The sequence below is a fragment of the Pseudomonas sp. ML2-2023-6 genome (assembly GCF_037055265.1).
GTDB lineage: Bacteria > Pseudomonadota > Gammaproteobacteria > Pseudomonadales > Pseudomonadaceae > Aquipseudomonas > Aquipseudomonas kulmbachensis.
The window spans coordinates 2,702,133-2,759,458 of the sequence record NZ_CP146347.1 but is presented as its reverse complement, the minus strand read 5'-3'; the positions used below and the strand labels follow the sequence as shown (position 1 = coordinate 2,759,458).

Below are 57,326 nucleotides of genomic sequence, written 5' to 3'. Positions count from 1 at the left end.
TACCTGCTGGAGCGCCGCGGCCTGATTCGGGCCAAGCCGCGTTCGGGCTACTTCGTCAACGCCAATACGCCGAGCCCGTTTTGCGAGCCGGTGTTCAGCAGCCACGTCACCGAGTCCACCCAGGTGGATGTCAGCGCTCTGGTGTTCTCGGTACTGGACTCGATCAAAGACCCGCACACCGTGCCGTTCGGCTCGGCTTTTCCCAGCCCGATGCTGTTTCCGCTGCAACGGCTTGCCCGTTCGATGGCCACCGCCAGCCGCGAGATGGACCCGCGCATGGTGGTCACCGACATGTCACCCGGCAACCCGCAACTGCGTCGGCAAATCGCCCTGCGTTATATGGTCGGCGGGCTGATGCTGCCCATGGAAGAACTGCTGATCACCAATGGCGCGCTGGAGGCCCTGAACCTGTGCCTGCAAGCCGTCACCGAACCCGGTGATCTGGTGGCCATTGAAGCCCCGGCGTTTTACGCCTGCCTGCAAGTGCTGGAGCGGCTCAAGCTCAAGGCCGTGGAAATTCCGGTACACCCCCGTGACGGCATCGACCTCGGGGTGCTGGAGCAAACCCTCGAGCGCCATCCGATCAAGGCCGTGTGGTGCATGACCAGCTTTCAGAACCCGATCGGCGCGACCATGCCCGAGGCCAAGAAACAGGCGCTGGTCGAATTGTTGCGCGGCCATCAGGTGCCGCTGATTGAGGACGATGTGTACGCCGAGTTGTATTACGGCCAGCACGCACCGAAACCGGCCAAGGCCTTTGATACCGAAGGCCTGGTGATGCATTGCGGCTCGTTCGCCAAGAGCCTGGCTCCGGGCTATCGCATTGGCTGGGTGGCTGCAGGGCGTTACGCGCAGAAAATTGAACGTCTGAAACTGATGACCTCACTGTGCGCCTCGATGCCTGCCCAGGCTGCCATTGCCGATTACTTGCAGCATGGCGGCTACGATCGCCACCTGCGTAAATTGCGTTATGCCCTGGAAGAACAACAGAGCGCGATGCTGGCGGCGATTGCCCGCTACTTCCCGGCCCAAACCCGCGTCAGCCAGCCCTCGGGCGGGTATTTCCTGTGGTTGGAACTGCCCGAGCAGATGGACTCGCTCAAGCTGTTCCAGATGGCTCTGGCCCAAGGCATCAGCATCGCGCCGGGGCCAATATTTTCGGCCACCCAGCGCTTCAGGAACTGCATCCGCCTGAACTACGGCAGCCCGTGGGACCCCGCCTGCGAAAAGGCCATGGAAACATTGGGCAAGATCGTAAAATCATTTACCTGATGCACTCATCCTAGTAGCAGCTGCCGAAGGAACGAGGCTGCGTTCGGCGGCGTAGCCGTCGTAAAACCCGAGCATTCAATATCTCTGACACACCGAGGCGTCTAATTTGCGACGACTGCGTCGCCGAACGCAGCCTCGTTCCTTCGGCAGCTGCTACGCAGGCGCAGGCCTTACCCCGGCATACAGTTGAAGTCCGCCGTATGCGCTACTTCCTTGCCATGGCCATCGACCAGGCTCGCGCTGACTTCAGGCCCCAGGCTCGACTCGATCAACTCGTAATGTTCACCAGCCTTGAATCCGGTGTAATTGACCTTGCCCTGACAATCCACCTGGTTTTCATCCCCCGTGGCGCCTTCAAACAAGGTCACGTCCAGGCGGTGGGCGCCGGGGGTGACTTCAAAGTAGCGACCATCATTGATGTTCTTGCCGTCTACGCGCTCGGCCATCAGGTCACTGTTGCCCTCTTCTTTAAGGCCGATCCAGGCTTCGCTCGGGTCTTGCTTGGGCATAGGCCCGGCACAGGCCGACAGCAACAACACCAGGCTCAGGGTCGGAATCAGCAGCAGCGGTTTAAGAGTCATCACACGTACGCCTCGTAGAAAAAAGCAAAAAGTACGACAGGGATAAAACCTGCCCCGTCGAATAGACCTCAAGCTTGGCGCTCATCGAGTCTGCGGCCAAATGAATGAAAATGAAGGGATTTTCAGGCAGTTCCTAAAGGAACCTTCACGTTACTGAAAGCTGATCGTTAGGTTTGGACGGGGAGACTGCCGAGGTTTGCAATTCCACTCCTCGGAGGTTCAGGCATGCTCGGGCTGGTAAAGACCGCACTGCACAAGCCCTACACGTTTATCGTGCTGGCGATTTTCATCTGCATCATCGGGCCCCTCGCGGCCGTGCGCACTCCCACTGATGTGTTCCCTGACATTGGCATTCCGGTGGTCGCCGTGGTGTGGCAATACACCGGGCTGGCGCCTGCCGACATGGCAGGACGGGTGATTTATACCTATGAGCGATCACTGAGCACCACAGTCAACGACATCGAACATATCGAGTCGCAGTCATTGCCCGGTATGGGCATCGTGAAAATTTTCTTTCAGCCAGGCGTCGATATCCGTACCGCCAACGCACAAGTGACCGCCGTGTCACAAACCGTGCTCAAGCAGATGCCGCCGGGTATCACCCCGCCGCTGATTCTTAACTACAGCGCCTCAACGGTGCCGATCCTGCAACTGGCGTTCTCCAGCCCTACGCTCTCGGAAGCAAAAATCCGCGACCTGGTGCAAAACAATATCCGCCTGCCACTCAGTTCCCTGCCCGGCCTGGCCATGCCCACCCCAATGGGTGGCAAGCAGCGCCAGATCACCCTTGATCTTGATCCACAAGCACTGGCAGCCAAAGGCCTGTCGGCACAGGACGTAGGCAATGCATTGGCGGCGCAGAACCAGATCATCCCGGTGGGCACCGCCAAGCTCGGCACCTATGAATACACGGTGCTGCTCAACAACAGCCCCAAGGCCATCGATGAGCTGAACGACCTGCCGATCAAGACCGTGAATGGCGCGCTGATCACCATCGGTCAGGTGGCCCACGTGCGTGACGGCTCACCGCCGCAAACCAATATTGTGCGCGTGGACGGCCATCGCGCCGTGCTGATGCCCGCGTTAAAGAACGGCAATATCTCGACCCTGTCCATCATCGACGGGATCCGCGGGATGCTGCCGCGCATCAATGAAACCTTGCCGCCATCCCTTAAGACCTCGCTGCTGGGCGACGCCTCGGTGTTCGTCAAACAATCGGTGGGCAGCGTGGCGCAGGAAGGGATCATTGCCGCCTTGCTGACCAGCGCCATGATCCTGCTGTTTCTCGGCAGTTGGCGCTCCACGCTGATCATCGCCGTATCGATCCCGCTGGCCGTGCTCTCGGCCATTGCCCTGCTGGCCCTCAGCGGGCAAACCCTGAATGTCATGACCCTGGGGGGACTGGCGTTGGCGGTGGGAATTCTGGTGGATGATGCGACGGTGACCATCGAGAACATCAACTGGCACCTTGAGCAAGGCAAGTCAGTGCGCGATGCGATTCTCGATGGCGCCAAACAGATTGTCGGCCCGGCATTCGTGTCGCTGCTGTGTATCTGCATCGTGTTTGTGCCGATGTTCTTGTTGCAGGGAATTGCCGGTTACCTGTTTCGCCCCATGGCACTGTCGGTGATTTTCGCCATGGGTAGCTCGTTTATTCTGTCGCGCACCCTGGTGCCAACCCTGGCTATGTTTCTGCTCAAGCCACATGTGCCGGAGCAAGGTGCCGGGCATCATCCGGAAGACGGCTACATCAACCATCACGAGGGCGATCAGCACAGCAAACAGCACTCGGCGCCGGTGCGTGCTCTGCTGAATTTCCAGCTGGGGTTCGAACGCCGTTTTTCAGCTGTGCGGGATGCCTATTACGGTGTTCTGGAACTGGCGCTGGCCAATCGCAAACGCTTTTTGCTGGGTTTTATGGCTTGTGTGCTGGCCTCGTTTGCACTGCTGCCAAGCTTGGGCCAGGACTTTTTCCCGGCTACCGATGCCGGAGCGCTGGCCCTGCATGTGCGCTTGCCACTGGGCACCCGTATCGAAGAAAGCGCCGCCGACTTCGACCGCATCGAATCACGGATCCGCGAAATCATCCCCGCCGAACAACTGGACACGGTGATCGACAACATCGGCATTCCATTGAGCGGTATCGATATGGCCTACAGCAGCAGCGGCACTATCGGCCCACAAGACGGCGATATTCAAATCACGCTCAAGGCAGATCACAGCCCCACTGCCGACTTCGTTAAACGCTTGCGCGAAGCCCTGCCCGAAAGTTTCCCCGGCAGCCAGTTTGCCTTTATGCCCGCAGATATCAGCACCCAGATCCTCAACTTCGGTGCTCCAGCACCACTGGACGTGAAAATCTCCGGGCGTGACGACGCGGCCAACCGCGCCTATGCCCTGGAACTGCAACGACGTTTGCAGCACGTGCCCGGGATTGCCGATCTGCGCATTCAGCAGTCGGTGGGCTACCCGTCGCTGCAAGTCAACGTGGACCGCCTGCGCGCCAATGGCCTGGGGATTACCGAACGCGATGTCACCAACAGCATGGTGGCGTCTCTGGCCGGCAGCTCTCAGGTGGCTCCGACCTTCTGGCTCAACCCGCAAAACGGCGTGTCTTACGGGGTGGTTGCGGCAACCCCGCAATACCGTCTGGACAGCCTGCCGGCCCTTGAAGCCTTGCCGATAACGGGCAGCAACGGCCAGTCACAAATCCTTGGCGGGCTGGCGACCATCAGCCGGGTTGAAAGCCCCGCCGTGGTCACGCACTACAACATCCAGCCGACGCTGGATCTGTACGCCAACATTCAAGGCCGTGATTTGGGCTCAGTGGCGGCGGATGTGCAAAAGGTCATTGATGGCGCGGCCGACCTGCGCCCAAAAGGCGCAACTATCAGCCTGCATGGCCAGATCGACGCCCTGCATGAAGCCTTCAGCGGCTTGAGCTTCGGCTTGCTGGGCGCGGTAGTGCTGATCTACCTGCTGATCGTGGTCAACTTCCAGTCCTGGGTCGATCCGTTTGTGATCATCACCGCCCTGCCCGCAGCCTTGGCCGGGATCGTGTGGATGCTGTTTCTCAGCGGTACTTCGCTGTCGGTGCCTGCATTGACCGGGGCCATCCTGTGCATGGGCGTGGCCACGGCCAACTCGATTCTGGTGGTGAGCTTTTGCCGAGAGCGGCTGGCCGAACATGGCGATGCCCTCAAGGCCTCGCTCGAGGCAGGCTACACGCGCTTCAGACCGGTGTGCATGACCGCTCTGGCGATGATGATCGGCATGCTGCCACTGGCCCTGTCAGAAGAACAGAACGCCCCGCTCGGACGCGCCGTCATTGGCGGTCTGATGCTGGCCACCGTTGCCACCCTGCTGTTCGTGCCCGTGGTGTTCAGCCTGGTGCACGGCCGTGAAAAAAATCGCGCTGCTGCTGGAGAAACTTCCCATGTCGTCTGATCAAAAACCCTCGCGCAAGCGCTTGATGTACTTGGGCATCGGCGGCCTGACGCTGGCCGCCTTGTTGGTAGCCAATGGCCTGGCAGCACGCAGCCGCCACGAACATGCGGTGAGCCAATGGACCGAAGCGGCCGCCCTGCCGATTGTCAGCGTGTTCCAACCGCTGCAAAACGCCCACGGCGACACCCTGCGCCTGCCCGCGCACCTGGAAGCCTGGAGCAAAGCGCCAATTCATGCCCGTGTCAGTGGCTACCTGAAAAGCTGGCAAACCGATATTGGCAGCAAAGTTGAAGCCGGGCAGATACTGGCCGTCATCGACAGCCCTGATCTCGATCAACAACTGGCGCAGACCCGCGCCCATATGGTGCAGGAACAAGCCAATGCCAGGCTCGCGGCCACGACCGCCACGCGTTGGCAAAACCTGCTGGCCAGCCATTCCGTATCGCGTCAGGAAGCCGACGAGAAGCAATCCAATGCCGCCGCAGCCAAGGCCAATGCCCAGGCTGGCGAAGCTGATTACGCACGCCTCTCTACCTTGGAAGCCTACAAAACCATTCGCGCGCCATTCGCCGGAACCATCACCGCGCGCCACACCGATATTGGCCAGTTGATCAAGGCCGACACCGACACCGATACCGAGCTGTTTGACATCGCCGACACCCACCAACTACGCCTTTACGTGCCGGTGCCGCAGAACTACGCCAGCGTGATCCGCCCTGGCATGCAGGTGCAACTCAGCGTGCCGGAGCATCCGGGGCAAACGTTCAGCGCCAGCCTGATTGGCAATTCGACCTCGATTGACCAGCGCTCGGGCACCCTGATGGCGCAGTTTGTAGCGCAAAACCCCGGCGACGCCCTGATGCCCGGGGACTACGCCGAAGCCACCTTGGCAATCCCGGCGGACACCCACGGCGTCAGTATTCCGGCCAGTGCGTTGATCTTCCGCGCCCAGGGCACCCAGGTCGCCGTACTCGACAGTGCGCACCATGTGCATTTGCAGAACATCCATATCGGCCTGGATCTGGGCGAGCGGTTGGTGATCGACCAGGGCCTCAAGGCTGCCGACACGGTAATCGACAACCCGCCCGACGCCTTGCGTGAAGGCGACCCGGTGAAACTGGCCGACGCAGGAGCCTCCCATGCAGCCAAGGCTTAAACATGGAGCCCTGTTATTGGCCCTGGCGTTGCAGGGCTGTTCCCTGGCGCCCACCTATAAAACCCCTGTCCTGGATTTGCCCACGCATTACCGTGAGCAAAGCAGCGACGGACCGTGGCACAGCGCGCAACCTGCCGATCAGCTGTCGCCCCAGTGGTGGCGGGTGTATCAGGATGAACGCCTGAACACCCTGCAACAGCAATTGCTCAAGGCCAATCCAGACCTGGCGGCGGCACTGAGCCACTTCGATGCGGCGCAGGCTTATGCCAGCCAGTTGCACGCGGGGTTGTTCCCGCAAATAACGGCTAGCGGACAACCTTTGCGCCAGCGTCAATCGGACAACCGGCCTTTACGCGGCACGACTCAACCATCGGTGTACAACAGCAATACGGCCGGATTCGCGTTGAATTTCGACCTCGACCTGTGGGGCAAAATCCGTAATCAGGTCGCAGCTGGCGATGCCCAGGCCCAAGCCTCGGCGGATGATCTGGCTGTGGCGCGCTTGAGCCTGCAACACCAGCTTGCCAGCCTGTATGTGCAACTCGACGGGCTGGATGCGCAACAGCAAATTCTGTCCAAATCGCTGGATGACTACAGCCAGGCCCTGCAACTGACCCGTTCGCGCTATCAGGGGCAAATTGCCTCTGAACTCGACTTGACCCGTGCGCAAAGCCAACTGGCCGAAGCCGAGGCGCAACTGGACGACGTGCGCGCCCAGCGCAACCTGACTGAACATGCCATTGGCGAACTAGTGGGCGTGCCTGCCAGCAATTTCCAGCTGGCTGCCAGTGAACACCGATTAAGCCTGCCCGATCAGCCGCAAACCTTGCCCAGTACCTTGTTGCAACGCCGACCCGACATTGCAGCCGCCGAGCGCCGAGTATTTGCCGCCAACGCCGCAATTGGCGTGGCAAAAGCGGCCTGGTATCCGGACTTCAGCCTGACCGGCCTGCTCGGCGGACAAACCCAGGGCAGCGGCAATTTACTGGCCGCAGGTAATCGGTTTTGGGCACTGGGGCCGCTGATCAGCCTGCCGATTTTTGATGGTGGCAGGCTCGATGGCCAGGAGCGCCAGGCCAAGGCCGAATTTGAAGAAGCCTCGGCTCACTATCGCAGCCAGGTGCTGCATGCGGTGCGTGAAGTCGAAGATAACCTCGCCCAGTTGCGCGATCTACAACAGGAAAGCCTCGACGAACAAGCGGCCGCCAATGCCGCCGAACACACCCAAGCGATCGCCACCAACAGCTATGAAGCCGGGGCTGTGAGTTATCTGGATGTGGTGACCGCACAGACCGCAGCGCTGCAAGCCCAGCGCCAGGTACAAGCCCTGCGCACCCGGCAGTTGCAGGCCAGTGTGGGATTGCTGACGGCGTTGGGGGGTGGTTGGAAGGGTTGAGGTATATCCCGTATCAGTGGGAGCGAGCCTGCTCGCGATGCAAGCGACGCGGTCTGTCAGGCAAATCGCAGCGATGCCATCGCGGGCAGGCCCGCTCCCACAAGTCGATTATCGATCAGCCTGCCTGTACCACGGCTTTCGACGCCGCCAGCATGGCTTTAAGCAATACTGCACACCCCGCCGCCAGGTCCTTGGGGTCGGCATTCTCGATTTCGTTGTGGCTGATGCCGCCTTCACATGGCACAAAAATCATCCCGGCTGGCCCCAGTTCGGCAAGAAAAATAGCGTCGTGCCCGGCGCCGCTGACAATATCCATGTTGGACAGGCCCAACTCGTTGGCTGCCTCACGCACGGCGTTGACGCAGTCAGGGTTGAAATACAACGGTGGAAAGTCCGCCGTGGGGGTGAGTTCGAAGCTCAGGCCATGTTGCTTGCAGGTGGCCTCAATCACCCCGCGAACCTCTGCAATCATCGAGTCCAGACGCTCAGGCAGCAGATGCCGGAAGTCCAGGGTCATGCGCACTTCGCCGGGGATCACATTGCGCGAACCGGGGTAGGCCTGCAGGCAACCCACGGTGCCACAGGCATGGGGTTGATGGCCGAGAGCAGCTTGATTGACCGCAGCAACCACCGCCGCGGCACCGACCAGGGCGTCCTTGCGCAGGTGCATGGGCGTCGGCCCGGCGTGAGCTTCGACACCCCGCAGGTTGAGGTCGAACCATTTCTGCCCCAAAGCGCCCAGCACCACACCAATGGTTTTGCGTTCGTCCTCAAGGATCGGGCCCTGTTCGATATGGGCTTCGAAATAGGCCCCCACCGGATGGCCGCTGACTTTGCGGCTGCCCGCATAGCCAATGGCAGTCAGAGCTTCACCGACACTCACGCCCTGGGCATCGATTTTGGCCAGAGTTTCTTCAAGGGTGAATTTTTCGGCGAACACCCCGGAACCCATCATGCACGGCGCAAAGCGCGAGCCTTCTTCGTTGGTCCAGACCACCACTTCCAGCGGTGCTTCGGTCTCGATATTGAGGTCGTTAAGGGTGCGCAGCACTTCAACCCCGGCGAGTACGCCAAAGCAGCCGTCAAACTTGCCGCCGGTGGGCTGAGTGTCGATATGGCTGCCGGTCATCACTGGCGGCAAGTCGGGATTGCGTCCGGGACGGCGGGCAAAAATATTGCCCACGGCATCCACACTGACAGTACAGCCCGCCTCTTCGCACCAGCGTACGAATACGTCACGGGCCTGACGGTCGAGGTCAGTCAAAGCCAGGCGGCACACGCCGCCTTTTACCGTGGCGCCAAGTTGGGCCATCTCCATCAGCGAGGCCCATAGGCGCTCACCGTTGATGGCTTGGGTACGTTGCTGCTGAAGGTCTTGTACGGCGTTCATGGAGTTTTCCTCAGGCAGTTGTAGTAGAGATCGGCTTTAAACCGTGCCTTTGACGGTCTGTGCTTGCTGACTGTTAAAGCGACACAAACCGTAATAAATCCCGGCACCAAGCAACGACCCGGTAAACCAGCCGAAGTCATAGAACCAGCTGAAGGCGCTGCTGCCCAACGACAGCAAGGTCAGCACCACGGGAATCCCAAAAGCGATAAATCCGTTCCAGTTCCATGCCGGGTAAACGCCGTCGTGGTACAGCCCCGCGAGGTCGAGCTGTTGCTTACGGATGATGAAATAGTCGACCACCATGATTCCGGCAATCGGCCCCAACAGGCTGGAGTAACCCAGCAGCCAGTTCGAGTACACGGTTTCCAGGCTCACATCCGAGACCAGCAAACCGAGTTTTTTGAGCAGTTCGTGGGCCATCAACACCAACCCCACCAGCCCCGTCAACATCACTGCGGTGGTTCGGTTGATCAACTTCGGGGCAATGTTCTGGAAGTCATTGGTGGGCGACACGATATTGGCTGCGGTATTGGTCGACAGGGTGGCGATGATGATCAGCGCCATGGCCAGTGCCACCCAGCCCGGACTTTGAATATGGCCGATCAGGCTCACCGGATCAGACACCGTAACGCCTACCAGTTTTTCCGACGCAGCCGTCATCACCACGCCCAATGCGGCGAACAGGAACATGGTCAGCGGCAAGCCGAAAATCTGCCCCAGAATCTGGTCTTTCTGACTTTTTGCGTAGCGGCTGAAGTCCGGAATATTCAGTGACAAAGTGGCCCAAAAACCAACCATGGCGGTCAGGCCGGCAAAGAAGTAGCCATACACGCTGGCGCCTTCAGGGCGCTTGGGCGGCTGGGCCAGCAGCTCGGTCATCGACACGTTGGGCAATGCCCACACCAGCAAACCGAGGCCGACCAGCACCAGCAGTGGCGCAGACAAGGTTTCGAGCCATTTGATCGATTCGGCACCGCGCAACACCACCCACAGGTTTAGTGCCCAGAACATCATGAAACCGATGACTTCACCGGTGCCACCAAGGCTTTTCCAGCCCTCGAACACCGAGCCCAGAAACAAGTGAATGGCCAGGCCGCCGAATAACGTTTGAATACCAAACCAGCCGCAGGCCACTAGGGCACGGATCAGGCACGGAACGTTAGAACCGATGATGCCGAAGGAAGAGCGCAGCAATACCGGAAAGGGAATGCCGTATTTGGTGCCAGCAAAAGCGTTCAGTGTCAGCGGGATCAACACCACGATATTGGCCATCAGAATCGCCAGCAGCGCCTCGCCGACCGAAAGCCCGAAGTAAGCCGTCAACACTCCGCCCAAGGTGTAGGTAGGCACGCAAATGGACATGCCAATCCACAAGGCAGTGATATGCCATTTATTCCAGGTGCGCTCATGCACTTTGGTGGGGGCGATATCGTGGTTGTACCGGGAACTATCGAGGACTTCAGGCCCTGGGTCCAACTCGTATAAACCGTTACGTTCGGTGACTTGGGATCTGCTCGGTTGCATATTCGATCACTCTCTTGTTGTGGCGTTCCTGGTTGTGCTGTCAGGCCCTGCGCCTTCGCGCAAGGTGACTCTCTTGGTCTGGACACTCACTTGTCTGCGTCGGCCCGTCAGGTGTTGGCAGCCACAATCAAGAACTGTGCCGTGTTACTTGCCTCATCCCCGCACACTGGCTTTTATTATGTATAACTCGCTGGTTTTTAACTGTTTTAACTTATTACTCAAATGACTCTCATTCCCGTTAAGTTCATTTGCAGTTGGGTAAGCGCTTTTTTGATATAGCTAAACGAAACAACACGGTGCACGCTTATTTAATTTATCGATTCATCACCCTTTCGCCGTCTACTCAAGCACCTGATTTAACATAAGAAACTTCGCTCATATTTGATTCCTGTCAAGTGCGTCAAAATGGTGATGGCGTGCATCATTTTGGTGACTTTAATATAAATTACTTATTAATCAGTAAGTTAGTATCAAACACATAGATCAAAAATAAAGTTTGATCATTCCCAGACAACCTATTAGATTTTATTCCTGTCACCAGTGGCAGGAATGCAAACTGCTCACTAAACTTGAATAACAACATTTAGAACCGGTATTAGCCGGTCAGCCTGCGAGGATCTCGGTATGTCACTGTTAATCCGTGGCGCTACGCTTGTAACCCATGATGAAAGTTACTGTGCAGACGTTTATTGTGCCGACGGTCTCATCCGTGCAATCGGGACCCATCTTGATGTTCCAGCAGGCTGCGAAGTGCTTGATGGCAGCGGCCAATATCTAATACCTGGCGGTATCGACCCGCACACTCATATGCAACTTCCCTTTATGGGCACCGTGGCCAGCGAAGACTTTTTCAGTGGCACTGCAGCCGGTCTGGCTGGCGGTACTACTTCCATTATCGACTTTGTAATCCCTAATCCTCAGCAGTCCTTGCTGGAGGCTTTTCATCAGTGGCGCGGCTGGGCCGAGAAGTCTGCGTCGGATTATGGCTTTCATGTCGCGATCACCTGGTGGAGCGAGCAGGTAAGTGAAGAAATGGCCGAACTGGTCAGCCAGCACGGCATCAACAGCTTCAAGCATTTTATGGCTTACAAAAACGCGATCATGGCCGCAGACGACACCCTGGTCGCCAGTTTTGAGCGTTGCCTGGAACTGGGCGCGGTGCCCACCGTGCATGCCGAGAACGGCGAGCTGGTGTACCACCTGCAACGTAAGCTCATGGCTCAAGGCATGACCGGCCCGGAAGCCCACCCGCTGTCACGTCCGTCCCAAGTTGAAGGAGAAGCCGCCAGCCGGGCGATCAGAATCGCCCAGACCATCGGCACGCCGTTGTATCTGGTGCATGTCTCGACCCGTGAAGCGCTGGATGAAATCACCTACGCCCGTAGTCAGGGCCAACCCGTGTATGGCGAAGTACTGGCCGGACATCTGCTACTCGATGACAGCGTGTATCAGCACCCAGACTGGCAGACCGCCGCTGGCTACGTGATGAGCCCGCCCTTCCGTCCTCGCGGACACCAGGAGGCGCTGTGGCATGGCCTGCAATCAGGCAACCTGCACACCACCGCCACCGACCATTGCTGCTTCTGTGCCGAACAAAAGGCCGCCGGGCGCGACGACTTCAGCAAGATCCCCAACGGCACCGCGGGCATCGAAGACCGCATGGCGCTGCTGTGGGATGAAGGGGTCAATACCGGGCGTCTGTCGATGCAGGAATTCGTCGCGCTGACCTCCACCAACACCGCGAAAATTTTCAACCTGTACCCGCGCAAAGGCACGATCCGGGTTGGCGCCGATGCTGATCTGGTGCTGTGGGACCCGCTGGGTACGCGCACCATTTCCGCCACAACCCACCATCAAAAAGTCGATTTCAATATTTTTGAAGGCAAGACCGTGCGCGGCGTTCCCAGCCATACCATCAGCCAGGGCCGCCTGGTGTGGGCCGATGGCGACCTGCGCGCGGAACGCGGTGCAGGCCGCTATATCGAACGCCCGGCCTACCCCGCCGTGTTCGACCTGCTGAAAAAACGCGCCGCGCATCAGCAGCCGGTGGCTGTTAAGCGCTGAGTCGCACAGTACTGCCCGACAGAGGCAGGACGATCCCCACAACCGTGAGGCAATCACCGTGATCAAGTCCCTGAACCATTTACCGCACCCGCACGACAACGCGCAGGTGCTGGCGAGCCACTTTACCGACCTGGCGCCGCCACTCAGCGCGCGCCAAGCCGCATTGGAAAGCTCGCGCTGCCTGTATTGCTATGACGCGCCCTGCGTCAATGCGTGCCCCAGTGACATAGATATCCCGTCGTTTATTCGCAATATCCAGCAGGAAAACGTCCAGGGGGCAGCGCAAAAAATCCTTTCGGCCAATATCCTCGGCGGCAGTTGTGCCCGGGTCTGTCCCACCGAAGTGCTGTGCCAGCAAGCCTGCGTGCGCAATAACACCGAGGAATGCGCCCCGGTGCTGATCGGTTTGTTACAGCGTTATGCGGTCGACCATGCGCAGTTCAGCGAACATCCGTTCAAACGTGCAGCCCCCACCGGCAAGCGCATCGCCGTGGTCGGTGCCGGACCTGCCGGCTTGGCCTGCGCTCATCGCCTGGCGCTGCTCGGACATGAAGTGGTGATTTTCGAGGCCCGGGAAAAATCCGGCGGGCTCAATGAGTACGGGATTGCCAAGTACAAGCTGGTGGATGATTTCGCCCAGCGCGAAGTGGATTTTGTATTGCAGGTCGGTGGCATTGAAGTGCGCCACGGGCAGCGTCTGGGTGACAACCTGAAACTGAGCGACCTGCACCTGGAGTTTGACTCGGTGTTTCTGGGCCTTGGGCTGGCAGCCAGTCGCCAACTGGGGCTGCCTCACGAAGATGCGCCAGGGGTGCTGGCCGCCACCGACTACATCCGCGAACTGCGCCAAAGCGACGACCTGACGCAATTGCCCCTGGCCGAACGCTGCATTGTGCTGGGCGCTGGCAACACGGCAATCGACATGGCGGTACAGATGGCCCGCTTAGGTGCACGCGAGGTGAACCTGGTGTATCGCCGCGGTCTTGAGGACATGGGCGCCACCGGGCACGAACAGGACATTGCCAAGGCCAATCAGGTGCGACTCATGACCTGGGCACAACCGCAGGAAGTGTTACTGGATAAAAAGGGCCATGTGCGTGGCATGCGCTTCGCCCGTACCCGGCTTGAGGATGGGCGCCTGGTCACCACCGGTGAAACCTTCGAACTGGCGGCTGACGCGGTGTTCAAGGCCATCGGCCAGACTTTTGATAACACGGCACTGGGCGATCCGTTGGCACAAGCGCTCAAGCGCGTGGGTGACCGGATCGAGGTGGACGAGCAACTGCGCACCAGTATTCCGGGAATCTATGCCGGAGGCGATTGCACGTCACTGGGGCAGGACTTGACCGTACAGGCCGTGCAGCACGGCAAGCTGGCCGCGCAAGCCATGCATGCCCAACTCATGCTTGATCAGGAGGCCGCGTAAATGGCCGATCTCTCGATTGTATTCGCCGGTATCAAAGCGCCCAATCCTTTCTGGCTCGCGTCTGCACCTCCGACCGACAAAGCCTACAACGTAGTGCGCGCCTATGAGGCAGGCTGGGGTGGCGTGGTCTGGAAAACCCTGGGTGAGGACCCGGCCGCGGTCAACGTATCTTCACGCTACTCGGCTCACTACGGGCCGAATCGCGAAGTCATAGGCATCAACAATATTGAGTTGATTACCGACCGTTCCCTTGAAATCAACTTGCGCGAGATTACCCAGGTCAAGAAGGACTGGCCGGACCGTGCACTGATCGTGTCGCTGATGGTGCCCTGCGAAGAGCAGGCATGGAAATCCATCCTGCCGCTGGTGGAGGCCACGGGCGCCGATGGCATCGAGCTTAATTTCGGTTGCCCCCACGGCATGCCCGAACGCGGCATGGGCGCTGCGGTGGGCCAGGTGCCCGAGTACGTCGAGCTGGTGACGCGCTGGTGCAAGACCTATTGTTCGCTGCCGGTGATCGTCAAGCTGACGCCCAATATCACCGATGTACGCCTCAGCGCCCGGGCCGCTTATCGAGGCGGTGCCGATGCGGTGTCGTTGATCAACACCATCAACTCGATCACCAGTGTCGACCTTGAACACATGGTGGCGTTGCCCACGGTGGGCAACAAAAGTACCCACGGCGGTTATTGCGGTTCGGCGGTCAAGCCGATTGCGCTGAATATGGTGGCTGAAATCGCCCGCGACCCACTGACCAAAGGCTTGCCTATCAGTGGGATAGGCGGCATTGGCAGTTGGCGTGATGCGGCAGAGTTTATTGCCATGGGCTGTGGCTCGATCCAGGTGTGTACGGCGGCAATGCTCCACGGATTTCGGATTGTCGACGAGATGAAAGACGGTTTGTCACGTTGGATGGACAGCCAGGGTTATACCTGCCTCGATGACTTCTGCGGACGCGCTGTAAGCAATACCACTGACTGGAAATACCTGGATATCAATTATCAGGTCATCGCCAAAATCGATCAGGACGCCTGCATTGGCTGCGGACGTTGCCATATTGCCTGCGAAGACACCGCGCACCAGGCCATCGCCAGCTTGAAACAGCCTGACGGGACACACCGTTACGAAGTAATCGACGACGAATGCGTGGGCTGCAACCTGTGCCAGATCACCTGCCCGGTCGAGGCTTGTATCGAGATGGTGCCTTACAACAATGGCCTGCCGTTCCTGGACTGGAACCATGACCCGCGTAATCCGTATCGGGTGGCTTCGTAGAATGCAGGGGGGTGTAGCAGCTGCCGAAGGAACGAGGCTGCTACACCCCCTCCATCCCACTAAATTTTACGGCTCCAACCCGATCCCGCGCAGGATCACGCTGGTGACGGTCTGCAGCGCCCGCTCAAACTGGATATCGGACAAGGGCTGATGATCGTTGATAATCGTCACTTGATGGTCGAAGTCGGCGTAATGCTGGGTTGAGGCCCAGATCATATACAACAGGCTGGACGGTTCCACCGGCAGGATGCGCTTGTCTTGCACCCATTGGCTGATTTTCGCCTCCTTCATCTTAGCCCAGTCATAGAGGCTGGCATCCAGCGCCAGGCCCAGGGTCGGGGCGCCGTGGATCATCTCATTGGCCCAGACTTTCGAACCATGGGGCCGTGTGCGCGAATGGTTCATTTTGGCGCGAATGTAACTGCTGAGCACCAAACGCGGATCATCATAGGTTTCGAAACACAGCGCGTCCTGCTTCCATACCTCGAGCAAACCCAGCAATACAGCGCTATACAACTCGGTTTTGGTGCTGAAGTAGTAGTGCAGGTTGGAGCGTGGCAGTTCGACTTGCGCGGCGATATCCGCCATCGCCGTACCGGCAAAGCCTTTTTCGGCAAAAACCTTTTCGGCCCCTAGGAGGATTTTTTCGACATTACTGCGCCGAATTTCGATCTTGTGATTGCCCATGGCCAATGCCCTTGCGGTCGTGCTTCTTCGACAGATGCCGAGTGAGCAAATATTTCCTGCGCAACGCATCGAATAGCGCCTGTTGCAGCTACGCTTAGGCTGCTACGAGACGCGCTGCACTGGCTTAGTTCGCTGCGGGCAACTCAATCACGTTGGTTTCGATGCCGTCGAGTTTGCGCTTGAGCTTCATCTTTTCCTGCGCTTGCACAGCTTGAGCCTCGGTGGTGAACGGCCCAATCAAGAAGTGTTGAACGCCGCCACTCTCAAAAATATAAGGAGTGAAACCGTTGTCAAGAAGCCTTCCGGTGGTGTCAGTAATGGTCGCTCTCTGGCCCTCAGTGATCTCTAACGCCCAATGACCAACGGGGGCCTGAACCATCGTTGCTTCAGAAGCAGCTTTAGCCCGCTGGATTTTATCGTTAGACTCCTGACCGCAAGCCGTCAAGGCCAATATTGCTGTCATCACGATGACTTTACGCACTGCGTTTCCCCTGTCTGTTTGAATGGGTCGATTTTATCACTGGGGCAACGGCCTTTGCTCTCCTTGAACAAATCAAATACGCCCCAATTTAAGGCTCATACGCGAGAATTTTCCCTATGCTGGGAATCAAACCTCTGGCCATGTCGTCTGTAATGAGCGGCGCATTTATACGCACTTCGCAGTATTCTGTAGTCATGACCGAAGCCGCACCGTCTCAGAGACGTGCCTTACAAAGCCATCAAGGAGAAAAAAATGCTGATACTCACCCGTAAAGTTGGTGAAAGCATAAACATCGGTGACGATATTACGATCACTATTTTAGGTGTCAGCGGCCAACAGGTCAGAATCGGCATCAATGCGCCGAAGGATGTTGCCGTTCACCGTGAAGAGATTTACCAACGTATCCAGGCCGGATTGAATGCACCGGAAAAAAACGATCAGCCGTAAGCCTGTGAGGTATCAGCCCTAGGCTTGAGTGTCAGGGCTGCTCAGCCAGCCCTCCTCAAAACATTCAAAACCTGCTCCCGCCCCAGCATCTCCCCTATGCTGCCCTGTCTCTTTGTTAAGAGATATGTCTTGTCGACTTGACCGTTTCAAGGTTAGCGACCACGCTCACTCCTCGCAGAAGGCTCAAAGCACCTGAACCGCTGCGCGCCAAGGCGTTTGTGTTGTGACGTCTTGAGAGACTCCTCCTCAATTCAGCCCTTCAGCGGGCTGGACCTGTACCCTCAAGGAATGAAAGACATGTCCGATTTAATCGTAGTGGGATTTTCAGACACCGAAAAAGCTGATCGCGCCCTCACCAAAATGGTTTCGCTGAGCAAAGAGCACCTGGTTGAGCTGGAAGATGCGGTCATTGTTGTACGCAATGCCGAAGGCAAGATCCATATCAAGCAAAGCGTAAACCTGACCGCTATTGGGGCTACTTCTGGCCTGGTAACTGGCGGCTTGTGGGGCGCACTGGTCGGGCTGTTGTTTCTTAACCCTCTGGCAGGCTTTGCCATCGGTGGCGCACTGGGCGCCGGTACTGGCGCGCTTTCGGGTTCGTTGAGCGATTACGGGATTGATGACGATTTCATCAAATCGTTGAGCGAAACGATCCCCAACGACTCCTCCGCCCTGTTCGTATTGCTGCGCAAGTTCCAGCCTGAGAAAGTTCTGAAAGAACTCGAAGATTCAGACTTCAAGGGCAAGGTATTGCGTACCTCCCTGTCGCCGGAACAAGAGCAAAAGCTGCAGGACGCACTGTCCAAAACCACCGCTGGCGTGCCTTTGGCCAAAACGGTTTAAGCCGGCACCAGCCCCTTCGACCGCGTTAACGCGGTCGAATCCTCATCCCTCAGTTCAAACGCACTGCAGTGCCAGTGGCAAAAACCACCAACATCCCGCCACGACCTGACGGCATACTGATTTCAAAATCCAGCCCCACAATTGCATCTGCCCCCATGGCTCTGGCCCTGTCACGAATTTCATCCGTGACCTCTGCTCGCGCTTCCTTCAGCGCTCGTTCCAGTGTCTGAGACCGGCCACCAAAAAAATCGCGCACGCCGGTAAAAAAGTCTCGCACCACGTTAATTCCGTGTACCGACTCGGCGCTGACAACCCCTAGGTAGTCAGTGATTTTTCGGCCATCAATGCTGTGTGTGGTGGTGATAATCATCAACCTGTCCTTTTTCTGTTTCAGAGACTTGTAGAGGTGCTGCGTATTTTGCACTGCTCACTGCTGCTACTGTAGCGGGATAGAGCCTCAGGCACTTCTAAATCCATGCCCGAAGGCTACTATGCTTAAAGCAGATGAATCTAAAGACGCAAGAGTTGGGACGCCTCGCTCGGCAAATCTGCACTGCTGACATGAACTCAATGGCTGTGCCAAGCAATTTTCGACCCCGCTCAAGGAAGCCCGTAATGGTCCAAAGACAAGTCATCAACGCCTCCGTAAGCCCCAAGGGCAGTCTGGAAACACTCTCCCAACGTGAAGTGCAACAGCTGAGCGAAGTTGGCTCAGGCACCAGCTACACGCTGTTTCGCCAGTGCGTACTGGCTATTTTGAACACCGGCGCTCATGTCGATAACGCTAAAACCATCCTTGAGGCCTATCAGGATTTCGAAGTCCGGATTCATCAGCAAGACCGCGGCGTGCGTCTTGAACTGCTCAACGCTCCAGCCGATGCATTTGTCGATGGCGAAATGATCGCCAGTACCCGTGAGATGTTGTTCAGCGCCCTGCGCGACATCGTCTACACCCAGAGCGGCCTGGACAGCCCCCGTATCGACCTGAGCAGCTCTCAGGGCATCACCGACTACGTGTTTCACCTGCTGCGCAATGCCCGCACGCTCCGCCCCGGCGTCGAGCCAAAAATCGTGGTGTGCTGGGGTGGTCACTCGATCAACACCGAAGAGTACAAGTACACCAAAAAAGTCGGCCACGAACTGGGCCTGCGTAGCCTTGATATCTGTACGGGCTGCGGTCCTGGCGTGATGAAAGGCCCGATGAAAGGCGCCACCATTTCCCACGCCAAACAGCGCCTGACCGGCGGCCGTTATTTGGGCCTCACCGAGCCAGGCATCATCGCTGCCGAGGCACCGAACCCTATCGTCAACGAGCTGGTGATCCTGCCGGACATCGAAAAGCGCCTTGAAGCCTTTGTCCGGGTTGGCCACGGCGTGATCATCTTTCCTGGCGGTGCCGGTACGGCCGAAGAATTCCTGTACCTGCTGGGCATTCTGATGCACCCGGAAAACAAGGATGTGCCATTCCCGGTTGTGTTGACCGGTCCCAAAGAGGCCGAGCCCTACCTGCAGCAATTGCATGAGTTTGTAGGCGCTACCCTCGGTGAGGAAGCGCAACAGCACTATCAGATCATCATCGACAACCCGGCCGAAGTGGCCCGCCACATGACCGCAGGGCTCAAGGCGGTGAAGCAGTTCCGTCGCGAGCGCAATGACGCATTCCACTTCAACTGGCTATTGAAAATCGACGAAGGCTTTCAACGCCCCTTCGACCCGACCCACGCCAACATGGCGAGCCTGCAACTGCGGCGCGACATGCCCGCGCACGAATTGGCAATCAATTTGCGCCAGGCTTTTTCCGGGATTGTGTCGGGGAACGTGAAAGAGAAAGGCATCCACCTGATCGAGCAGCATGGGCCTTACGAGATTCATGGCGACGCGGCTGTGATGAAGCCTCTGGACAAACTGCTGCAAGCATTCGTTGAACAAAACCGCATGAAGCTTCCAGGCGGCGCAGCCTATGTGCCGTGCTATCGAGTCGTAAGCTAAACCCCATCCAAAAGGGCTTGCCAAGCGAAACGCGGAATGTCATCGCGCGCCTCGCCTGGCCTGGCCTGCCCATCGCGGCCTTACTTCAGCGGAGCAAACTGCTTTACGGCATCAATCCAGGCAGGATCAAGCCGGGTCTGTTCTGTTTCAATACCCAGCGCTTCAAGACGCGCCTTGTGCAAATCGATTTCTCGCAGCATCTGGCTTAATGCACTGGTGTTGGCGTCCAGCTGGTACATCTGGGTCACACCCAAATGATAAAAACGCAGCAGCTTCATTGCCGCAACATCCCCCGCCATTACCCCCGCTGTCACGTGATGCATGACATTGGTGACCTTCATCAGGCTGCGCTTGAGTTGCCAGCCGTAGACCGCAGGCGCCATCCAGGGCTGAGACCAAAACCGGTAACGTACCAGCAGCAGGGTCGCGATCAAGGCGACAATGACCCCCGCCAGATTCAAGCTGAAGTTATCGCCACCAGCGACCCCCAGCATCATGACCGCCAGCCCGGACACCAGCAGGGCCAGTACCACAAACGTCAACGCGATATAAAACGTACTGCGACGGGTTTGCTGACGGTAAATTTCGGGGCTCATCGGCTTTATCTCAAACATCACTGATCCATGACTCCAAAATGGCTAGGGGCAAATCGGTGGGCATTATGGACTGATAACACTGTCTGGCTGACTGAAATAAAATCTGTCAGGCCGCCGGTAACAAGTCCAGGGCCTGCCGGTAAAGAGCCAATCGATGCGGCTGACCATTAAGGCCGCCGTTAATTGCTTTTGTAACGTGCTCAAAGTCGTCCCCGTCTGCCAGAGCATTTACATTGCGCGAGTTCCAGTACCAGCCTGCCGATTCAACTGCCCAGGGCCACTCCTGCAATTGTTGTGGGGCGGCCAGTAATCGGTCATCGCCGAACAGTCCAAGACTGCATTGTTGATAGTTGCTTTTGCCGGTTACCTGGATCAGCCCTCTGCCACGATACCGCCAGCCATCTCCCGAAGCCTCGGAGCCATTGCCCAGGCGGTCACTGTAAACCCGGTTGGCGATTGCTTCAGGCCTGCGATGCAGCTTCTGTGCGTCGCTATTGGGCAGGCGCCGTGCCCGGCCTCCATCCATCACTGTGAGGTATTGGCCAGCCGAATTTTTCTGCGCAAAACGTGAGCCCCACGTCGCGGCCAGGCCGTCAGCGCTGTAATTGAGGCTTTCGACAAGAACACTAAAACCTGCACTTTCATGCCCGACCTGAGCTAAAAAAGCGGCCATGCGCTTGGGAGTATTGATCAGCCGCTGGCGGGTCATTGCCTGCACAAAAGGCATATACACATCGACAAACGCAGCGCTTTTTGGAAAAAGCTGCAACATGATTTCACGGGTCAACATGGTTATTTACTCTTAATAAACGAAATTAAAAGTGAACCATTTAAAACCTTTACCGCCTGCCAAATAACTACTAAAAGACCAGGACTACATCTTTAACAGAACACTCTTACAGCCCTATAACATGGCGGATATAAAGTTCGCATACTTCACAACTTGACAGTGCATAGCCGCCCTCAACCGATGACGGGAACCACTCGCCGCGGCTTGACCGATTTATACGAAAAACTCGAATAAATCTCCTTGACCGCAGGCAAGGCTTGCAGGACCTCTCGGGCAAATTCGCCGAAGGACTCCAGATCTTTGGCCACTACTTCCAACAAAAAATCATAACGCCCCGAAACGTTGTGACAGGCAATGATTTCAGGGATTTCCAATAAGCGCTGCTCAAATTTCCTGGCCACTTCCTGAGAGTGCGACTCCATCATCACACTGACAAAAGCCGTGACTCCGTAGCCCAACTCCTTGGGCGAAAGAACAGCCTGATAGCCCGTAATAATCCCGCTCTCTTCCAGTATTTTTACCCGCCGCCAACACGGTGAGGTCGTCAGTGAAACGCTCTCGGCCAACTCAGCGACGGTGAGTCGGGCATTACCTTGCAGTGCAGCGAGAAGGGCTTTATCAGTTCGATCCAGAGCAGTTGGCATAATGTGCCTCTAAAAAACGCTGTGACTTGGTTTTGTTCTAATACACTTAGTATTTACAGGCAAATTTGGAATTTTTCACGTCTATTTAAAGCATAGCATTGTAGGAAATATCGGAGAGTTCAGCATGAACGATAAACATAACAACTTCGGCTTTTCTACCCGCGCAATACATTACGGTTACAACGCACTGGAGAACCACGGTGCACTGATACCGCCCATTTACCTGACTTCTACCTTTGCCTTTGCATCGGTCGAATACGGCGCAGCCTGTTTTGCCGGGGAACAGAGCGGGCATTTCTATACCCGCATTTCCAACCCGACCCTGGCGCTGTTGGAAACTCGTATGGCGGCGCTGGAAAACGGCGAAGCAGGTGTAGCCTTCAGTTCCGGCATGGGTGCGATTGCCGCGACCTTCTGGACCCTGCTCAGACCCGGCGACGAAATCATCGTCAGCCGCACATTGTATGGCTGCACCTTCGCCCTGTTGCATCACGGCATCGGTGAGTTCGGGGTTGTGGTCAAGCACGTGGACATGTCCAACCTGACCGAACTGCAAGCCGCTATCAGCCCGGCAACGCGGATGATCTACTTCGAAACACCGGCCAATCCAAACATGCAATTGGTGGACATCGCAGCCGTCTCAGACATTGCCCACAAGCACAGCGACATAATCGTGGTGATCGATAACACCTACTGCACCCCGTATTTGCAACGCCCTCTGGAAATGGGCGCCGATGTGGTGGTGCATTCGGCCACCAAGTACCTGAGCGGGCATAGCGATATCACCGCCGGCATGGTGGTCACCCGCCAAATCCTGGCAGACCGGATTCGCCTGCAAGGCCTGAAGGATCTGACCGGTGCAGTGCTGTCGCCGCAGGATGCCCACCTGTTGATGCGCGGCATCAAGACCCTGGCATTGCGCATGGATCGCCATTGCAGCAGCGCCCAGGTCATCGCGCAAATGTTGCAGGATCATCCCGCAGTAGAATGGGTTGCCTACCCCGGCCTTCCCTCCTTCCCACAATACGAACTGGCCTCCAGGCAGATGAAGCTGCCGGGAGGCATGATTGCCTTTGAACTCAAAGGCGGTCTGGCTGCAGGCCAGCGCTTTATGAATGCCCTGCAACTGTTCAGTCGTGCGGTGAGCCTGGGAGGCGCCGAGTCACTGGCACAACACCCGGCGAGCATGACCCACTCCACCTACACCCTGGAGGAACGCGCACGGCACGGCATCAGCGAGGGTCTGGTGCGATTGGCTGTGGGGCTTGAGGACATTGCCGATTTGCTGGCGGATATAGAGCAGGCGCTGCATTGAAAGCTGGTAGCCGCTGCCGCAGGCTGCGATAAGGGCCGCAGGACCTTCTCTTGTAATCTTGAGAGCGGGACCGCTATACCGCCCATCGCAACCTGCGGCAGCGGCTACAGGATGTCGGGTTGGTGTGGGGCCCGCACAGGCAACAACTGTGCAATACCGAACACGATCTCCATCGCCGTAACCAGCAGAATCAGGTAACTGGCACCCTGGCTCACCGCATACACCTGCCACACCGCAAACAACACTCTGGCCAATGCATCGTACCGGCCGACCCGCTGGCTGGCATGGCGTACCCGCCATAACGACCACACCACTACGACACTACCCAGCAAGTTAGCCAGCATCATTTGCGTAGCATCCAAGGCTGGAAACACTCGCTCAAGCCCTAGTTGCGCAGACCAGCCTGCGAGCACACTCAGCAGCAGCGCCGCCGTCCAGGGCGTCATTAGCGCAGAAGTAACAATCAAGTCATACCAAGCACTGGCACGGACAATTTTCAGGTTCGTTCTTGAGTCGATCATTGCATTACCTCACTATCGAAAACGCCAGGCTAAACCCTGGACCTAAGTCCAGAGTCAACACTCGTGAGGGAACACCATGAAGATTGGCCAGATCGCCGGATTGACCGGAACCAGCCCGGATGCCTTGCGCTTTTACGAGGAGAAAGGATTGATTGGTTCAACCCGCAGCGCCAACGGCTATCGCTGCTACACACCTGAAACGGTGCAATTGGTCGGGTACATCAAAATTGCGCAACAGTTGGGTTTTTCATTGGCCGAGATCGGCGAAAACCTGCCCATGTTGTGGACTGCCACAGAAGAACCCGTGGCGTTGCTGGCAGAGATTTTTGCCCAAAAATTACAGATTCTTGATCAGCGCATCGCACAGATGCAGCAACTTAGAAGTGTCCTGGCCGAGCGGGCAAAACAGGTTTGCCCACTGGCGCTGGCAAAGGCTGCGCATTAACCCGGCGGAATCGTCGCCAAAATACCGATGCCGATGGTCAGCACCAAAAAGCCGCCCAAAAACCAAGCCATCTTGTTCATCAATTTTCCCCGTCAAACGTTCGTAATAAAACAGGCGCAGAACATCAGCCGACCACACGCGAGCGCTGCTGTGTACTCACGTCCTCGTCTGTCTCGAAAGGTTGACGGGAATTTTGCGCCGCAAACTGCACACATAACAGTCGCAGATAACGCGAAAAAATACGGATCAGTTACCCGGAAGCACAAAGTGCTCAGGCACAACATTGCGCTGGTACTCGGCGACCACGCACTGGCTCAGGCTGACCACTGCTTCGTTCAATTCAAGCCCTGCCCCTGCGCGCCAACTGGCATACACGGCAAAACCCGGTGCAGTTTCGATCGGTACGGCGATCATCGCCCCGCTCTGCAGTTCGCGGCTGACCAGCACAGGCGGCAAGGCGCCGATGCCGAACCCGTCGGCCACCAGCTTGATGATGGCCGTCACTGAGTTGATGCAACTGATGCGCGGCGTGGCAATGCCCTGCTGGTGCAAGAAATTGAGCATGTCCTGGTGCGGCCGGGATAGCCGTGAGAAAGTCAGCAGCCGCTCCTGGCAAAGGTCTGCCAGGCTCTCGTAGCGACGGTCCAGTGCCGCGTCCCTGGCGACGATCCAGCTCAGGGGGTAACTGGCCAGTTGCACATTGCGCACGCCTTCGGCGCGCAACAAATCTGTCTGGAAGATCAAATCCAGCTGACCTTTAAGCAATTGTTCATTGAGATTAAGCGCGGTATCGGCCGTCAGTTCGACTTCGACCTGAGGATAGTCGCGGCTCAACGCACTGATCAGATCGCCCAGCCAACTGTGAATGACGGTGTCCATTACCCCGATGCGCAAACGCCCGGAAAATCTGTCCGCCTGCCCCAGTGACTGCAGCAAACGCTGCTGAGTAGCGAGCATCTCCTCGGCGTAGCCCAGCACTTGATGGCCTTCACGGGTCAGGTTCACCCCGCGTGAATCGCGCTGGAACAATTGCACGCCAAGCTCGGTTTCGAGGACTGAAATGCGACTCGAAATAGCCGCTTGGGTGCTTGATAACTTTTCGGCGGTCAGTCGAAAGCTGCCAAGACGCGCCACCCAGACGAATGTAAGAAGAAATCGCATATTCATGTGCAGGACGCCTCAGCCAATCAAAACCAGGTGATCACTGTAAACCCTTGCCGCAGCCTCCGGCCAGTCGGCTTAAGTCGGTGATTGATAAAACTTTTTTGTTCAGCGGTGACAACTTTTATTGACTGGACGCACAACCTAAAGCCACCAAACATATCGAGCAATGACACCCATAGGTCGTCAAAAATAAAAAAACACGCTGAGTCCGGCAGCGTACCGATTTTTCGAAAGTGTGCCTGACCGCTTTCGACTTGCTCACACCAGCCTGCCCTGGTGCTGCGGCAATCAGCTAAGGGATTTCCCCCTCATGCAAACCGTCGTAAATCTATGGCCCCTGATTGGCGTGTTCGTCATCATCATTGGCTTTGTACTGCGCTTCAATCCGCTACTGGTGGTCAGCGCGGCAGCCATCGTCACCGGCCTTGCAGCCAACTTCCCGCTGGAAAAAATCATCAGCGAAATGGGTGAAGGTTTTCTGCAAACCCGCGCCCTGCAATTAATTCTGCTATTGCCCTTGGCCGTGATCGGCCTGCTGGAACGCCACGGTCTGCGCCTGCACGCACAAAACTGGATCGCCGGCTTTCAACGCGCCACCGTCGGGCGCCTGCTGATCATGTATCTGTTTGTGCGCGAGACCACCGCCGCAGTAGGGCTGACCAGCCTGGGCGGTCACCCGCAAATGGTCCGCCCGCTGCTGGCACCGATGGCCGAGGGAGCTGCCGAAAACAAGTACGGCAAACTGCCTGCCCCGGTCCGCCAGAAAGTCCTGGCCATGTGCGCGGCCACCGACAACATCGGTCTGTTCTTTGGTGAAGACGTGTTTGTGGCCTTTGGTGCAATCGCCTTGATGCACACCTTCCTGCTCGGTTCCGGGCTTGATGTCGAGCCGCTGCATATCGCCTTCTGGGGCATTCCGACTGCCATTTGCGCCTTTATCGTGCATGCACTGCGCCTGTATCGCTTCGACCTGATGCTGTCTCGCAGCATGGCCGAAGTCGCCCAGGAACAAGCTGACGCAGCCCAGGAGCTGGCACGATGATTATTTCCATTGAGTATTTCTACTGGTTGGCTGGCGTTCTGTTGCTGATCACCGCGGGCATGATTGTGAGCGACCGCACCCACCCGAAACGCTGGACCAGCGGCTTGTTCTGGGCGCTGTTCGCCCTGGTGTTTCTGATTGGTGATCGTCTGTCGCCGTTTGTGGTCGGTGTTGGTGTGCTGGTCATGGCCGGTATCGCGGGCATCGGCGGTGTTGGCCGTGGCGCCCACGCCGAGTTGCATATCAAGGCTGCCCGGGCCAGTGCTGGCCGCCTGGGCCACAAGCTGTTTATCCCGGCGCTGTCGATTCCGCTGGTGACGGTGATCGGCTCCATCCTGCTGAAGAACACCCAGATCGGTGGCGTACCGCTGCTCGACCCAAAGAACACCACGTTTGTGTCTCTGGGGATCGGCTGCATGGTAGCCCTGGTGCTGGCGTGCATCCTGACCCGCGACACACCGTTGCAAGGGTTGCGCGAGTCACGCCGCCTGACCGAAGCGCTGGGCTGGACCATGGTGTTGCCGCAAATGCTGGCGATGCTTGGCCTGCTGTTCAACGACGCCGGGGTCGGCGCCGCCGTGGCTCACATCACCACCGCGTACATCAACATGGACTATCGCCTGGTCGCAGTGATGGTCTATGTGCTGGGCATGGCTCTGTTTACCGTGATCATGGGTAACGGTTTTGCCGCCTTCCCGGTGATGACCGGCGGGGTCGGCGTACCGGTACTGGTGGGGATCTACGATGCAAACCCGGCGGTCATGGCGGCAATCGGCATGTTCTCCGGCTACTGCGGCACGCTGATGACGCCGATGGCGGCCAACTTCAACATCGTGCCCGTTGCCTTGCTGGAGCTGCCGGACAAATACGCCGTGATCAAGGCGCAAATGCCCACGGCACTGATCATGCTGGTGGTCAATATCGTGCTTCTTTACGTCATGATGTGAGGTCAAAATGCGTACTGTGCTGCTGACCGGTTTCGAACCGTTCGACCAAGACACCGTGAACCCGTCCTGGGAGGCCGTGCGCCCTCTGGACGGCACCTTTCAGGGCGATGTGCGGATCGTCGCCCGCCAGTTGCCGTGTGTGTTTGCCCAGGCACCGGAACGGCTGTCGCAGCTACTGGAGGAGTTCGAGCCAGAGCTGGTGATCGCGGTCGGGCTGGGCCCCGGCCGCACAGACATGTGCATCGAGCGGGTAGCCATCAACCTCAACGACGCCCGCATCCCCGACAACCTAGGCGACCAGCCGATCGACACCCCTGTCGTGGCCCAGGGCCCTGCGGCTTATTTCAGTACCTTGCCGATCAAGGCCATGGTGCGCGCGATAAAAGCTGCCGGTATTCCCGCTTCGGTGTCACACACCGCTGGGACCTTTGTCTGCAATCAGGTGTTCTATTACCTGCAGCATGCTTTGGCCGGGTCCGCAGTCCGCGGTGGTTTTATTCACGTCCCGCCACTGCCGCAACAGGCGGTGCTGTGTGGCGGACCGTCCATGGCACTGGGCACTGTGATTGAAGGGCTGCGTATCGCCGTGATCACGGCACTGAATACCGAACACGATGTGCTGGAAAGCGGCGGGCAGATCAGTTGAGCCCACAGCGCCAGCTATAGGCAGTCAATGCCCGACAACCGCTGCACCTGTTTGTCTGTGCCCATGGGGAAAACCGTGGGTACGGGCGCTGAACACGATCCATAGCCCGACCAGCAACAGTACCAGCAACACCCAGGGAAAAACGCCAACCCCTACTTGATCGAGCAGTATCCCGCCGGTTAATGCCCCGGCGGCAATGGCGCTGTTCCAGACCACCACATTCATCGACAGCGCAACATCAGCGCCCTCCCCGGCAGCATCGGCCAAGGCTGTCTGCAACAGTGTCGCGGCGCCGCCGAAGGACAGCCCCCAAACAAAAATACCGGCGTAGACAACAGCAACCGACCGGGAGAAAAAACCGAACAGCAGCGAGATCGCTGCAAATGTCGCCAGGCTCGTCAAAACGGAGTTGCGCAGATGCCGATCCACCAGCCGTCCGGTTAGCCAGATCCCCACCAGTGCTGCCAGCCCGAACACCAACAACACGATATCGACCTTATTGCCCAACCCCGCTGATGCCACAAAAGGCGCGATGTAGGTGTAAAGCATGTTGTGCGCCAGCATCCAGGTCAGCACCACCGCGAGCACAGAACGCACTCCCGGCGTCAGCAGCACCTGGCGCAAGCCAATACGCTCAGAGGCCGCCTGCCCCGGATAATCGGGCACCTTGACCACGACCCAGACCATCAGCACCAAGGTCAATGCCGACATCAAACCAAATGCCGTACGCCAACCCACCAGCGCCCCCAGCCAGGTGCCCAGCGGCACCCCGAGCGACAGTGCAATCGGAGTGCCCACCATCGCGACTGCCATGGCTCGACCCTGCAAATGCGGTGCAACCATGCGCCGTGCATAACCTGCCAGCAGGCTCCAGGCCAAACCGGCCGAAGCACCGGCAAAAAACCGCGCAATCAGGGTCGCGCCATAGTCCGAAGACCACGCGGTAATCGAGTTGAACAACAGAAAACCGACAATCGTCAGCAGCAACACATTGCGCCGCCGCCAGCCCTGGGTTGCGATGGTCAGCGGAATGGCCGCCAGGAGAGAACCCAGCGCATAGACCGTGACCATTTGCCCTGCCAGTGCCGAAGACACGTCAAGCCCTTGGCTGATTTGCGGTAACAGGCCAGCGGGCAAGGTCTCGGTGACGATGCAGATAAAACCGGTCATGGCCAGCGCCAGCAGCGCGCCCATGGGTAATCGTTCAGTGGTGTTTTGCTCTGGCGCCATGGGGCCCTGCCTTGTGTAGTTATGTATCGATAGGTACAAATGTAGAGTGACGGGAAATATTGGTCAACGACTTTTGTATCGACTAGTATTTATGTCTCGTAACGCAGGAGACTGAAATGGCACAAATGGGACGCCCGCGTACTTTCGACCGGGATGCGGCAATCACACAGGCCATGCACCTGTTTTGGGAGCAAGGCTATGATTCAACCTCGCTGAGCCAGCTCAAGGCCAATATTGGCTCAGGCATTAGCGCACCCAGCTTCTATGCGGCTTTCGGCTCCAAGGAGGCTTTATTCAAGGAAGTGATGGAGCGCTATCTCAATAGCCACGGCAAGGCCACCGAGAGTTTGTTCGACACCCGGCTGCCACCGCGTCAGGCTATCGAACTGACATTGCGCGGGTCAGCCAAAATGCAATGCGAACCGGGTCATCCACGAGGTTGCCTGGTGACGTTGGGGTTGATGAGTGCCAGCTCTGCCCAGACCCTGGCCATTTGTGCCCCGCTGGTGGAAGCCCGAGTGCGCAGCCGGGCCGCGTTTATTGCCTGCGTCGAGCGCGGCATAGCGGCGGGTGAACTCTCTGAGCAGACCGACCCCACGACGTTGGCCGCCGTATTTGAGTGCTTTTTGCTGGGGCTGACCCCGCTCGCCCGGGATGGCGTGCCCCATGCCGTACTGGATGCAGCGGTCACTCAGGTGATGAGCGCTTGGGACGCAGCGCGAACCTGAGGAATACCCCACGGTTATCGCCCAATCAACATTCGTCATTGGGCAGGCCTCCCGACAAAAACTACAGTGGGCGCCAGAAGGGTCTTGAAGGCTCGCCATTGAGATAACTGCGGTGCAACTCATAACTACAACAGGCAGCGAAAACGTTGCCAATGCCGTGATCCGACTCAACCCGCTGGACGATGTACTGATCGCCCGCCAGCCCATACCCCAAGGCCTGATGCTGCAAGCCGACGCGCTGGTGGCGCTGGATGCAATCCCGGCCGGGCACAAGATCGCGACCCACGACGTGGAAATCGGCCAGCCGCTGCGCCGCTATGGCCAGATCATTGGCTTCGCCAGCCAATCGATCAGAGCCGGTGAACATGTGCATGTGCACAACCTGGCAATGGGTGATTTTACTCGCGACTACGCCTTTGGCGTGGACTCACGCGGTCGCGCTCAGCAGACCCATGACACCTTTATGGGCATCGTGCGCCCAGATGGCCGGGTCGCTACCCGCAACTATGTGGGCATCCTGACTTCAGTGAATTGCTCCGCCACCGTGGCCAAGGCCATCGCCGATCATTTTCGCCGCGACATCAACCCCCAGGCCCTGATTGACTACCCCAATGTCGATGGCGTTGTAGCGCTGACCCACAGCTTTGGCTGTGCGGTTGACCCGAACGGTGAGGCCTTGGCGATGTTGCGCCGCACCCTGGGCGGTTATGCCATGCATCCCAACTTCGCGTGTGTGCTGATGATCGGCCTGGGCTGCGAAACCAACCAGATTGCTGACTTGCTGACCGCGCAAGGACTGGAGGCAGGCGAGTTACTGCGCACCTTCACCATTCAGGGCACTGGCGGCACATCAAAAACCATCGCCAGCGGTATCACCCAGATCAAATCTCTGCTGGCCGAAGCCAACCGCGTGCAACGCCAGCCCGTCAGCGCTGAACACTTGATTATCGGCCTGCAGTGCGGCGGCTCGGACGGTTACTCGGGTATCACCGCCAACCCGGCGCTGGGCAACGCAGTTGATCGACTGGTGGCTGCGGGCGGCACCGCGATTTTGTCGGAAACTCCGGAGATCTATGGCGCCGAGCACTTGCTGACACGCCGCGCGGTGAGCCGCGAAGTCGGCGAGAAGCTGATCAAGCGCATCCACTGGTGGGAGGACTATTGCAAACGCATGAACGCAGAGCTGAACAACAACCCGTCGGCGGGCAACAAGGCCGGAGGCTTGACCACCATCCTGGAAAAATCCCTCGGGGCGGTGGCCAAGGCGGGTTCCAGCGATTTGGTCGAGGTTTATGAATATGCCGAAACGGTCCGCGCCCATGGTTTGGTGTTTATGGATACGCCGGGGTATGACCCGGTTTCAGCCACCGGGCAAGTTGCCGGTGGTGCCAATCTGATCGCCTTCACCACGGGCCGAGGGTCGGCCTATGGCTGCGCGCCCTCGCCCTCGATAAAGCTGGCGACCAATACGTACCTGTGGAAAACCCAGGAAGAAGACATGGACGTCAACTGCGGCGCGATTGCCGATGGCGGCACGACCATCGAAGAACGCGGCGAATACATCTACCGCATGATGCTGCGGATCGCGTCTGGCGAGCGCAGTAAAAGTGAACAGCACGGGTACGGCCAGAACGAGTTCGTGCCGTGGCAGATCGGGGCGATCACCTGACTTTTTGTAGCCCTTGAAACCAATGTGGCCGCTGCTGCAGGAACGAGGCTGCTGCTACGCAATCTCGCTCGCCAGCGATTACAGGCACTTTATCTAAAAGGAAATTCATATGACCCACATCACCGGCCACAACTTTATTGGCGGCCAGCGCAGCGGTGCCGGAACCGTTCAGCTGCAAAGCGTGGATGCCAGTACCGGCGAGGCGCTGCCCTACCATTTTATCCAGGCCACCGAAGCCGAAGTTAATGCTGCGGTCAGCGCCGCCAACACCGCCTTCCCTGCCTTTCGCAACTTACCAGCCGTTCGACGGGCTGAATTCCTGGAAGCCATCGCCGAAGAAATCGACGCGCTGGGTGACGACTTCGTTGCCATCGTCTGTCGTGAAACCGCCTTGCCACCTGCTCGTATCCAGGGTGAACGCGGACGCACCAGCGGGCAAATGCGCCTGTTTGCCAACGTACTGCGTCGCGGTGATTTTTACGGTGCACGCATCGATCAGGCGCTGCCCGATCGCCAGCCACTGCCACGAGCGGATTTGCGTCAGTGCCGTATCGGCGTGGGGCCGGTAGCCGTGTTTGGTGCCAGTAACTTTCCGCTGGCGTTTTCCACCGCTGGCGGCGATACCGCCTCGGCACTCGCCGCCGGTTGCCCAGTGGTATTCAAGGCTCACAGCGGGCATATGGCAACGGCTGAGCGGGTAGCCCTCGCCATAGTGCGCGCCGCCGAGCGCACCAGCATGCCTGCTGGTGTGTTCAATATGATCTACGGCGCGGGCGTGGGCGCTACGCTGGTCAAGCATCCGGCGATTCAAGCGGTCGGTTTTACCGGTTCCTTATCGGGAGGCCGTGCCCTGTGTGACATAGCCGCTGCAAGGCCGCAGCCAATCCCGGTGTTTGCCGAGATGTCGAGCATCAACCCGGTACTGGTATTACCCCAGGCACTGCTTGTACGCGGCGAGCAGATTGCCCGGGAACTGGGCAGTTCAGTGATGCTGGGGGCCGGGCAGTTCTGCACCAGCCCGGGTCTGGTGCTGGGTATCCGCTCTCCCGAGTTCAGCGCCTTTGTCGCAGCACTCGGCGACTTTTTCAGCGACCAAGCACCGCAAACGCTGCTCAATGCCGGGGGACTGGTCAGTTACAGCAAAGGCATCGAGCGCCTGGCGAGCATCGAGGGTATTCACCATCTGGCAGGCGCGCCGCAACAAGGCAAGCAGGCCAGCCCGCAATTGTTCCAGGCCGATGCCAGCCTGCTGATCGGTGGCGCTGAAGTGTTACAGGAAGAAGTGTTCGGGCCTACGACCCTGGTGGTCGAAGTCGCGGACCAGGCGCAGTTGCTCCTGGCACTGCAGAGCCTGCATGGCCAACTGACTGCGACAATGATTGCCGAGCCCGCAGACTTGCAAGCGTTCGCCGAGGTAGTCCCGGTACTTGAGCGCAAGGCCGGCCGCCTGTTGCTCAACGGTTACCCAACTGGTGTCGAGGTGTGTGACGCGATGGTACATGGCGGGCCGTATCCGGCGACGTCCGATGCCCGTGGCACCTCGGTGGGAACACTGGCCATCGACCGCTTCCTGCGCCCAGTGTGCTACCAGAACTATCCCGACAGCCTGCTGCCAGATGCGCTGAAAGACGCCAACCCGCTTGGTATCCAGCGCTTGGTCAACGGTACGCACAGCCGCAACCCGCTGGATCACTGATCGGCGGCAAGGAGCAGACGTTTTAATTACACAGCACTTGTAGTCGCTGCCGAGGTACGAGGCTGCGATCGATTGCGAAGCGATCGCAAATCCTCTGTAGCGGGTTTAGCTGGCATAGCGAAGAGCCTGTTTTTACGACTGCTGCGCAGCCGATCGCAGCCTCGTACCTCGTCAGCGGCTACAAATATTACGCACCTTCAAACTTGAACGCAGGGGTGACTTGAAAGCGGCTTGAGACCTCGCCGGAATAAATCGTGCTTTGGTCCGGGCCCAGGTCCAGCTTTTTAACGGTGCCTGTGCCCTTTGAAAAATCGATCTTGTTCAAGTCCACCCAAAACGTGTTGGGGGTGATCGCCGACTCGAAGAAGTACAGCCCCTGCTTGTGATCGATCACCGAGCGCCAGCGGGTCGAAGATATGTTCGGCTCGCCGGGAGTGGTGATGCCGTACGGCACCGAGACGTTGCGAATCACGCTGAATACGCTGGCCAGCGACAAACGTGCGTCCTGGTTTTTTGGCACGGCATTGACATAGAAAGACGCACGGGCAAATCGATCTGCCGAGCGATTGGTTCCGGGCAGCATCACCGTGCCGCCAATGGATTGCCAATACGCATTCATCGCCAACTGCGCATCAAATGCGGGTGAGTTGGTCATGACCTGATAGCTGCGATCATGGTGAATAACCTGCTTGCCATCAATAAATTCGATGATGGCACTGTCGCCTGAAGCATCAGACATCGACAGGTGCAACGTCGCCAGGCGACTTTCCCCCGGCACCTGGGCGGTTACTACCGTAAAGGGCTCGGTCTTGAGTACCGCGACCGCCTCGGCAACGCTGCTGAAGTTATCCAGAACATACTGCGCCCAGGCTGCAATGCTCAGCCCGGGTTTGTCTTTATTGACCGGTGGATATTCGGACTCCACCAGCCATAACAGGTTGGCGGACAACCCGGCTTCGTTGACCCCGTCGGTGGTTGAAATGTCATAGCCGGTGGCAATTACACTGCCGTATTTTGACGTCCACTTGACCGACCCTGGCCCCACTTCACCAGTACGCTGCATGCCCTGGGGGAAGATCCATAGATTGGTTGCCACGTCAGTTTTCCAGTCCATGGACCGCGCGGTGATCACCGTGTCGTTGTCACCCAGATAAACCAGGCGGGTGCAGGCATTGGCAGCAGGCAACGCAAGCATAAAGCCGGTCAGTGCCAACGCCAGATGTCGGGTGTGTTTGAGCAGTTGCATTCCCTTGTCTCCTCTGCAGATCAGAAGCGCATGGACAGGCCAAGTACCGGTCCGCGCTGGGTCACGTCATATTTGAACTTGTTGCCGGTAAAGTCGGTGGTCTGGTAGTTCTGCGCCAGCACTCGATAGCCGACACGAATGATCGTGGGGTGATCCGCCAGGTACATCCGGTAGCCCAGATAAGTCTGGGCGTTCCAGGTCTTCTTGGAAGCCGTATCCATCCCGCCGGTATCGGCTTCACCAGAGAGCGTCCAGCGATCGGTCAGGTCAGCCTGCATGCGCAAGCCCACGAACGGGTCTGTCCACTCGGTTTCTTTCTTGGTGCTGAAACCAACAGAGTTGACCTCCAGCTTGGTCGACAGCTTGGTCCAGCGCACACCGACCGTGGGCTCGACGCGCCAGGTGCGCGGTTCGCCAAAAATCGTGGCGCCCCCCAGTTCATATTCATAGACACGGTAATACACGCCAGCGGCAAGGGTGGTCTGGGTGATCGCCAGCCCTACCTTGCGCCCATACACTCTTTCTGACTGGTCGGTTTTCGCGTACACCCCATCAACATAAAAACCCAGCGTGCGATTGGTCAGCTCCAGATTGCCCATAAACACGGAACTCAGATTATTCAAGACTTCCGAGAACGGGACATCGACTTTGGTATTGACCCCGCCCAGCGCCGCCTGCCCGCTCATTGACGGAGCCCACACAAATGGGCTCGCCAACAATAGCCAATCCGAATCGCTGGTACTGCTTGTTACTGGCGGCTCAGCCCCATGCGCCACCTGCATGAATAACAACAGCGGCAAGGCCGCTGACGCAGATCTGACAGTCTGATTTCTCATCGCCCTGATTAACCAATTCCTTATTTGATCTGTAGGTATAGCAGGTATCGCCTGAAAATCTGCTGTCGGACGCGATCATTGCGCGAGCCCAAAAAACTGCTTTGCGGGATGACTTTTACAAAAACCAGCGGTATTCCCGAGCACTGATTTCTTGCATAAAGGCCAGGTGGTCCTGGCGTTTGTTCTCACAGTAAACGTCTACAAATTCGGCACCCAAGCCTTCACGCAGGTGCGGTTGATGCTGCATGGTCCGCACTGCTTCAAGCATTTCCAGCGGGAAAGGAATACCGCTGTTGCGGTCTTCATTGAGTGGCAGGATCGGTTCTTTACCTGCTTCAAGACCATGCTCCAACCCGACCAGAATCGCTGCCAATACCAGATACGGATTGGCATCGGCGCCTGCCAGGCGATACTCGACCCGCAGGTTTTTGGCGTCCGACTCAGGAATCCGTAAACAGGCATCCCGGTCTTCATAGCCCCAACTTGCCTGGTTGGCGATATTGGTCGTGCCACCCAGACGCCGGAATGCGTTCTGGTTCGGGGCAAAAACCGGCATGCTCGCGGGCAGGAGTTCCAGACACCCCGCGATGGCGTGACGCAGCGGTTGCTGCTGCCTGGCGGCCAACAGGTTGTTGCCCTCAGTGTCGTACAGACTGACGTGTACATGCATGCCACTACCCGGATGCTGCAGGTAAGGCTTGGCCATAAAGCTGGCGCGATAGCCGTGCTTGAGGGCAACCCCGCGGGTGCTGCGACAGAACAGAGCCGCCCAGTCCGCTGCACGCAAACCATCAGCGAGATGGCCAAAATTGATTTCGAACTGGCCCGGGCCAAGTTCGGCCGTAATCACGGTCGCATCGATCCCCTGGGCCTGCGCCGCGTCGACCATTTCATCGAGCACAGGAGCGAAGCGCGACAACCGCTCGATATGCATATTGGGCTGGTCGTCGGCATCGTCACTTAAATGATCACGGGGGAACTGCGGCAAGCCATCGCGCAGTTGCTTGTCGAACAAGTAAAACTCCAGTTCGAACGCCACCACCGGGTGAATACCCTTGCGAGCCAACCGGGCAAGTACTTGGGCAAGTACTTCGCGGGGTTCGAAAACAATCGGCTTTTCGGTGCCGTCCGAGGTAATCAGCATCTGGCCCAGCGGTTTGCTTTCCCACGTCACTGGTTTGAGCGTACCCGCCACCAAACGCCGCACGGCATCCGGGTCACCGTCGTTAAAGCAGTAATCACCAATTTTGAACAGCCCGCCCTGTACGCCCAATAACACGCAGTTTTGCGGCAACTTGAGCACACTGCCCGCGGCCACTTTTTCCAGCATGTCGATGGGGTAACGCTTGCCGTAAAAATGCCCCGGGATATCCAAGCAAATCAGGTCGACATAACGTACCTCGGGGTTACGTTGGCGAAAGGCACGCACTTCGGCCAGCAGATCAGAGCACGCAGCATCCATCTCGAAACTTCCTTTATTGTTATCAGGTGTAGACCCACAGCACTCGCGTGAGCTGTGATGTCAGGTTGGCGTAACGACAGCGGGTGTGGCTGTCAAACTGAAAGCTGTCACCGGCGTTCAAGGTGGCGGGCTCATCGTCATCACCCAGCCACAGGGTCAGTTGGCCTTCGATCACATAACCACCCTGCTCCGAGCTGTCCGTCATGTGCCGTTCCCCGCTGCTGGCACCCGCTTCGAGCAGGCTTTCGAGCATGGAGAACGAAGCGCGGATTTTCGGCGAGACCAGAATGTCGGTAATTCCGTTGCCCAGGTACAGCGTGCGACGCTCATCCGGGCGGGTCACCCAGGGCAGTTGCTTGGGCTTGGGCAGGCTGTAGAAGTAGGTGGTCGGTACGCCCAGGGTTTCGCTGATCGCAGTCAGGTCGGCCACCGTTGGCTGTGACAAGCCGCGTTCGACCTGCGACAGAAAACCCACCGAACGACCGATTTTGTCGGCCAGTTCCTTAAGCGTGTATTTCTTGTGCTTGCGCAGGTCGTGGATAAGGATCGCCAACGCAGCGATCTCTTCTTGCTTGTTCATCCCGGGCCGCCATGAAATTTATATAATTTAATTTCATGAAAAAATACATCTTAATTTTCACACACGCAAGGTCATTGATCGGGCTGGACCCAACCACATCATCAAAGGGGAGTTTTGTTCAATACGCCATGGTGCGCGCCCATTAACCTCGAGACACAACCATAAAGCGGAGCACAGTAACGATGAGCGTGTTGATTTCGATGGCGGCGTTCGCCCTGGCTGCATCTATCTCACCGGGGCCGGTTAATGTCGTGGCCCTGAGTTCCGGCATGCAATTTGGCCTGGGCCCCAGCCTGCGCCATGTTTTGGGGGCAACGGTCGGTTTTGTGGTGTTGTTGCTGTTTACCGGCTTCGGTCTGCATGAAGTGCTTAAACAGTGGCCGATACTGACCGATCTGATTCGCTGGGCCGGGATGGCATTTCTGCTTTATCTGGCTTGGAAGCTGGCGCTGGATAACGGTCGAATTGACTTTGAAGGTGGCACGCAGCAACCCTCTTTCATCAATGGTGCGGCAATGCAATGGCTCAATCCCAAGGCTTGGTTGGCGGCTGTCGCGGGGATGGGCGCCTTCGTTTCCGGGGGCGAGGCCACCCTGATCTGGTCGTTCGCGCTGATCTATTTTGTGGTCTGTTACCTGTCCGTGGCCTGCTGGGCCTACACCGGAGCGTTCCTGAGCCGTTACCTGCACAGCGCAAAGCGCATCCGCCTGTTCAACCGCTGCATGGCGGCCATGTTGGCGGGCTGTGCGGTGTCGTTACTGTGGTTTTAAGTCTTGTACTGACCAGGCGTGGCCGCAAGGTGCTTTTTAAATACCCGCTGGAAATGCGCCTGGTCGGCAAAGCCGGTCTGCTGCGCGATGTCGGCAATCAACGCACCTTCGCGCAACTGCGTTTGCGCGTGTTGAATCCGTCGGTTGATCAGGTAGGCGTGGGGCGTCATATGGTAACGCTGCTCGAAAGCACGAATCAGATAGGCCTCTGACAGGCTGGCCGCAGCACAGATGTCCTGCAACCGGATCGTGCGCAAAAAATGCTCGTCGATGTATTCGGCGGCGCGCTCGACCCGCACATTGGCGGGCTTGCGCAATGCAACAGAGCGGCCCAGCTCCTGCTGCATCGACGAGAAAAACAGGACCGCCGCTTCATGCTTGGCCAGAACGTCCCGATGCGGGTCGACCAGTTGCGCGTAAAGACCGGTCAGGCCATTGAACAATGCAGCAGATTGCGTATGGGTGGCCGCGACGGGCTGAAACACCTCGCTGGCCTCCTCAGCAAAACCTTGCTCAATACCTGCCAACCACTGCGCATCGACATACAGCATCACGTATGACCAAGGCTGATCGTCAAGCGGATTGCAGGCGTGAACATCGCCAGGGTTCATCAACACCACCGTGCCTGCGCTGATGCTGTGACAGGTTTTTTCATGCAGGTAGTTGCAGCAACCGGAGGTGATCGCCCCGATGGAAAAAATCTCGTGAGAGTGCCGGGCATAACAGACTTTGCGGCCATCGGCGATTGAGCGCGCCTCGATAAAAGGCAGCTGCGCATCCCGCCAGAACCGGGGCGTTGCGCAGCTGGGATCGATGGCAGCGGGGTTTGTCTGAGTGCTTGCAGGCATGGTATCGAGACCGTGAAGAACATGGGCCACGATGGATTTCATGGCCTTGTTTGCTCACCAGACTAGCACCAAATGCTCCCGTTTCGATGCATCACAGACGATAGCGTTCGGCTGCATGGGCCTGCCTGATGTCAGCAAGCAGCGCCTGGCGCGTAGTCTGAAGTGTGTCCCAACGAGCGGCGTCCTGCAGTGGCGGGATGGTCACAAGCTCACGTCGGTCGAAGCCGATCAGCGCTGCATCGACCAGTTCGCCCACGTCCATCACCTCGGCCAGGGTATTGATATCGATACCCGCCCGTTCCCAGATTTCGGTACGGGTTGCAGCAGGCAGGACCGCCTGAACATAAACGCCCTTGGCGGATAGTTCCAGACTTAACCCCTGGGACAGAAACAGCACGAAAGCCTTGCTCGCACCGTAAACCGTCATGCCGAACTCCGGTGCCAGACCAACCACCGAACCGATATTGACGATAGCCCCCTCACCGGCCAGGACGAGCCGCGGCGCAATTGCGCTGGCGAGGCGCGTCAACGCTGTGGTGTTAAGCGTAATAAGGTCTGAAAGACTCTGCGCGGTCTGCTCCAGAAAACTCCCGGCCTGGGCCACGCCCGCATTGTTGATCAGAATCCCTATCGTCGCGTCCTCGCGCAGACGTGCCTCCACAGCTTCCAGATCACGGGTACAGGTCAGGTCTGCCTGAACAACATCGACGGCCACACCGTGCTCCTGGCGCAAGTGTGCCGCCAGGGTTTGCAGCCGCGTATTGTCGCGGGCAACCAGTACCAGATCGTGGCCACGACGGGCGAAACGCTCGGCGTAAGTAGCACCAATGCCGCTGGAAGCACCAGTGATGAGAACAGATGATTGAGTAGTCATGAAGGAGCGCTCTGAAGAAGAATCAAGCCGCGGGATACGGCATATCGGTCAACCAGTCGTTATGATGATGAGCGTAATCTTAATCGTCAAGGGTTTTGATTATGATCAACATCCATGTATATTGAGCTTCTGACAGTCAGTGGTTTGAACGAGGTATTGCACGATGAGGGTCACCAAGGCACAGGCCCAGGCGAACCGGGCGCACATTATCGAGACGGCATCGAAGCTGTTTCGCGAGCGTGGCTATGATGGGGTCGGGGTGGCGGACCTGATGGCGGCTGCCGGTTTCACCCATGGCGGGTTCTACAAGCACTTTGGCTCCAAGGCCGACTTGATGGCGCAAGCTGCCGCGTGCGGGCTAGCACAATCGTTGGAAAACAGCGCCGGCCAGAGTATTGCCGGGTTCTTTGATCATTACCTGTCCCGCCAACACCGTGATGCCCCGGGAACGGGTTGCACCATGGCGGCCTTGTGCGGTGATGCTGCGCGTCAGCCTGAAGCGGTCAAGGCAAGCTTTGCCCAAGGACTCGAGAACATGCTGGCGGCCATTGAGCAGGCGGGTCTCTCATTGAACGGCGTGGAGCCACAGGACATGCGGGCCAAGCTGATCGATAGCATGGCCCATGCCATCGGTGCGATTGTACTGTCGCGTGCCTGCCCGGATGACTCGCCGCTGGCGGATGAGATTATCGAGGTTTGCCGTAAAGAGATTCTTGGGCCCTTGGCCGACAACGATCGGTAGTCGCTGCTCAGCCAGGACAAGAAATGTCGTAGCAACTCTTCAAGCGTGGGAGCGAGCCTGCTCGCTCCCACGCTTTCTTTGACCTGGAACAGAGTATCTACGGTCTTGTGCACATGCTGCGATCTACAAGGGCTTGATCACTTCACTGTAAGGCGTCTGCAAATCGCGCTCGGGGATTTCCCAAATCACCAGCTTGGGCGGTGTCTGCTTGAAAGCCGAATTGCTGAAGTAGCCATTGGCGCCACCCGAGAACTCGCCACCATCCTTGGCGAAGTCACCAATCGATGCGCCAAGGGCTTGTTGCAGGAATCCGGCAAAGTTGGAATTGCGCGAAAACGAAGTTCCGATCAGTGCAACGTTGGGCAGGTTGGCGTCACCGAACAAGTCATCGAGGTTGTCGGCATCGCTTTGCGCCGTGTTGGCCTTGGCGCTGGTGCGGCTCGTCGCCACCGATTCCGCAGCGGGCTGCCAGCTCAACGGCAGCCACTCCAGACCCGCCAGGCGCACCAGATCACCCGGACGCCGCTGCGCGGCTTGCTCCATGCTCTCGAATTCCCTGGCTGGCGTGGCGCTGATGCCCATCGCCTGGACCCGCCGGGCAATCGCCTTGGCCGCCGCAGAGGCACCTGCTTCGCTCCAGTGAGTGTCGGTCCGCAGGTACGCATCGGCACCAATTGGCTGCAGCACCGGCGCCAGATCAACAGCCTGGACCCCTGCCTGGTTCAACTCATCGACCCAGCTCACTACGCGGTTTTGCAACTGCTGCGGGCGCCGTAAGTCGCACAGCTGCGCACTGGCGATCCGACTCTTGTCCGGCACCACGGCCACCAGCAACGATATACCGCGCCTGGCCAACTGCTGCTGAATGTCGCGCACCACCGCAGCCTTGGCCTCGGCATTGGCCTGGGCGTGACGGTTAATCCGCATTTCATCGGTCAGGAACAGCCAACCGGCACACCCCGGCCGTACCCGAGCTCCCGTGTCGTGAAACGCCAGCCAGCTCGCACCGCGCTCCAGGTCCGCCGCCCCTTCTGGTACACCAGCCTTGGACAGTTGCTTGGCAAGCTTGTGTGTCACCTCACCATGCAGGACCGCATCGCGGGTTAGGTCAGGCGGCAGGATCTCGACCTTGCCGCTGAGTAACAGCCAGACAGCCGAGGCGAAACTGGCCGCAAGAAACACGACAAATACCCAGCCACCAAGTTTGCTGACTCGGATGGTGAACTCGGTCGGCACAGCCGGTTTGGGTGATGAAGAAGACATGGGCGCGGCCATCAGAACTGGAAGTACAAGAAGGGCACCGCTTCACGGCTCGCGATCAACGCGAACGAGAGCAGAAAACCCGCCACCGGCCACAGGGCCGCTATCGGAGCAAACCAGGCTCTGGCACCGAACCGTTGCTCATAACGGCTTTTGAACAACGGCGCGATAATGCACGCGACGCCAAGCAATGCCGCCAGCCCGTGCGCCGAGCGCAGGGTCACCGCCAGTGCGTCGCCAAGGGCAAAATCGTGCAAGCCGAACTGACCGGCATACATGTTCAGCGCCGCATGGAAGTCCGGGGCACGGAACAGGGTCCAGGCCAGAAACACGAACAGTAATGTCAGCGTATGCGCCAGCACAGGTGGAATGCTCGGCAAGCTCGACCGCGACCACAGCCGGTCGACACACAGCGCGACACCGTGGGCCGATCCCCACAACAGGTAGTTCCAGCTGTCGCCACCATGCCACAGACCGGCGATGGCCATGGTCAGGAACAGGTTGCGGTAGGTCTTCCAGGCACCGTGGCGGTTGCCGCCCAGGGCGATGTACAGATAGTCACGCAACCAACTGGACAACGACAAATGCCAGCGCCGCCAGAAATCCTGAATGCTGCTGGCCAGATACGGCTGATTGAAGTTTTCCGGGAAGTGAAAGCCCAGCATCAACCCCAGGCCGATGGCCATGGCGCTGTAGCCCGCGAAGTCAAAAAACAGTTGCAGCGCGTAGGCCAGACAACCGATCCAGGCGTCGACGAAGGATGGGTTGTCGATATGGAACGCCACGTCCACCAGCGGCGACAGGGTGTCGGCTACCAGCACCTTCATGCACATGCCGACCATAAAACGCCGCGCACCCAGAGAGAAGTTCTGCCAGTCAAAATAGCGTTTGGTCAGCTCGCGACGCACCCAGTCATAACGAATGATCGGCCCCGCAATGGAGTGGCCGAACATCGAGATGTAGGTCGCGTAATTAATGAAGCTGCGTTCCACCGGTACGGTGTGACGGTGTACATCCACCAGATAGGAAATCGCCTGCAGCACGATAAACGACAGCCCAGCCGGTAGCGCCACCCGCTGCCACTCCAGCGGCATCGCGCCCGGATAGGTGATCAGCTCGATCCAGGTCGCGGCCAGGATGTTGGCGTACTTGTACCAGCACAGTACCGCCGTGTTGAACACGATCAACGCAATCAGTAACCGTACCCGCCCCTTGGAATCCTCGCGGGAACGATCAATCAGCAACCCGCCGACCCAGGCAACGATGGTCAACACCACGTGCAACGCGAGGAACATCGGGTTCAGCCAGCCATAGAACAACCAGCTGCCGATTAACAAAATGACGTTGCGCCACTGCGGCTTGCCCAATGCATAAATCAGCAGAAAGGCTGGCAGAAACAGCGTCAGGAACTCGAGTGAGGCGAAGACCATGGCAGCGACAAAATCCGATCAGTGGGACACAGTGTCCGTGGCGCTCAAAAGACGCGGCCCAGTGGCAGAAGGCACCAGCAATACACTGTAGCGCTCGCCCGCTTTGAGATCGCCCAGCTCCAGCGGCGCCCCCACATTGGCGTTCGCACACACCAGTTGTACCGACAGGTTCACCGGGTTGATCGAGCGTCGCTGCAAGCTGCCGACCGCCACCGCCTTGAACAGGTCGGCGCTACGTCCAGCAGGACGCAGGCTGGCATCGCTACAGGATTTATCGACGTTAACGAACGCCAACGACGCCTTGAGACCGTTGAAGTCGTCCGGCGTTTCGCGCACGGCGACTTGCTCGATGCCCGTTCCCTGCGGCACGACCACAATGGTTGCGAACTCGCCAGGCTGCACTTGCAGGTCCAGCTCCAGCTTCTGCGTGCCGCTGACCAGAAAGCCCTTGAGCGGTTTGGTCGAGTCCACCGCAAACAGCAACGACGCAGGTGTTGCCGTCTCCAGGCGCAAGGGCGGCTGCCCTGCCTGGCCGATCACGTCCAGCGGCTCCGTGGTGGCGTTAACGAAGCGGATGAAAGCGGCGTCTTGATCCGGGCCGCTTGGATACAGCGCAACTTGCGCGCTCGCGAGCGCACTGCACGACAAGACAGGCACGCACACTAGCGCCGCGAACAACTTTTTCATTTCTTGGCATCCTTGATGGCCGGGGTTTGCAGCAACGCCTTGTTGATGTCGTCGCTCCAGGTTTTGTACCCCGTCGCGGTCATGTGCTGTCCGTCAATCGTGGCCCACTGGCCCGGTTTGGAGAACTTCAGCGAGTCGATGTAGCTGCACGGTGCAACATTGGCGGCGAGGAAGTTGGAGGTCATTTCGACACGGGCAAAGGTCTTGCCGTACTTGCCACCTTCAGTGCCCCAATTCGGGCCAACCCACACACAACGTGTTCCGCTGGCGGCTATCTCCTTGGTCAGCGCAGTGGTTTGCTGCCACAGCCAGGCTTTGGGAAACGCCGGCTTGGTGTAGCTGGCCATGGTGTCGCCCATGACGATCAGTACCAGGTCCGGCTTATCGGTAGCCAGCAATTCGCTGATTGGCACCGTCGCGGCCTTGCCGCCCAGCACCACTGCTTTTTCCGTACCGCGACGTTCGGCACCGCCACAGGCACCCGGCGTAGCTTTGAGCCAGTCGCCCGCATTGGCGCCGCAAATGCCCAGGGTGTGCACTTTGGCCCCCTGGGCAACCAGATCGCTGTGCAGCGTGGCGATCAAGTAATCCGGTGTTGCCAGGTGGCTGTCGCCAATCATCAAAATGGTCATGCCCGCGAGAATCGATACTGCCACGGTGAAAGCTCCTGCTGCTTAATTTGAAGAAGATGAATAAGGGGATAGGTAAGGATTGACCGGCATCGCCATGCGCCCGGTGAAATCTTCAAACATGTACCGCAGGTATAAACCGCCGGTCCATTGCTTGTAGTCCTGGGCGTTGTCCATCCCGAAGCTACCGCCCAGGAAGTAGTTGTTGCTCAGGCGGTACTCGGCGGCCGCATTGAAGTTGTAGCCGATGCCAGTTTTGTTCTGGCCCGAATACCGGGTTGTCAAAGTGGAACCGGAAGCCGCGTAGGCCTGCGAGATCTGTTCCAGTGCCGCTTGCATATTGCGGTCGTTCGGGTAGTACGGCGCCGAATCCTGCTCGATGTGCTGCAGGCCCACCGAGCCTCTGAGCGTGTAGCTCAAGCGATCGGTGCGTTGCGACCAACTGACCGGAACACCAATGGAAAAGAAGTTCTGCGGGCTGAAGTAGCCACCGTTACCGTAGGTAAAGTTGCCCTGGTTTTTGTCATAGCTGATAGCTGTGACCCCAAGGCCTGCGGTCAGTTGTTCACTGTCGTCGTTGAGCAGATACCAGTAAATGCCGGTGCCGCCTTCGAGACGGGTGTTGTCTTCGACGTTGTGACCCTGCAGTTTGTACATCCCGCCATAGCCGTACACGCCGTACTCGCTGTTGTCGTAACCCAGTTGCAGGCGCCCGCCACTGGCAGTCACTCCGCCCCACTTCAGGCCGCTGCGGGCATCTTCGGCACCGGCAAATGACACCAGACTGTCATTCACCGCCCGCCGCGACAGGCTGGCGCCGTAACGGAAATGGCTGTCCTCGCGGAACGCGCGATCAATGCTGACACCGCCAACCGCCGTACTGTAGAGAAAGCCCATGGGGCTCATGCCCAAATCTGCCTTGAGCCCCAGTTCCGGCATTTCGTATCCGACCGCCAGACCGACGCCGGTGTCTTTCTGCCGGCCGGCCGGGCCGTTGACGCCAAGAGCCGTATTCAATTGATCGGCATCGGGGCTGGATCCGAGCAACGCTTGCGCGGCCGCCATTTGCGCTTCGTTCGGCCCGCCAAACCGGGTTTTCGCCGAGTCCTTGACGCCACCGGCATTGAGCGACACGGGGGTCACGCGCAAGGCAATACGGTCATCACCCACCGGCATGCTGATTTCCAACGGTGTTTCGACATCCGTGATTTTGCTCAGGCCCGACTCACTGTCGTTGGTGCGAATGGTCACACCCTGAGTAATGCGCGGGCTGCGCTCCTGTTTGATCTGGTCGAGTGCGGTCTGCATCGACTTGCGCGCCTCTTCCTGCGGATCCTGCGGACGGGCCACGGCCAGACGACTGTCATCATCGAAACCTCTGCGCAATGGCTGTGCGTCATACCCGCCGGCCCTGTCGTTCATCGCCAGGCTATTGCTGCTCAAACCGCGGGCAGGTGCCTCATCTTCAGCGGCCAGCGCGGCGATCTGCACCTGGGCCGGTTGCGGAATCTGCGAAGGGCTGGCTTCGGACAAGCGCGACTGGCTACGCTGCCCGGATTTGCCCACAAACGGGTTGGCCGCGACTGTACCGGCGAACGGGTTGGCATCTGCCTTGGCCGGCGCCTGCAAGGCCAGGGCGCGAGCATACAACTCCCCCGCCTTGGCGTTGCGCCCTTGGGCACGGAAGATTCCCGCCGCACTGGCAAGTACCATGGCATCGTTCGGAGCCAGTTCCAGTGCTCTGTCTGCGGCTTTTTCAGCCCCGCGGTGATCGCCGGCCTTGCTCAAGGCCTGCGCCATACCGATCTGCAATTGCGGATCGTCCGGTGATTTGGCCAGTAGCGGTTTGTAGAGTTCGATCGCCTTGTCAGTGTTGCCGTTGGCCAGGTACATGCGTGCCAGGGCGCCGACCGCCACCGGATCGTTCGGACGCTGGGCCAGGGCCGGGGCAAGCGTGTCATAAGCGGCGACTAGGTCGCCCTTCTCGCGCAGCAGATCCGCCTGGCGTACGGTGTACAGGTACAGCAATTCGTCGTAGCTACGCTGATCGGCCGCAGTCAACGGCTGGCGTTGCAGTTCATGCAGAAGCTGGTTGACCCGCTCATCGTCACCGGTTTTAAGCAGCACGCCTGCATAGGCCAGACGCAGTGCTGGCGACGGGTTGCTGCTTTGCGCGATTGCGTTGCGCAGCATCGATAAACCGTGCTCGGAGTCACCCACATCAACGTAAGCCAAAGCCAGCATTCCAAGGGATTGCGGTTTTCCATCGGCATCCGATTCGGCACGACGCAGCAAGGTCAAGGCCTGGGCCCGGTCGCCCTGTTTGGCCAGAGCCGTGGCCTGGCTGACCAGAGATTGCAGTTGAACTTCGCTGGCCAGTTGTTGCATTGCGCTCGTGCGTTGGCTGACAGGAATTCGATCCAGGGTACTTTGCGCCTTCGACCACTCGCCCAGTTGGCTCGACAGCAAGGCGCTGGCGAACAATGCCTCAGGTTGCTGCGGGTTGGCCTTGAGCAAGTCGTCCATGGTCTGACGGGCCAGATCCGGGGATTTGGCTTGCAGGTAATAAAGCGCCAGATCGTATCGCGTCCACACACCCTGCGGATCATTGCGCACCGCTTCTTTCTGCGCGGCAATCGCCCCCTTGAGGTCGCCACTGCGCTCGGCATTTTTGGCCTGCCCCGCCGCGACCGCTGCGTGTAACGGGCGAAGATCACCAAGGCGCTGCTTCTGGGCCGGGGTCAGTCCCTCGACCATCTTCAGTGCCTGGTTAGCCTGGCCGTTTTGCGCCATCACATTGATCAGACCCAACATCGCATCAGGGTTGCCATTGTCCAGAGTCAAGGCCTGGCGGTAGCTGGCCATAGCATTGTCCAACTGATTCTGTTCGGCCTGCACACCGCCCAGAGCGATATAACCGTCAGCCTGACGTGGCTTGCTGGCGATGGCTTGCTGCAACAGGCTGCGCGATCTTTGCAGATCATGTCCGGCCCGGGCCTTTTCGGCCTGATTGAGCAGGTTCCAATAGCGATTGCCGTCCAGCGCGGATTGCCAGCGCGGGTTGCCGCCCCGGCCGATGGCACGGGTCAGCAGTTCGTTGGCATCGCTGAAGCGCCCTTGACGTTCACGAACCACACCAAGACCACCAAGGGCATCGCTATCGTTGCCCTGCTCTTTAAGACGCGCGAGGAACGCTTGCTCGGCAACCTCCAGTTGATTGTCCTGCAATGCCTTGAACCCCCGAGCTACATGAGGGTTCTGCTGCGCGGCAACACCCGCGGCGCCGCGGCTGTTCATTTGCGTGCGGATGGCACTGTCGTCCGGGTTGGCCTTGAGGTAAGCCTCGAACAACGGTTTGTCCGCCGGGCGTGGCGAGCCCAACCAGACCAGGCCTTCGCGCCAACTTTCAGTGGCCTGACCACCCAGTTCAGGCACGTTCGACAGTTGCGCGAGTCGGCGTATGCCTTCAGAACGCGTGGTTTCGTTACGCACCAGAAGTTTGGCCAGCGCCAACTGAATCCTCGCGTTGTTCGCAGACTGCTGCTGCAAACGTTCCAGGCCCTGACGCGCTTCACTCCAACCGCCGGGCGTATAGCCCAGCACGTTGTAGAACTCCAGAGCCAGATCACCCTGTGGCGCCTTGCCCGCGAACAGTTTGCGATAGATCGGTACTGCCTTTTCCAGCTCACCGTTGGTGACCAGCAACCGCGCCTTATCCAGTTGCTCGGCGTTATCGCCCGCTTGCAGGGCAATGGATTGCTCCAGCAGCAAGGTCTGGCGCTCGCCCGGATGAGATCGCTTGAGCTGCTCCAGGTAATTGCTCGCACCATCGGTACGCTTGCCCTTGAGCTCCAGCATGCCCAGACCATAGAGCGCATCTGCCTGCTGTGGATCAACCAACAAGAGCTTTTTCCAGACTTCGGTGGCCCGTGCCTGATCATTCTGGGCCTGCCAATACTGACCCTGTTGCAGCAACGCCTTGCCTGCATCATCAAGTGCGGCAAAGCTGCTGGTGTGGATCAGGGTTGCAAGTATCCCGAAGGCTACGGCGTGACGGCGCGCTGGCATTTCTTCTCCCACATCGGTTGCTACTTCCCCTGTTCGGGGAAGTGTTTGTCCATTTAGCCCAGCGAAATCAGGCTCCGATTAAAGTTGTGCTAACTCAGCCTAGCTCTCCTTGGTGCTTGGGGCTTCTGGCTTTGAATAATCAGTTGGACGCTCCGGCTCACCTTGCAGCCGCTTGTTGGCCCGCGCACGCAAAGCCAGGTATGCCAAACCGCTCAGCAACACCACGCCTAGACCGGTCAGCAACAGCACCAGGAGCACATGCCGCGACATCTGCCATTGCAGGTACTTGATCAAGCCCAGGCTACCGACGTAGTACTGCTCGTCCGCTACCAGTGCTTCAATATTTTTACCGCGCACCACCACCAGGCTGCCCTGGATCGGCTGCGCGTAGTCTTCACCACCAATCAAGGCATTGGTCGCTTCGGCCAAGCCCTGGGGTTGAGTACTGGCGATCACCACTACACTGCGACCGTTTTTAAGGGGTGACTCGAAACCGGTCAGGTAGGTGCTGCGCGTACCCCCTGAAAACGCCATGTCCATCCGGGTTTTGCGCAAATTGGCTTCAGGGTCTGGACTGAACCAGTCACGCACACGCATCGGCAGATCAGACAGGTGGAAGCTGCGCTGCCCTTCGGCATAGCTGGCGGGCAGACGGTCAGCCCATTGCGTCAGCAACGGCTGGTTGGCACCTGAGGCCAGTACCAGCAGATCCTTGTCCGCTGCGCTTGCTACCTGCCCTGCCTGGATCACCTGCACACCGGTAGCCGGGTAACCAGTGGCATGACCGAAGCGCCCGAGCACTGTCAGATAGGCATCCAGGTCCGATGCACCTGCGTTGTCAGGCAGCACTACGGCGGTTTCCGACAAATCTGCCAGGCGTGTGAACGGGAAGCCGGCATCCTTGAACACGCCAAGGTTGGGCATGGCGATAAAGTGGTCGTAGCCGCTGACATCGAGGGTCGAATCGGGATCGATGGTGCCGCGCATGTTGTCAATGATGATGTCGTTACATTCGCCCTGCTTGAGGTAATCGAACATGTAGCGCAGTTGCAGGCGCGACTGCAGGGCAGCCGAGTTCAGCGGCAACAGCACATTGGTTTCAAGGCTCAGGGTGTCATTGGTTTTCAGCCCGCCGAGCACGCCTTTGTCGAGCTTGTCCTGGGACAACAGATTCTGCGACTGAATCAGCGCATCGTTAAAACCGATAATGAGCGACGAGTTGTTGGATTTTTCTTGCGGCGTATAGCGGTACTTGAGGTGCAGTGGCGCCCCCTCATCGCGCCAGGTAAACAGATCCGGAGCGAAATTCAGCGGCACGGTAATGTCACCCGGGTTGAAACCAGAGACGCTCAGCTCTTTGGCGGGCAGCAACTCACCCAGCTTTACCGGACGATCGCTCGGCAACCAGTTCGGCGCGTCATAAGGCTTGCGCGGCTGCACCACATTCAACCGGTCGATTACCACGCTGTTACCCGACAGGGCCTGGTTACCCAGTACCAGAGCAGTTGCGGCACGCTTGAGTTCGGCACCATCGCGACCGCTGACCACCAGCAACTTGCCATTGGCGTCGTTGGGGTTGGTCATCACAGTCAGGGTCGGGCCCTTGGCAGGCGGCAGGTTCAGGCCACCTATTTGCAATGCATCAGGGCCACTGACCAGCACCACCGCGTTTCCGCTGGCAGGGATCTGGTTGTAACCCGACGAGAACCGCGCACCGCGGTAGCTGGCCTGGGCGCCGAACCAAGACGACAGGGCTCCGGCTGCTTCCAGCGTGGCATTGTCGGGCGCTGCGGCGAACACAAACGGCAAGTTCAGCGCACGGGCATCACGACGATCGAAAAACGGCAGCGGCATGATCGCCAGATCGTTGGGCAAGACCAGCGGCGAAACGTCAATGCCCAGTTCGGTGGCATTGCTGATCTTGGCCCACAGGCTCGAGTGGTGGGGGTCTTCGCAGCTCATGGTGTAGTGCCCGATAAACTGCAGGCTCAAGCGGTTGAACTCAGTGATCAGATGAGGCGGAATCTGCACAATCTGCTGTTGCAGTTGCCCGGCCTTGTCCTTGGGCAACGGTAGGCTCGCGGCTACTTCGTCGTTGACCAGCACGTTGATCTGCGACAGATCCGCCAGCAGTGCAGGCGAATAGGTGTACTGCAAATTCAGACGGGCGCCGGTGACAATCGAATCGGCCCGCACATCGAAGTTGACGCTGTCAGTCGACTCCACGCCGCGCAGGCTCATCGGATAGTTGCGGCCCAATTGCTTGAGGGTCACGGTGTAGCTTTTCGCTCCGGGCGCGATAGCTGCGGTGGGCGTGGTCTCGGCAAAGGCAGCTGTACCGCTCAAGGCCAGCAAGGCGCAGGTCAGACGTGCCAGTGCGCGATGGGGCACGCGCAGTTTGGCGAAGGCTAGAGTGGTTGAATTCATCACTTGTCCAGGGCATTTTCCAGCGTGGATGGGGCGACGCGGCGACGGCGCAGCATGCTGCGCACTTCCATGGCCGAGGCTTTAAAGAGTTCTTGAATACCATGCAGACCGATAAGGCTGACCTCGCGCAGGGCCGCCAGCGGCGTATCAACCTGCCCGCTGCCCCAGGTCGAGGCCCAGGTGTCGGCGCGCGCGAACGTCAGGCGTACCAGATCGCTTTGCTGTCGCAAAGTCAGGGGATCAAACTGCGCCCCCAGCAATTCGCCACGGCTGAATACAATGACGGCCGGAAATACGCTTAGTTGCCGGTTGCGGAACAGCGATACCTGTACCCGCTCGCCCTGAGGCACGCTGACGGCAACCGCAAGCCAACACCTTTTTGCGAGAAATCCTGGGTAACGCCTTCAATCACGCTGCCATCGGCCCGGGTCAGGCGCGCCGGTAATTTGGCGGCTACCCGTGGTTCAGAGCGTACCTGTCGGGTTTCACTGGCCACGGCCACCGCGGCACTGGCGATAATGACGTTGTAGAGCGTCCACACCAGGTTGATCAGCAGGGTGGTGGTTGCGCCCTCCTCCCCCATCGCCAGCCGTGCAAGCCCGTAGATCAGGCCCGCCATATTGAGGGTCAGCAAAATGATGTAGGGCCGGGCGAGTTTCCAATCGAAGAACTTTTCGTCGATGATCCCGCCCTTGGTGGTGACGTTGAAGCCACCGAACTTGGGATTGACCAACGCCATCAGCACCGGCCCCATGATGTACCAGGCCAGCACGGTCTCGTAGACCTCGTTCCAGAACGAATGACGGAACCGTCCCTGGATCGTGGAGTTGGTCAGGCTGGCATGAAAAATATGCGGCAATGCGTAGGCCATGATCATCAGCCCCGACGCATGGAAGATTTGCGCATTGAAAAACAGGTAGGCCAAAGGCGCTGTCAGGAACACCAGACGTGGCAGGCCATAGAAGAAGTGCAGCATCGCGTTGAGGTAGCACAGGCGCTGGCCGAGGTTCAGCCCCTTGCCGAACAACGGGTTGTCGGTACGGAAAATCTGCGCCATGCCCCGCGCCCAGCGAGTCCGCTGGCTAATGTGGCGCGACAGGCTTTCTGTTGCCAGACCGGCCGCCTGCGGGATCCCAAGGTAGGCGGTGTTGTAACCGGCACGGTTGAGTTTCAGCGCTGTGTGGGCGTCTTCGGTCACGGTCTCGATCGCTACCCCGCCGACTTCCATCAGGGGCTTGCGCCGGATCACCGCGCAGGAGCCGCAGAAAAACGTGGCGTTCCACAGGTCGTTACCGTCCTGCACCAGACCATAGAACAGCTCACCTTCATTTGGTACAGAACGGAAGGTGTTGAGATTCTTCTCGAACGGGTCCGGGGAAAAGAAAAAGTGCGGTGTCTGCAACATCGCCAGTTTCGGATCCTTCAGGAACCAGCCAATGCTCACTTGCAGAAAGGAACGGGTGGGCACGTGGTCAGCATCGAAAAATGCCACGAACTCGCCGCTGGTGACCTGCAACGCCTCGTTAAGATTGCCGGCTTTTGCATGCCGGTTGTTGTCACGGGTGATGTAGTTGACGTTGATCTGCTCGCAGAACTCGCGGAAGTCCTCGCGGCGACCGTCATCCAGCACGTGAACACGCAGCTTGTCCTGCGGCCAGTCCATTGCCTGCGCGGCAAAGATGGTCAGTTTCACAATATCGAGGGCTTCGTTATAGGACGGAATAAACACGTCAACGACCGGCCACTCACTCGGCGGCCCCTTGAGCAATACCGGCTGGCGCCGTAGCGGCCAGGCTGTCTGCAAATAACCGAACACCAACACGATCAGGGCATAAATTTCTGCCAGTACCAGGCCGTAACCAAACGCCATGTCGATCCAGTCGTCGAAGTCCAGGGTCGAAGTCAGGCGCCAGTACATGTAACGCAGCGAGGCAGTCAACGACAGGCCGATCATGATCAGAACGGTCAGTCGCCCGGGAATTCTGCGCAACACCAGGGCAGCCCCAAAGCAGCCAATGGCGAACACGCACTGCGCGTAAAACTCGAAAGGAGCGGTGATGATCAGCAACCCGACAAGAAAGCAAAATACTGTCGAGCCAATGATCAGCACACGACGTGCCGCAACCGGCCATTGATCCACACGATCAGCCAAGGCCTTGGCCCAACCCTGGGCACGTGTCTGTTCGGCTGAGGGTTCGCTGCTTGCTTTACTCATGAGGCCGAGCTCTCTACAGCGCTAGGGGTCTGAAACCTGGTCTTGAGCTGCTCGCTGAGCAACAACATATCCTGGCAGGCGGCTGATGCGCTTGGCGTCGCCAGCGGGTTCTGGCCGTAAGCCAAGGCCTCGCCGAGAGTGTTATCCCGAGCAATGACCCCAAGCAGTTGCCTGCCCAGGCGACGCTTGAGCACTTCAAGCATGTCCCGCGAAAACTCGCGGCCTGCATCAAACTGATTGACCACATAGTTGCAGACCGAGAATGCCGGGCGCGCACCCACGGCGCCAAGCAAACGATCCATTTGGTCCATGGTGATAAAACTGGCGGCATCGGCAGTGGTGACCACGAGCACTTGATCGGCCACGTCCAGAGCTTGCTGCAGATACGCCGTGCGGCCGGTTGGGGTGTCGAGTATCACCAGGTCATTTTCGCCCAGCGCCAAGTGATCCAATTGCCGGGCCAACCAATGACGATCCTGGCTCATCTCACGTTCCAGAGCACTACGTTCATCGTTGCTCGGCACGCCATAAGGCAGCAATTGCACCCCCTCGAACCCATGTTGCAGCAGGCTGGCCCAAGCAGTTGCGGCCTGGTTGGTATTGCACATGCCAGGCACGCCGGACTCGACCCCGAGGTGATATTGCAACGCATTTTGCGGGTCAAGATCGATGGCCAGGGTCTTGCCACCGCTCAAGCGCAGGCTGCTGGCCAAACCGGCGCTCAGGGTAGTTTTGCCAACCCCACCCTTGGCCGAAACCAGCGCCACGATATGCGCCTTGCACTTGGGTGGACGCGGTAGCGCCTCATTGTGCAAGGACTGGGCACCGGTCTGACGGGCAAGAACCACTTCGGCAAGCAAATTGCGCAGCGGTTTGCCGGCGCCCGCAGGAGTCATCAACGGCGCCTGAATGGGCAGGTTCGGTGGCTCAATAGCAAGAACCACTGATGGCACGGCTGGCTGCGCTGTGGCTTGTGCAACTGGAGAGACGACAACCAGCGGCACCGATTGCGGTACTGGAGCAACTAGTGCGACCACTGGTGCTATGGCCGCAGCCAAAGGCACTTGCTCGACCGGCACAGCCGTCTTTTCCAGCGACGGTGGCGTACTTTTGTAATCGAACTGACTTTCAAACTCGTAATAGCTGTCCGAAGTTGCTCCGAACCGGCTGAATAAATTCGATATGTCGTCTGTACGACTCATAAAAACGCTCCCTGCGCTGGCAATAATCGGCATATGACCGTGCATACCACACTAAAAATAAGGCATCACGATGACATCGTCAATATTTTGAACAAGCCAGGATTATCACCCTAATTTCAACGAGAAAACACCTGCTTTTGAGCCATTATTTTGACGCTTTTATTTGTAGATTATTGGCGCAAGCCACCCACCCTTCCCGCCTACCTGCATCGCACAAACTGTTAAAACTTTGTACCGGTAGACATTTCGTGGGGCAAAAGCCAATAAACATTACACAGGAGCCCTCCCTGCGCTCTATTCATAGGCCGTAGGATTACGCAATCGCAAGGTCAGTTTGAACCTGATTGAACAGATATCTGCTGTCAAAAGTTACTGCTGAAGAATTACCGGTCGTCCGAATTAAAAGCATTGTTGCAAGTTAATCGTTTCTGCAGGTTTTATGCGCGGGCATGTCGCGGGCCGATGCGTTGAAGCGAGGACAGATGACAGCGCTGGTTATTCTCAAACCGCAGGTGGATGCGGTTTATCCATTGATCCCCACGAACTTGAAATAGTGGCCGGTTGGCGGTAATGCTGAGGTTCAAATCAATAACAAGGAGAGCAGCATGTCTGAGCACTTCAAAAATCTCAGAGGCGACACTGCCTTTGGCGCTGCAAGCCCGCAGATCAAACGAGAACTAGCTGTTGCCGCTGCCTTGACGCTGATCCAGGCCAAAGTTTTAAACTCAAGCAGCGCCACCCAGCTGCAGTCGGAGCTGAGCAGGCTGAGCAAATATGCGGATCAGATTCAGGCCGCGCTTGAAGTCGAGTAACCCGCCTGCGCCTCACTAACCCTGCGGCGCATTTGCCTTGCGAGATTTATCAGTGCCTGCTCACGCGACTGAAACAGGGAGAGCGCTTGCACATTTTCGATAGGCGCAACCAGGCCAAGGACAGCTAAAGGAGTTTTAAGATGGAAATAGACCATGTTTTTATTTGCGTGAGAGATCACCAGCAGGCGGCTGACGCCATGAAGTCGCTGGGCCTCTCGGAGGGGACGCCGAACGTGCATCCCGGTCAAGGCACTGCAAATAGAAGGTTCTTTTTCCATAATGCCTTTATTGAGCTTCTGCATCTCACTGATGAGGCTCAGGCACAAAGTCCGCTGACCGCGCCAACCCGACTTTTTGAACGGCTGACGTGTACCGATGGCGTGGTTTCGCCGTTCGGTATTTGCTTTAGACCTTGCGCAGACAATCAGGCGCCAACATTTACTACGTGGGATTATCGACCGACTTACTTGCCCGCGGGCCTGAAAGTGGATGTAGGTACGGCCTGCGTGTCCGAGCCGATGTGGTTCTTTCTGTCATTTGCCAAAAGGCCCGATCAGGCTCCGGCAGCCAGAGCGCAACCACTCGAGCATCGCAACGAATTCCACGAAATCACATCCGTGAACGTTAGTAGCCCCCACTGCCATGGCGCCTCAACAGCGGCGAACAGCGCAAACCTGGTCGACGGATTCAAACTCACTCAAGGTGAGGAACACTTGATCACGCTGGAAATCGACCATGGCTTGCACCACCGGACACATGACTTTCGCCCGTTATTACCGATGATAATCAACTGGTGATCAACGTGCGAAAGCTCCGGTAACCGCCTTTACTTGCGGCTGGATAAATACTCGCGCCGCATATCAAGGGCCCAGCCATCAAGCACCAGCTTAAAATCATCCAGGGTCATGACCTGCTTGTCATTTTCCAGTGTCAGGCCCGTTCCTTTGCGCACAACTTGCGCCAAAACCTTCTGATCAGCAGCATCGACAACAGCTATTTCGGTGCTGATTTCACTGTCCTGGTCGCGAATACCGGTAGCCGTACTGACACCGGCAGCAAGCAAGGTAACTGGCAACAACTCATAAAACCTCAAGCTCTGAGTTTTAGCCGTGACCGAGATAATAGCGGGCCTGACAATCAAAGTGTCCGGGCCTGGAGCCGCGACGATTGTCATTACCTTGCCCAGTTCATGTTTGAGCGCAGCATCGTAGTAATGAGTCACGGCGTTAAGTGTCGATTGCGGCTCACGTTCGGTAGGCAACAGTTGCGGATAGAACTGGCTCGGCTCGATATAAACGCCGGAGTAATGTTTGCTCTCAAGTGCTGGGCTTACCCAAGACATAACGGTCTGCCCTGATGACAGCTGCTTTGGCGTCAGTTGACTGTAATCATCAAGAAAGCCTGAATACTCTTCAGGCTGGACGGTCTTGCCGGCACAGGCGGTAAGCAAAACGCAGAGGGCAGCCAACAGTGGCAGCGAGGTACTTCTTCGCATTGGGCAACAGTTCCTGAAACAAGGTGTGGACTTGGGGAACTCCAGCGCTTTAGTGCAAGCCCCGGAGTGAATGGCGCGCAGATTGCCTGAGCGATTTTGCTGGCAGATGTCCGGTTTATTTCCAGGTTGAAATAAACACGGTTTGAGGCGAGGTGTTACTCGTTGCGAACAACTAATAATTGTCAATTTTTGCCTGGCGCCATCATCGAACTTTGAGTTCAAAAACCCCTCTATATACTCAGGCATGCCTGAACTCCTGGGCGCCCTGATTTCTACCCCCGAGGAACATAACAATGCGAATGACACTACCTGCCCTTGCTCTGGGCATCCTG

The 57,326-nt window shown here is 58.2% G+C and carries 49 protein-coding genes and 1 pseudogene (2 of these 50 cut by a window edge); 23 read left to right on the top strand and 27 right to left on the bottom strand.

Features of this window, described 5'->3' with window-relative positions; genetic code table 11:
• Positions 1-1,272, top strand: the 3' portion of a protein-coding gene (gene mapR, locus V6L79_RS12695; protein ID WP_261741849.1) for a GntR family transcriptional regulator MpaR. Its footprint begins 141 nt before the window's first position; only the last 1,272 of its 1,413 coding nucleotides appear in the window; its start codon lies off the left edge, out of view; the stop codon is at positions 1,270-1,272.
• Positions 1,273-1,442: 170 nt separating this feature from the next.
• Here mapR and V6L79_RS12690 read toward each other — a convergent pair whose 3' ends face one another.
• Positions 1,443-1,853, bottom strand: coding sequence for a hypothetical protein (locus V6L79_RS12690; protein WP_261741848.1), 411 nt, complete (start codon positions 1,851-1,853; stop codon positions 1,443-1,445).
• Positions 1,854-2,078: 225 nt separating this feature from the next.
• Here V6L79_RS12690 and V6L79_RS12685 point away from each other — a divergent pair, with 225 nt between their 5' ends.
• From V6L79_RS12685 to V6L79_RS12675, 3 genes are read left to right on the top strand one after another with little or no spacing between them, the layout of a single operon-like run.
• Positions 2,079-5,300, top strand: a complete 3,222-nt coding sequence (locus tag V6L79_RS12685; protein WP_338578873.1) for an efflux RND transporter permease subunit — start codon at positions 2,079-2,081, stop codon at positions 5,298-5,300.
• Positions 5,290-6,456 carry an efflux RND transporter periplasmic adaptor subunit gene (locus tag V6L79_RS12680; RefSeq protein WP_261741846.1) on the top strand — a complete coding sequence of 389 codons (1,167 nt, stop codon included), beginning with the start codon at positions 5,290-5,292 and terminating at the stop codon, positions 6,454-6,456. Before V6L79_RS12685 ends, V6L79_RS12680 begins: the two co-directional genes overlap by 11 nt.
• Positions 6,440-7,852 carry an efflux transporter outer membrane subunit gene (locus tag V6L79_RS12675; protein ID WP_338578872.1) on the top strand — a complete coding sequence of 471 codons (1,413 nt, stop codon included), beginning with the start codon at positions 6,440-6,442 and terminating at the stop codon, positions 7,850-7,852. The genes V6L79_RS12680 and V6L79_RS12675 overlap by 17 nt, the downstream gene beginning before the upstream one ends.
• Before the next feature lie 115 nt (positions 7,853-7,967).
• Here V6L79_RS12675 and V6L79_RS12670 read toward each other — a convergent pair whose 3' ends face one another.
• Complete coding sequence (locus V6L79_RS12670) at positions 7,968-9,242, bottom strand: Zn-dependent hydrolase (protein ID WP_321836194.1); 1,275 nt, start codon at positions 9,240-9,242, stop codon at positions 7,968-7,970.
• A 36-nt stretch (positions 9,243-9,278) separates the two neighbouring features.
• Entirely contained in the window at positions 9,279-10,766 is a 1,488-nt protein-coding gene (locus V6L79_RS12665; RefSeq protein WP_321836193.1) for an NCS1 family nucleobase:cation symporter-1, read from the bottom strand.
• A gap of 624 nt (positions 10,767-11,390) precedes the next feature.
• Here V6L79_RS12665 and hydA point away from each other — a divergent pair.
• Genes hydA through preA form a run of 3 tightly spaced genes read left to right on the top strand, consistent with a single transcriptional unit; the run spans position 11,391 to position 15,531 of the window.
• Positions 11,391-12,830, top strand: a complete 1,440-nt coding sequence (gene hydA / locus V6L79_RS12660; RefSeq protein ID WP_261741842.1) for a dihydropyrimidinase — start codon at positions 11,391-11,393, stop codon at positions 12,828-12,830.
• 58 nt (positions 12,831-12,888) lie between these two features.
• Positions 12,889-14,256 carry an NAD(P)-dependent oxidoreductase gene (locus tag V6L79_RS12655; protein WP_321837625.1) on the top strand — a complete coding sequence of 456 codons (1,368 nt, stop codon included), beginning with the start codon at positions 12,889-12,891 and terminating at the stop codon, positions 14,254-14,256.
• Positions 14,257-15,531, top strand: a complete 1,275-nt coding sequence (preA, locus tag V6L79_RS12650; RefSeq protein WP_321837624.1) for an NAD-dependent dihydropyrimidine dehydrogenase subunit PreA — start codon at positions 14,257-14,259, stop codon at positions 15,529-15,531.
• 66 nt (positions 15,532-15,597) lie between these two features.
• Here preA and V6L79_RS12645 read toward each other — a convergent pair whose 3' ends face one another.
• Together V6L79_RS12645 and V6L79_RS12640 are read right to left on the bottom strand one after the other, a co-directional pair.
• Complete coding sequence (locus tag V6L79_RS12645; protein WP_261741839.1) at positions 15,598-16,218, bottom strand: TetR/AcrR family transcriptional regulator; 621 nt, start codon at positions 16,216-16,218, stop codon at positions 15,598-15,600.
• Positions 16,219-16,342: 124 nt separating this feature from the next.
• Positions 16,343-16,699 (bottom strand): hypothetical protein, encoded by a 357-nt coding sequence (locus V6L79_RS12640; protein WP_261741838.1) that lies wholly within the window; start codon positions 16,697-16,699, stop codon positions 16,343-16,345.
• 252 nt (positions 16,700-16,951) lie between these two features.
• Here V6L79_RS12640 and csrA point away from each other — a divergent pair, with 252 nt between their 5' ends.
• Entirely contained in the window at positions 16,952-17,146 is a 195-nt protein-coding gene (csrA, locus tag V6L79_RS12635) for a carbon storage regulator CsrA (protein ID WP_019828915.1), read from the top strand.
• Between the two features lie 297 nt (positions 17,147-17,443).
• Positions 17,444-17,989 (top strand): DUF1269 domain-containing protein, encoded by a 546-nt coding sequence (locus tag V6L79_RS12630; RefSeq protein WP_016780418.1) that lies wholly within the window; start codon positions 17,444-17,446, stop codon positions 17,987-17,989.
• Between the two features lie 49 nt (positions 17,990-18,038).
• On the opposite strand, the gene V6L79_RS12625 is transcribed toward V6L79_RS12630, so the two are convergent.
• Positions 18,039-18,359: a YbjQ family protein gene (locus V6L79_RS12625; RefSeq protein WP_261742408.1), complete on the bottom strand. Its 321-nt coding sequence runs from the start codon at positions 18,357-18,359 to the stop codon at positions 18,039-18,041.
• A 245-nt stretch (positions 18,360-18,604) separates the two neighbouring features.
• Here V6L79_RS12625 and ppnN point away from each other — a divergent pair, with 245 nt between their 5' ends.
• The gene (gene ppnN, locus V6L79_RS12620; protein WP_261741837.1) at positions 18,605-19,978 is read left to right on the top strand and encodes a nucleotide 5'-monophosphate nucleosidase PpnN; all 1,374 of its coding nucleotides are present in this window, start codon (positions 18,605-18,607) and stop codon (positions 19,976-19,978) included.
• An 80-nt stretch (positions 19,979-20,058) separates the two neighbouring features.
• Here the strand turns inward: ppnN and V6L79_RS12615 are convergent, their stop codons facing one another.
• The 3 genes from V6L79_RS12615 to V6L79_RS12605 all read right to left on the bottom strand — a co-directional run bounded on the left by V6L79_RS12615 (position 20,059) and on the right by V6L79_RS12605 (position 22,008).
• Positions 20,059-20,592, bottom strand: a complete 534-nt coding sequence (locus V6L79_RS12615; RefSeq protein WP_261741836.1) for a DUF3087 domain-containing protein — start codon at positions 20,590-20,592, stop codon at positions 20,059-20,061.
• An 88-nt stretch (positions 20,593-20,680) separates the two neighbouring features.
• On the bottom strand, positions 20,681-21,364 hold the full coding sequence (locus V6L79_RS12610; protein ID WP_338578871.1) for a glycoside hydrolase family 19 protein: 684 nt from the start codon (positions 21,362-21,364) through the stop codon (positions 20,681-20,683).
• Positions 21,365-21,537: 173 nt separating this feature from the next.
• Entirely contained in the window at positions 21,538-22,008 is a 471-nt protein-coding gene (locus V6L79_RS12605) for an Lrp/AsnC family transcriptional regulator (protein ID WP_261741834.1), read from the bottom strand.
• Positions 22,009-22,132: 124 nt separating this feature from the next.
• Here V6L79_RS12605 and V6L79_RS12600 point away from each other — a divergent pair, with 124 nt between their 5' ends.
• Positions 22,133-23,323 carry a methionine gamma-lyase gene (locus V6L79_RS12600; protein ID WP_338578870.1) on the top strand — a complete coding sequence of 397 codons (1,191 nt, stop codon included), beginning with the start codon at positions 22,133-22,135 and terminating at the stop codon, positions 23,321-23,323.
• Positions 23,324-23,427: 104 nt separating this feature from the next.
• On the opposite strand, the gene V6L79_RS12595 is transcribed toward V6L79_RS12600, so the two are convergent.
• Complete coding sequence (locus tag V6L79_RS12595; RefSeq protein ID WP_338578869.1) at positions 23,428-23,844, bottom strand: hypothetical protein; 417 nt, start codon at positions 23,842-23,844, stop codon at positions 23,428-23,430.
• 76 nt (positions 23,845-23,920) lie between these two features.
• Between V6L79_RS12595 and V6L79_RS12590 the strand changes: the two genes are divergently transcribed.
• The gene (locus V6L79_RS12590; RefSeq protein ID WP_338578868.1) at positions 23,921-24,289 is read left to right on the top strand and encodes a MerR family transcriptional regulator; all 369 of its coding nucleotides are present in this window, start codon (positions 23,921-23,923) and stop codon (positions 24,287-24,289) included.
• A 246-nt stretch (positions 24,290-24,535) separates the two neighbouring features.
• Here V6L79_RS12590 and V6L79_RS12585 read toward each other — a convergent pair whose 3' ends face one another.
• Positions 24,536-25,456 carry a LysR family transcriptional regulator gene (locus V6L79_RS12585; RefSeq protein ID WP_338578867.1) on the bottom strand — a complete coding sequence of 307 codons (921 nt, stop codon included), beginning with the start codon at positions 25,454-25,456 and terminating at the stop codon, positions 24,536-24,538.
• A 307-nt stretch (positions 25,457-25,763) separates the two neighbouring features.
• On the opposite strand from V6L79_RS12585, the gene V6L79_RS12580 reads away from it, so the two are divergent.
• From V6L79_RS12580 to pcp, 3 genes are read left to right on the top strand one after another with little or no spacing between them, the layout of a single operon-like run.
• Complete coding sequence (locus V6L79_RS12580) at positions 25,764-26,495, top strand: DUF969 domain-containing protein (RefSeq protein WP_261741829.1); 732 nt, start codon at positions 25,764-25,766, stop codon at positions 26,493-26,495.
• Entirely contained in the window at positions 26,492-27,442 is a 951-nt protein-coding gene (locus V6L79_RS12575; protein WP_261741828.1) for a DUF979 domain-containing protein, read from the top strand. The genes V6L79_RS12580 and V6L79_RS12575 overlap by 4 nt, the downstream gene beginning before the upstream one ends.
• 7 nt (positions 27,443-27,449) lie before the next feature.
• A complete protein-coding gene (pcp, locus tag V6L79_RS12570) occupies positions 27,450-28,088 on the top strand; it encodes a pyroglutamyl-peptidase I (protein WP_261741827.1) in 639 nt (212 codons plus the stop codon).
• A gap of 24 nt (positions 28,089-28,112) precedes the next feature.
• On the opposite strand, the gene V6L79_RS12565 is transcribed toward pcp, so the two are convergent.
• The gene (locus V6L79_RS12565; protein ID WP_338578866.1) at positions 28,113-29,318 is read right to left on the bottom strand and encodes an MFS transporter; all 1,206 of its coding nucleotides are present in this window, start codon (positions 29,316-29,318) and stop codon (positions 28,113-28,115) included.
• Between the two features lie 116 nt (positions 29,319-29,434).
• Between V6L79_RS12565 and V6L79_RS12560 the strand changes: the two genes are divergently transcribed.
• From V6L79_RS12560 to V6L79_RS12550, 3 genes are all read left to right on the top strand, one after another.
• Entirely contained in the window at positions 29,435-30,046 is a 612-nt protein-coding gene (locus tag V6L79_RS12560) for a TetR/AcrR family transcriptional regulator (protein ID WP_261741825.1), read from the top strand.
• A 112-nt stretch (positions 30,047-30,158) separates the two neighbouring features.
• Complete coding sequence (locus V6L79_RS12555; protein ID WP_321836182.1) at positions 30,159-31,715, top strand: altronate dehydratase family protein; 1,557 nt, start codon at positions 30,159-30,161, stop codon at positions 31,713-31,715.
• Between the two features lie 109 nt (positions 31,716-31,824).
• The gene (locus V6L79_RS12550) at positions 31,825-33,411 is read left to right on the top strand and encodes an aldehyde dehydrogenase (NADP(+)) (RefSeq protein WP_338578865.1); all 1,587 of its coding nucleotides are present in this window, start codon (positions 31,825-31,827) and stop codon (positions 33,409-33,411) included.
• A gap of 187 nt (positions 33,412-33,598) precedes the next feature.
• Here V6L79_RS12550 and V6L79_RS12545 read toward each other — a convergent pair whose 3' ends face one another.
• The 4 genes from V6L79_RS12545 to V6L79_RS12530 all read right to left on the bottom strand — a co-directional run bounded on the left by V6L79_RS12545 (position 33,599) and on the right by V6L79_RS12530 (position 37,535).
• Entirely contained in the window at positions 33,599-34,657 is a 1,059-nt protein-coding gene (locus V6L79_RS12545; protein ID WP_261741822.1) for a linear amide C-N hydrolase, read from the bottom strand.
• A gap of 20 nt (positions 34,658-34,677) precedes the next feature.
• Complete coding sequence (locus V6L79_RS12540; RefSeq protein ID WP_261741821.1) at positions 34,678-35,358, bottom strand: hypothetical protein; 681 nt, start codon at positions 35,356-35,358, stop codon at positions 34,678-34,680.
• A gap of 250 nt (positions 35,359-35,608) precedes the next feature.
• Complete coding sequence (locus tag V6L79_RS12535; protein WP_321836181.1) at positions 35,609-36,955, bottom strand: glutamine synthetase family protein; 1,347 nt, start codon at positions 36,953-36,955, stop codon at positions 35,609-35,611.
• Positions 36,956-36,977: 22 nt separating this feature from the next.
• Entirely contained in the window at positions 36,978-37,535 is a 558-nt protein-coding gene (locus V6L79_RS12530; RefSeq protein WP_261741819.1) for a helix-turn-helix domain-containing protein, read from the bottom strand.
• Positions 37,536-37,717: 182 nt separating this feature from the next.
• On the opposite strand from V6L79_RS12530, the gene V6L79_RS12525 reads away from it, so the two are divergent.
• The gene (locus V6L79_RS12525) at positions 37,718-38,305 is read left to right on the top strand and encodes a LysE family translocator (protein ID WP_261742407.1); all 588 of its coding nucleotides are present in this window, start codon (positions 37,718-37,720) and stop codon (positions 38,303-38,305) included.
• On the opposite strand, the gene V6L79_RS12520 is transcribed toward V6L79_RS12525, so the two are convergent.
• Both V6L79_RS12520 and V6L79_RS12515 read right to left on the bottom strand, forming a co-directional pair.
• Positions 38,302-39,153 carry an AraC family transcriptional regulator gene (locus V6L79_RS12520; RefSeq protein WP_261742406.1) on the bottom strand — a complete coding sequence of 284 codons (852 nt, stop codon included), beginning with the start codon at positions 39,151-39,153 and terminating at the stop codon, positions 38,302-38,304. The genes V6L79_RS12525 and V6L79_RS12520 overlap by 4 nt on opposite strands.
• Before the next feature lie 91 nt (positions 39,154-39,244).
• Positions 39,245-40,027: an SDR family oxidoreductase gene (locus V6L79_RS12515; RefSeq protein ID WP_321836180.1), complete on the bottom strand. Its 783-nt coding sequence runs from the start codon at positions 40,025-40,027 to the stop codon at positions 39,245-39,247.
• 163 nt (positions 40,028-40,190) lie between these two features.
• Here V6L79_RS12515 and V6L79_RS12510 point away from each other — a divergent pair, with 163 nt between their 5' ends.
• Positions 40,191-40,769 (top strand): TetR family transcriptional regulator, encoded by a 579-nt coding sequence (locus tag V6L79_RS12510; protein WP_321837615.1) that lies wholly within the window; start codon positions 40,191-40,193, stop codon positions 40,767-40,769.
• Between the two features lie 123 nt (positions 40,770-40,892).
• On the opposite strand, the gene V6L79_RS12505 is transcribed toward V6L79_RS12510, so the two are convergent.
• The 8 genes and pseudogenes from V6L79_RS12505 to bcsQ form a co-directional block, all read right to left on the bottom strand.
• Positions 40,893-42,032 (bottom strand): alginate O-acetyltransferase AlgX-related protein, encoded by a 1,140-nt coding sequence (locus tag V6L79_RS12505; RefSeq protein ID WP_338578864.1) that lies wholly within the window; start codon positions 42,030-42,032, stop codon positions 40,893-40,895.
• Between the two features lie 11 nt (positions 42,033-42,043).
• Positions 42,044-43,459, bottom strand: a complete 1,416-nt coding sequence (locus V6L79_RS12500) for an MBOAT family O-acyltransferase (RefSeq protein ID WP_321836179.1) — start codon at positions 43,457-43,459, stop codon at positions 42,044-42,046.
• Between the two features lie 18 nt (positions 43,460-43,477).
• Positions 43,478-44,146 (bottom strand): alginate O-acetyltransferase AlgF, encoded by a 669-nt coding sequence (locus tag V6L79_RS12495; RefSeq protein WP_321836178.1) that lies wholly within the window; start codon positions 44,144-44,146, stop codon positions 43,478-43,480.
• Positions 44,143-44,766: an SGNH/GDSL hydrolase family protein gene (locus V6L79_RS12490; protein ID WP_261742405.1), complete on the bottom strand. Its 624-nt coding sequence runs from the start codon at positions 44,764-44,766 to the stop codon at positions 44,143-44,145. Before V6L79_RS12490 ends, V6L79_RS12495 begins: the two co-directional genes overlap by 4 nt.
• Positions 44,767-44,820: 54 nt before the next feature.
• Positions 44,821-48,843: a cellulose synthase subunit BcsC-related outer membrane protein gene (locus tag V6L79_RS12485; RefSeq protein ID WP_338578863.1), complete on the bottom strand. Its 4,023-nt coding sequence runs from the start codon at positions 48,841-48,843 to the stop codon at positions 44,821-44,823.
• 99 nt (positions 48,844-48,942) lie between these two features.
• Positions 48,943-51,270 carry a cellulose biosynthesis cyclic di-GMP-binding regulatory protein BcsB gene (gene bcsB, locus V6L79_RS12480; RefSeq protein ID WP_261741811.1) on the bottom strand — a complete coding sequence of 776 codons (2,328 nt, stop codon included), beginning with the start codon at positions 51,268-51,270 and terminating at the stop codon, positions 48,943-48,945.
• Positions 51,270-53,485: pseudogene (gene bcsA, locus V6L79_RS12475) on the bottom strand (UDP-forming cellulose synthase catalytic subunit). The gene bcsB and the pseudogene bcsA overlap by 1 nt, the downstream one beginning before the upstream one ends.
• The gene (gene bcsQ / locus V6L79_RS12470; protein ID WP_338578862.1) at positions 53,482-54,687 is read right to left on the bottom strand and encodes a cellulose biosynthesis protein BcsQ; all 1,206 of its coding nucleotides are present in this window, start codon (positions 54,685-54,687) and stop codon (positions 53,482-53,484) included. Before bcsQ ends, bcsA begins: the two are co-directional and overlap by 4 nt.
• 605 nt (positions 54,688-55,292) lie before the next feature.
• Between bcsQ and V6L79_RS12465 the strand changes: the two genes are divergently transcribed.
• Positions 55,293-55,499, top strand: coding sequence for a hypothetical protein (locus V6L79_RS12465; protein ID WP_261741808.1), 207 nt, complete (start codon positions 55,293-55,295; stop codon positions 55,497-55,499).
• Between the two features lie 140 nt (positions 55,500-55,639).
• Positions 55,640-56,296: a VOC family protein gene (locus tag V6L79_RS12460; RefSeq protein ID WP_261741807.1), complete on the top strand. Its 657-nt coding sequence runs from the start codon at positions 55,640-55,642 to the stop codon at positions 56,294-56,296.
• Between the two features lie 29 nt (positions 56,297-56,325).
• On the opposite strand, the gene V6L79_RS12455 is transcribed toward V6L79_RS12460, so the two are convergent.
• Positions 56,326-57,240 (bottom strand): DUF3313 domain-containing protein, encoded by a 915-nt coding sequence (locus V6L79_RS12455; RefSeq protein WP_315968153.1) that lies wholly within the window; start codon positions 57,238-57,240, stop codon positions 56,326-56,328.
• A gap of 47 nt (positions 57,241-57,287) precedes the next feature.
• Between V6L79_RS12455 and V6L79_RS12450 the strand changes: the two genes are divergently transcribed.
• Positions 57,288-57,326, top strand: the start of a protein-coding gene (locus V6L79_RS12450) for a glycine zipper domain-containing protein (protein ID WP_261741806.1). It continues 393 nt past the right edge of the window; 39 of the gene's 432 nt are visible here — the first part of the coding sequence; its start codon is at positions 57,288-57,290; its stop codon lies beyond the right edge, outside the window.

Bases quoted from the DNA above. Each gene is read 5' to 3' on its own strand.
- V6L79_RS12590 (WP_338578868.1), top strand. From the start codon at position 23,921: ATGAAGATTGGCCAGATCGCCGGATTGACCGGAACCAGCCCGGATGCC.
- V6L79_RS12665 (WP_321836193.1), bottom strand. From the start codon at position 10,766: ATGCAACCGAGCAGATCCCAAGTCACCGAACGTAACGGTTTATACGAG.
- V6L79_RS12680 (WP_261741846.1), top strand. From the start codon at position 5,290: ATGTCGTCTGATCAAAAACCCTCGCGCAAGCGCTTGATGTACTTGGGC.
- V6L79_RS12485 (WP_338578863.1), bottom strand. From the start codon at position 48,843: ATGCCAGCGCGCCGTCACGCCGTAGCCTTCGGGATACTTGCAACCCTG.
- pcp (WP_261741827.1), top strand. From the start codon at position 27,450: ATGCGTACTGTGCTGCTGACCGGTTTCGAACCGTTCGACCAAGACACC.
- hydA (WP_261741842.1), top strand. From the start codon at position 11,391: ATGTCACTGTTAATCCGTGGCGCTACGCTTGTAACCCATGATGAAAGT.
- V6L79_RS12585 (WP_338578867.1), bottom strand. From the start codon at position 25,456: ATGAATATGCGATTTCTTCTTACATTCGTCTGGGTGGCGCGTCTTGGC.
- V6L79_RS12610 (WP_338578871.1), bottom strand. From the start codon at position 21,364: ATGTTGACCCGTGAAATCATGTTGCAGCTTTTTCCAAAAAGCGCTGCG.
- ppnN (WP_261741837.1), top strand. From the start codon at position 18,605: ATGGTCCAAAGACAAGTCATCAACGCCTCCGTAAGCCCCAAGGGCAGT.
- bcsB (WP_261741811.1), bottom strand. From the start codon at position 51,270: ATGAATTCAACCACTCTAGCCTTCGCCAAACTGCGCGTGCCCCATCGC.
- V6L79_RS12645 (WP_261741839.1), bottom strand. From the start codon at position 16,218: ATGGGCAATCACAAGATCGAAATTCGGCGCAGTAATGTCGAAAAAATC.
- V6L79_RS12575 (WP_261741828.1), top strand. From the start codon at position 26,492: ATGATTATTTCCATTGAGTATTTCTACTGGTTGGCTGGCGTTCTGTTG.
- V6L79_RS12535 (WP_321836181.1), bottom strand. From the start codon at position 36,955: ATGGATGCTGCGTGCTCTGATCTGCTGGCCGAAGTGCGTGCCTTTCGC.
- V6L79_RS12580 (WP_261741829.1), top strand. From the start codon at position 25,764: ATGCAAACCGTCGTAAATCTATGGCCCCTGATTGGCGTGTTCGTCATC.
- V6L79_RS12530 (WP_261741819.1), bottom strand. From the start codon at position 37,535: ATGAACAAGCAAGAAGAGATCGCTGCGTTGGCGATCCTTATCCACGAC.
- V6L79_RS12510 (WP_321837615.1), top strand. From the start codon at position 40,191: ATGAGGGTCACCAAGGCACAGGCCCAGGCGAACCGGGCGCACATTATC.
- V6L79_RS12455 (WP_315968153.1), bottom strand. From the start codon at position 57,240: ATGCCTGAGTATATAGAGGGGTTTTTGAACTCAAAGTTCGATGATGGC.
- V6L79_RS12565 (WP_338578866.1), bottom strand. From the start codon at position 29,318: ATGGCGCCAGAGCAAAACACCACTGAACGATTACCCATGGGCGCGCTG.
- V6L79_RS12545 (WP_261741822.1), bottom strand. From the start codon at position 34,657: ATGCAACTGCTCAAACACACCCGACATCTGGCGTTGGCACTGACCGGC.
- V6L79_RS12460 (WP_261741807.1), top strand. From the start codon at position 55,640: ATGGAAATAGACCATGTTTTTATTTGCGTGAGAGATCACCAGCAGGCG.
- V6L79_RS12495 (WP_321836178.1), bottom strand. From the start codon at position 44,146: ATGAAAAAGTTGTTCGCGGCGCTAGTGTGCGTGCCTGTCTTGTCGTGC.
- csrA (WP_019828915.1), top strand. From the start codon at position 16,952: ATGCTGATACTCACCCGTAAAGTTGGTGAAAGCATAAACATCGGTGAC.
- V6L79_RS12525 (WP_261742407.1), top strand. From the start codon at position 37,718: ATGAGCGTGTTGATTTCGATGGCGGCGTTCGCCCTGGCTGCATCTATC.
- V6L79_RS12690 (WP_261741848.1), bottom strand. From the start codon at position 1,853: ATGACTCTTAAACCGCTGCTGCTGATTCCGACCCTGAGCCTGGTGTTG.
- V6L79_RS12600 (WP_338578870.1), top strand. From the start codon at position 22,133: ATGAACGATAAACATAACAACTTCGGCTTTTCTACCCGCGCAATACAT.
- V6L79_RS12595 (WP_338578869.1), bottom strand. From the start codon at position 23,844: ATGATCGACTCAAGAACGAACCTGAAAATTGTCCGTGCCAGTGCTTGG.
- V6L79_RS12465 (WP_261741808.1), top strand. From the start codon at position 55,293: ATGTCTGAGCACTTCAAAAATCTCAGAGGCGACACTGCCTTTGGCGCT.
- V6L79_RS12560 (WP_261741825.1), top strand. From the start codon at position 29,435: ATGGCACAAATGGGACGCCCGCGTACTTTCGACCGGGATGCGGCAATC.
- bcsQ (WP_338578862.1), bottom strand. From the start codon at position 54,687: ATGAGTCGTACAGACGACATATCGAATTTATTCAGCCGGTTCGGAGCA.
- V6L79_RS12615 (WP_261741836.1), bottom strand. From the start codon at position 20,592: ATGTTTGAGATAAAGCCGATGAGCCCCGAAATTTACCGTCAGCAAACC.
- V6L79_RS12685 (WP_338578873.1), top strand. From the start codon at position 2,079: ATGCTCGGGCTGGTAAAGACCGCACTGCACAAGCCCTACACGTTTATC.
- V6L79_RS12500 (WP_321836179.1), bottom strand. From the start codon at position 43,459: ATGGTCTTCGCCTCACTCGAGTTCCTGACGCTGTTTCTGCCAGCCTTT.
- V6L79_RS12625 (WP_261742408.1), bottom strand. From the start codon at position 18,359: ATGATTATCACCACCACACACAGCATTGATGGCCGAAAAATCACTGAC.
- preA (WP_321837624.1), top strand. From the start codon at position 14,257: ATGGCCGATCTCTCGATTGTATTCGCCGGTATCAAAGCGCCCAATCCT.
- V6L79_RS12520 (WP_261742406.1), bottom strand. From the start codon at position 39,153: ATGCCTGCAAGCACTCAGACAAACCCCGCTGCCATCGATCCCAGCTGC.
- V6L79_RS12670 (WP_321836194.1), bottom strand. From the start codon at position 9,242: ATGAACGCCGTACAAGACCTTCAGCAGCAACGTACCCAAGCCATCAAC.
- V6L79_RS12505 (WP_338578864.1), bottom strand. From the start codon at position 42,032: ATGTCTTCTTCATCACCCAAACCGGCTGTGCCGACCGAGTTCACCATC.
- V6L79_RS12605 (WP_261741834.1), bottom strand. From the start codon at position 22,008: ATGCCAACTGCTCTGGATCGAACTGATAAAGCCCTTCTCGCTGCACTG.
- V6L79_RS12490 (WP_261742405.1), bottom strand. From the start codon at position 44,766: ATGATTGGCGACAGCCACCTGGCAACACCGGATTACTTGATCGCCACG.
- V6L79_RS12550 (WP_338578865.1), top strand. From the start codon at position 31,825: ATGACCCACATCACCGGCCACAACTTTATTGGCGGCCAGCGCAGCGGT.
- V6L79_RS12630 (WP_016780418.1), top strand. From the start codon at position 17,444: ATGTCCGATTTAATCGTAGTGGGATTTTCAGACACCGAAAAAGCTGAT.
- V6L79_RS12515 (WP_321836180.1), bottom strand. From the start codon at position 40,027: ATGACTACTCAATCATCTGTTCTCATCACTGGTGCTTCCAGCGGCATT.
- V6L79_RS12675 (WP_338578872.1), top strand. From the start codon at position 6,440: ATGCAGCCAAGGCTTAAACATGGAGCCCTGTTATTGGCCCTGGCGTTG.